Raw genomic sequence first — 56885 nt, forward strand, 5'->3', positions numbered from 1 at the left:
GCACCCTGTCATCACCATCGCCCGGGGCATGCGCCGGCAGGCGTCGTGGGCCGGCGAGTGGTGGGGCCGCACCCCGAAGGACCGGCGGGGGCCGGCGCTGCTGCTGGCCGCGGCGGCCGTCGTGATCGTGGCGATGATGCCGTACGGGCCGATCCTCGGGGTCGCCGCGCTCGTGGCGTCCGCGGCGTGGCTGGGCCGGGAGCGCGGCGCGCCGGCGGCGGCCGGGCCGACCGAGGCCGAGGGGGTGCGGCTCCAGTCGCTCTACGAGGCGCTGGTGCCCTACCTGTCCGACCCGGGCGACCCCGCGCCGCTCTACGCCCACGACGGCAGCTGGGAGCGGGCGTTCAGCTCCTACGAGTTCCAGGACGGCCGGCTGGCGCGGCTGCACCTGCGCTACCCGGCGTACTTCACCGACGGCGAGGACGACTCCCGCACCCGGGTCGAGCAGCTGCTGCACGCCAAGGCCGGCCGCGGCCGGGAGTACCGCTTCGACTGGAACGAGGAGGAGAACCACCTCACCCTCACCGCCCTCCCGCCGCTGCCGACGGACATCGCCGCGCAGCGGTTCGTCACGTCGCCGGGCGAGACCGTGCTCGGCTTCACCGACGAGGGCGCGGTGCAGCGCACGGTGCCGGTGTCGGTCCCGTCCGCCGACGAGGGCGCCGACGGCGGCGACGGTACGGTCACCCGCGACGCCCCCGCCGTCCTGTGGCGGACCGGTGCCCGCTCCACCGAGCCGCACCTGCTGGCGCTCGGCCAGCCCGGCACCGGCACGACGAGCCTGCTCCGCTCGATCGCGCTCCAGGCGCTGGTCCACGGCGACGTGGTCGTCATCGACGGCGGCGGCACCGGGGAGTACGCCGCGCTGGCCGGCCGCCCCGGTGTGCTCGCCGTCGAGGACGGGCTGCTCGGCGCCGCGGCCACCCTGGAGTGGGCCGTCCACGAGACCGAGCGGCGGCTGATCGCGGTGAACCGGGCCCGGCAGGCGGGCCGCCCCGTCGCCGAGGACGTACGGCGGCCGCTGTGGATCGTCGTCGACCGGCCGACCTCCCTCACCCAACTCGCCCTCGCCGAGGGGCGGCCCGACCCGCAGGCCCTGCTCGACGTCCCCCTGCGGCACGGGCGCGCCGCCAATGTCGCGGTCGCCGTCGCCGACCAGCTCGACGCCACCGAAGCGCTCGCGCCGGTCGTCATCTCGCAGACCCGCGCCCGGGTCGTCCTCGGCCGCCTCGCCCCCGAACACGTCCAGGCCGTCCTCGGCGCGCCCCAACGCACCACCCCCGCGGCCGACGTACCCCCCGGCCGCGGTTACGCCCGTCTCGGCACCGGCCCCGTCCTCCGGCTCCAGGTCCCCGCGGCCCCCGACCCCTACGACGAGGAAGCGCCCGCCGCCCACCGTTCCGCCGTCCTCACCCTCCTCCCCTCCGACCCCACCCCCGCTCCCTCCTCTCCCCCCGCCCCACCCGACGACGCCCCTCCCCCGCTCGAAACCGTCACCCTCCGCAAGGGTGCGGTGATCCGTACGGTGGCCGACCTCGAGCTCGGCTGAACCCGACCCCCCGGGGTGGGGGTTGCTGTGAGTTGCGGGACCGCCCGCCGGCGGTGGGCTTGTCGCGCCGTTCCCCGCGCCCCTGGGTCTGCTCGGGTTCTCCTGCGGTACCCACCCTCCGGGGTGGTGGGTGCTGTCGTCCCGGGACCTTCGGCCGGTGGGGGGGCTTGTCGCGCAGTTCCCCGCGCCCCTGGGTGCGCTCGGGTGCTCCGCAAGTTGTGGTGGCTGTGGGTGCCCAGCCTCTGCCCACTCACGCACGCCACAGTTCGCGGAACAGCCGCACCTACTCAGGGGCGCGGGGAACTGCGCGACAAGGCACCGCGGACCGCAAGGTCCGAAGAGGCACGGAACCCACCACCCCGGAGGGTGGGCGCCGCAGGGAAACCCGAGCAGACCCAGGGGCGCGGGGAACTGCGCGACAAGCCACCGCGGACCGCAAGGTCCCGACGAGGCACGGAACCCACCACCCCGGAGGGTGGGCGCCGCAGGGAAACCCGAGCGCATTCAGGGGCGCGGGGAACGGCGCGACAAGCCACCCACCGGCGGGTGGTCCCGCAACCCGCGGAACCCACCGCCCCGGGGGGCGGGTCAGGCCACGAAAAGCCCAGAGGGCTCCGACCCCTCCGGGGCAGCGCCGGAGCGGACGAGTTCGGCGGCCTGGGCGAGGCGGGCGGCGGCCTCGTCGGCGGCGGGGCCGCTGACGGTGAAGGGAATGCGGATGTAGGACTCGAAGGCGCCGTCGATGCCGAAGCGGGGCCCGGCGGGGACGCGGACGCCGAGCCGTTCCCCGGTGACGGCGAGGCGGGAGCCGGAGACGTCGCCGGTGCGGACCCACATGGTCATGCCGCCGCGGGGCACGCTGAAGTCCCACCCGGGAGTGTGCGCGCGCAGGGCCGTGACGAGGTCGTCGCGGCACTCGCGGGCCCGGTCCCGCCGGGAGGCGAGCGCCTGCTCCCAGCCGTCGCCGCGCAGCAGCCAGGCGACGGCGAGCTGGTCGACCACGGGGGACGCGAGGTCGAGGTAGGCGCGGGCGGAGACGAGGCGGCGCACCACGTCGGGGGTGGAGCGCACCCAGCCGATGCGCAGCCCGGCCCAGACGCTCTTGCTGGCGGAGCCGACGGTCATCACGGTGCCGCCGCGGTCGAAGGCGGCGAGCGGCCGCACCCCGGACTCCTCGCCGTCCAGGACGAGTTCGGCCATGGTCTCGTCGGCGACCACCGTGGCGCCGGCGACGCGGGCGGCCTCGACGAGTTCGCGGCGCTCGTCGTCGCCGACGAGGGTGCCGGTCGGGTTGTGGAAGTCGGGCATGACGTAGACCATGCGGGGCGCGGCGTCGCGCATGACGCGGCGCCATATGTCCATGTCCCAGCCGCCGAGGCGTTCGCGCAGCGCGACGGGCACCAGGCGGGAGCCGGTCTCGCGGAAGAGCTCCAGCACGTTGGCGTAGCTGGGCGACTCCGCGGCGACCCGCTCGCCGTAGCCGACGGAGTGGCGGGCGACCGCGCCGACCGCGCCCATCGCGCCGGTGGTGACCATGATCTGCTCGGGCATGGTGGGCACCCCGCGGGCGGTGTAGCGGTCGGCGATGGCCTCGCGCAGCACCGGCAGCCCGGCGGGGAAGTCGCCGTGGGTGGCGGCGTAGGCGGGCAGTTCCGCGAGGGCGCCCTGCATGGCGCGGGTCAGCCACGGTTCGGGGGCGGACAGGGCGGCGGTGCCGAGGTCGATCACGGAGCCGGCGGCGTCGGGCGGCAGGGGCTCCAGGCTGCGGGAGGGCAGGATGTGGCCCTCGGGGATCGCGGTCCAGCTGCCGGCGCCGCGCCGGGAGTGCGCGAAGCCCTCGGCGCGCAGCGCCTCGTAGGCGGCGGCGACGGTGGTGCGGCTGACTCCGAGGGCGAGGGCCAGTTCGCGTTCGGCGGGCAGCCGGGCGGCCACCTGGAGCCGTCCTTCCAGCACCAGCAGCCGTACGCCGTCGGCGAGGCCGCGGTAGGCGGGCAGCTTCCGGGCGCCGGGGGCGGTCGCGGCGGCCCGGTCGGTCGCCGGCCGGGGCGTCAGGAGCCGGGCCAGATGCGCCGCGCTCACCGTAGCGGTCCACTGAGGCATGAAACTCAGTCCACCTTTCCCTGATTGGCCATGGCAGGAAACCGTCCGCAGGCCACACAGTGTCATGCGCGCTCGTCCACACGCCAGGGGGGTCCCTATGAGCCGTCCACTCGCCCACCGCCTCGTCGTCCTGTACGCCGGCCTCGCGCTGTACGGCGCGAGCGACGCCCTGCTGGTCCGGGCCTCGCTCGGTCTGGACCCGTGGGACGTCTTCCACCAGGGGCTCTCCCGGCTGACCGGGCTGAGCATCGGCGCCGTCTCCATTGTCGTCGGCGCCGCCGTTCTGCTCCTGTGGTGGCCGATCCGGCAGCGGCCGGGGCTCGGCACTGTCTCCAACGTGGTGCTCGTCGGGCTCTCGCTGGACGCCACCCTCGACCTGGTGCCCTACCACGCGGCACTCGCGGTGCGGGTACCGCTGATGGTGTGCGCCGTGGTGCTCAACGGCGTCGCCACCGGCCTGTACATATCCGCCCGCTTCGGCCCCGGCCCGCGCGACGGCCTGATGACCGGGCTGCACCGCAGGACCGGCCGCTCGCTGCGGCTGATCCGCACCGGCATCGAGCTGACCGTGCTGGTGGCGGGCTTCGCCCTCGGCGGCGGCGTGGGCGTGGGCACGGTGCTGTACGCGGTGTCGATCGGTCCGCTCGCCCAGTTCTTCCTGCGCCTGTTCGACGGCTCCGCGGCCACTACGACCGGCTCTGCGGTGATTCGCCGGGAAGCGCCGGAACACCGAGTGGTGGACACGATTTAGCCCTGAGGGGTGCGGGCGGGTAGTGTACGCGGTTGGCCCAGCGACCTGACCGCCGTCGACGGCAAAAGATACGACGACAGTGGGTGACATATCCCGCCAAGTGTGACAAATGGGATGTCGCTGGGTAGAAACAGGGGCGACACGACGGGCGACGCATATCCCGAAACGGGAATCTTCACCGCCGACCGGACGTTGACCGGATGACGACGACAGCGACACCTGTCCTGTGGGCGACCAAAAGCCCGGGAGGCACGATTCATGAGTGAGCGAGCTCTCCGCGGCACGCGACTCGGGGCCACCAGCTACGAGACCGACCGCGGCATCGATCTGGCCCCGCGCCAGACCGTTGAGTACGCATGCCGGAACGGACATCGATTCGAGATGCCGTTCTCGGTTGAGGCCGAGATTCCGCCGGAGTGGGAGTGCCGCGCCTGCGGCCAGACCGCGCTCTTGGTGGACGGAGAAGGTCCCGAGGAGAAGACCACCAAGCCGGCGCGCACGCACTGGGACATGCTGATGGAGCGGCGCACGCTCGAAGAGCTGGAGGAAGTGCTCGCCGAGCGGCTGGCCGTCCTCCGTTCCGGTGCGATGAACATCGCGGTGCATCCGCGCGACAACCGCAAGACCGCCTGACCGGACCCGGGTCCGCGGCGCCGCGGACCCGCCCGGGCCCGCACCCGCGGCGGCCCGCGATCCCTTCCGCCCGGCCGGAGCCCACCGCTCCGCGCCGGGCGCAGCTATGCCCCGGCGCGGGCCCGGCGGCGGCGCACCCGCGCCACCCCTGCGGCCACCGCTCCCCCGGCCACGACCGCGGCCAGGACCGACCACGCGACCGTGTGCCGCCGCGCCACCGGCGACGCCGGGGAGGCGTCCACGGCGATGACGGCCCGGTCGTTGCCCGGGGTGCGGTCGAAGGGGCCGTAGGTGCTGATGGTGCCCTGCGCGCCGGGCACCACCCGGTCGATGCGCACCCGGAAGCCGATGACGGTCGTCCGGCCCTGCGCCGGCCCCGGCCCGAAGGGGTCGGTGCCGATGTCGCAGACGAACGCGCCCCCGGACTTCGCGGGCCGGTCGCACGCCCAGGTGCCGCCGTCCTCCTCGATGGTGTACGGGATGGACGTCACCGTGGTGCCCTCCGGCGGCACCACCTTGAAGCCGCCCATCGTCTCGCTGCCCAGCGGACGCCCCGGGCCGTTGTTCCGCACCCCCAGCCGCACCGTGACCGTCTGGCCGACCCGGCCGCGTACGGTCGCGGTCACCGGCTGGTAGTCGGCCTGCACCGTGGTGGTGACACGGACGGTGCCGGTGGCGGCGGTGAAGCCGCGGTCCGCGGTCCTGGCCAGCGCCAGCGGGGCCTGCGTGCCGCGCACGGTGAACCCGGCCGGGCGGGTGCGGTCGGACGACCAGCTGTAGGTGAGGGTGCCCGACATCCGGCCCGCGGCGGCCGTGTAGCGGATCGGGGCGCTGGTACGGAAGGCGGTGTGCGGGCCTGCCGCGGTGGCGAAGCCGCACCAGGCCGAGGTGAAGGACGGGTCGAAGAAGCAGTTGCCCGGGCGCGAGGTGAGCTTCAGCCCGGGATCGGCGGAGACGGTCAGTGCGACGCCCTGCCGGGCGGCGAAGCGGCTGTGGTTGGCGAAAGCGAGGGTCACCGGGCGGGAGCTGCCCGGCGCCACGTCCTGCGCCGTCAGGTCCTTCCCGGGCACATCGAGGGAGGGGCCGCCCACCGTCATCCGGGTGGACCCGGTCACCTCGGCCGCGTTGTCCGCGACGGCGGTGTACGTCACCGTCCCGCCGTCACCGGGTGCGACGCCGTCCACGCCGTTCAGCGTGAAGGGCGCCTCGGACTCGCCGTCGTCGTTCTGCACGTCGCCGTAGGAGCAGGTGAACACCGCGCCGGACCGGGTGCAGTTCCCGCCGCCGCCCGCGCTCACCCGGGCGACGCCGGCGAGCCCCGAGGCGTCCACGACGACCCTGACATCGCGGGCCGGGCCCGCGTCGCTCGCCCGCACGGAGACGGGGATGACGAAGCCGCTGTTCGTGCCGTCGGCGCCCTCGTCCGCCGCGTACATCACGAATGTCTTCGGCGCCTCGGCCCGCAGCACCACCCGACCCGCCCCGGCCGCGGCCGCGGGCAGAGCGGTCGCGAACGGCACCGCCGCCACCAGGAGACCGCCCAAAGCCACGGACAGGGCGCGGGCGGCGGTGCGTACCCGCCGCAACAGCATGATCATGCGGGCACTATGCCAACTCCCGCCCCCGCACACCATTTCCGCCTCTGGCGGCGCTCCCGTGCCCGCTCAGTCCCGGTTGACGACCTCGCCCTGGACGACCTTGTCCCCGCCGCCCGCGGGACCCCCGCCGGGGCCGCCGCGCCCGCCCCCGAAGCCACCCGGACCACCCGGGCCACCGAAACCGCCGAAGCCGCCAGGTCCGCCGAGTCCGCCGCCTGGCATCGGCACCGCGCGCGAGAGCAGCGCCCGGTCCACCCGGCGGCCGATGAAGGCCCGGGTCGGCGGGAAGAGCAGCACCAGCGCCACGGCGTCGGAGACGAAGCCCGGGATGATCAGCAGCAGCCCGCCCAGCATGGCGAGGCCGGTGCGGCCGCCGCCCTGCGGCGGGCCGGGGGCGACCCCCTGCTGCTGGGCGCTGACGGACGCCGTCAGATTCCGCCAGGCGCTGCGCCCGGCCCGCTTGACCGCCGCGGCGCCCAGCACCAGCCCGGCCAGGATGCACAGGAACACGACGAAACCGCTGGTCGCCCCGGCCACCAGGATCAGCAGCCAGATCTCCAGCACCGCCCAGGCCGCGATCGCGAGGGGCACGATGGTGCGGGCCCGGGAGCGCCGCCGTCGCTGCGGCCGGACCGGTGGCGGTGTCGTCGTCGTCATATCTCAAGTGTGCCAAAGACCGGGTAAAGCCCGGCTCAGGGTTGCCCCCTTCCCCTGGCTCCCGCCGGCTCCCACCCCGGCGCCGGCTACGGCAGCGGGCGGCGCCCGGTGATCTTGCCGGCGCGGGCGCCCACACCCCAGGCGGTGACCCGCCACAGCGCCTCGGCCACGATGTTGCGGCTCATCTTGCTGTCGCCGCGCTCGCGCTCCACGAAGGTGATCGGCACCTCGACCACGTGGAAGCCCGCCTTCACCGCGCGCCAGGCCAGGTCGACCTGGAAGCAGTACCCGGCCGAGGCGATGTCGCCCAGGCCCAGGCTCTCCAGGGTCTGCCGCCGGAAGGCCCGGTAGCCGCCGGTGACGTCGCGCAGCGGCACGTCGAGCATCAGCCGCGAGTAGGTGCTGCCGCCGCGGGAGAGGTACTCGCGGTGCTTGGGCCAGTTGACCACCCGGCCGCCGGGAATCCAGCGCGAGCCGAGCACCAGGTCGGCGCTCTTCAACGCGGTGAGCAGCCGCGGCAGTTCCTCCGGCTGGTGCGACCCGTCGGCGTCCATCTCCACCAGCACGCCGTAGTCGTGGTCGATGCCCCACTGGAACCCGGCGAGGTAGGCCGCGCCCAGGCCCTCCTTGCCCTTGCGGTGCATCACGTGCACCTGCGGGTCGTCGGCGGCCATCTCGTCGGCCAGCTTCCCGGTCCCGTCGGGGCTGTTGTCGTCCGCGATCAGGATGTCCGCGTCGGGCACCGAGGCCCGGACCCGCTTGACGATCGGCCCGACGTTCTCCGCCTCGTTGTAGGTGGGGATGATGACCAGGACCTTGCCGAGGGAGTCAAAGCTCCGCTGCCCGTCCTCGTTCACTGCTGCGACTGCCCTTTCGCCATGCGCGTGCGCTCCAGCCTGCCGATCGCGACGGCGGCCGCGCAGGACAGGAGACCCACCATAGCGAGTGCCCACTCAGGTGCCGCACCGACTCGGTCCGCGACCGTCTTCTCGTCGCGCAGCGGAATGTCGGCGCTGATGACCTGCTGGGTGAACTCCTTGCTGCGTTTCTCGATCGTCCCGTCCGGCTCGACCACCGCGCTGATCCCGCTGGTCGCCGCGGTGACCACGGCCCGGCCGTGCTCGACCGCGCGCAGCTTGGACATCGCGAGCTGCTGGTCGGGCTGGCCGGTGCGGCCATACGTTGCGTTGTTGGTCTGTACGACGATGGCTTGGGCGCCGGCGTTCACTGTGTCGCGAACAATTCCGTCGTAGGCCACCTCGAAGCAGATCACGTCGCCGAGGTTCGCCGGGCCGATCCGGAGCACTCCGGTGCTCTTACCTGGGTAGAAGTCCTTCGGGATCTCGTTCAGCATCGGAATGACCTTGGTCAACTCTTTACGGAACGGGACGTACTCGCCGAAGGGCACCGGGTGCTGCTTCGTGTAGTGGTCGCCGGGGCCGGTGAGCGGGTCCCACACGATGCCCTCGTTCTGCACGTGGTCCTTGTCCGGGCCGTCCACCAGCGCCCCGACCAGCACCGGCACGCCCACCGCCTGGACCGCCTCGCTGATCTTCGCGTACGCCTGCGGGTAGGTGAAGGGGTCCAGGTCGGAGGAGTTCTCCGGCCACAGCACGATGTCGGGCTTGGCCACCTTGCCCGCCTTGATGTCCGCGGCGAGCTTGAGGGTGGCCTGCACGTGGTTGTCGAGGATCTTCATCGGGCGGCCGAGGAAGTGCATGCCCGGCTGCTGCACGTTGCCCTGCACGATGGCGACCTTCACATGGCCGACGGCATCGGTGTGGATCGGCACCAGCAGTCCGGCCAGCAGCACCGCCGCGGACAGCACCAGCGCGCCGGCGGCGGGCAGCAGGCCGCGTACGGCCGCCGCGGGGGCCCACGGGCGCCCGGCCCGGCCGCGCCAGGCCCGGTGGGCGGCCAGGGCCGCGGCGGCCAGCACGGTGCCGCTGAGGGCCACCGCGAAGCTCACCAGCGGGGCGCCGCCGAGCGCGGCGAGCGGGGTGAACGGCGAGCCGGTGTTGGCGAACGCCAGCCGCCCCCACGGGAACCCGCCGAACGGCAGCCGGTCCCGGACCAGTTCCTGCGCCACCCACAGGCACGACGCCCACAGCGGCCACCACGGCAGCCGCCGCGCCACCACCATCAGCGCGGCCATCAGCACCAGGTACAGCGCCTCGATCGCCGACAGGCCCACCACGGCCAGCCAGATCACCGACCGCAGCCACACCAGCAGCCACAGGAAGAACGGGAACGCGAAGGCGAAGCCCAGCCACGCGCCCTGCCGGACCGTGCGGCCCTCGAGCACCAGCGCGAGGCCGGCCACCGCCACCACGGACAGCGGCCACACCCCGTACGGCGGGAACGCCGCGGCCATCATCAGGCCGAACGCCGCGGCGACCGCGCTCCTGGGGGCGGCGGCCCTGGCCGTGGCCTTCCACCGCGCCCGCCGGGTCACCGGTACGACCGGTGCGACCGGTACGACGTTCACTTCGGCGGCGGGCGCGGCCCCGTCGGGCGCGACCCCGTCGGGCGCCGCGGGGGCGTTCGGCGGACGCAGGCGCACAGGCGTGGCCTTCCTGCAGGTGGGGACATCTGACGAGGGTGACGGTACCCCGTGTTCCTGGGGGGTTGATGGGTGCGGGTCCGCCCGGGCTGCCCCTGCACGCCGGTTCCCGGACCTTGCGGCCGGTGGGTGGCTTGTCGCGCAGTTCCCCGCGCCCCTGTCGGGGTTGCTCAGCGTCGTCGGGTGCGGGTGGGGCGAGCTGCGGAGCAGCCGCACGTACTCAGGGGCGCGGGGAACTGCGCGACAAGCCACCCGGCGGGCGCAAGGTCCCGTGACGAGGGGGCGGGGCACCCCGGGGGGTCGGGGCACCCAACGGGAGCGGGCCCGGACACCCTTCGGGCCGACCTGGGAACCGCTGGCTGCGGCTCGGCACCGAGGCCGTTGTCTACTGGGTGTCCGGGCCCTTCCCGGGTCACACCTGCCGATCGGGCGGCACTCCCCCCGCGTTCCGCGCCGCGGACGCTGGACCTGGCTGCCAGTGGCGGCGCGCGGTGGGCGCGGCGCCCCATGACCCAGCGGTGTTCGACGCAACCGCGGAGAGCCCCCGGTCCGACGTCCTGTGGTGGACCTGGCCGAACCTACCCGCCGCCGACCAGCCACTGTCAACACCGCTGTGACCTGCGGATCTTCGACAAATCAGCAGGTCAGTGGCGAGGTGTCCGGGCGGCTGCGACACGCCGCGGGGCGGGCACCGCGCACCGTTCGGGCGCATGCCGGAAAGCGCAGGTCACCCGTTCGGCGGGTGGTGGACCGTACGGCCGGCGACGACGGTGCGCAGGGCGGTGGGCAGCGAGGTGCCCGGGGTGAGGTCGGGCAGGCCGGGGGTGCCGGAGCGGGGGTCGGTGGACCAGTTGGCGACGCGTTCGTCGGGGGTCTGCACGACCAGGTCACCGACCTGCCAGACCGCGTAGTCGGCCGGGGCGCCGGGGGTGAGGACGCCGGCGTCGTCGCGGCCGGCGGCCCGCCAGCCGCCGCGGGTGTGGGCGTTGAAGGCCGCGCGGGCGGAGACACGGTGCCCGGGGGTGCGGTGGAAGGCGGCCGCGCGGACGGCGCCCCAGGGGTCGAGCGGGGTGACGGGGCTGTCGGAGCCGAGGACCAGCGGCACCCCGGCGCGGGTCATCGCGGCGTACGGGTTGAGGGTGCGGGCGCGCTCGCGGCCGAGCCGGGCGGCGTACATGCCGTCGTCGCCGCCCCAGGTCGCGTCGAACGCGGGCTGCACGGAGGCGATCAGGCCGAACTCGGCGAACGCGGCGATCGTCTCGGCGGTCATCAGCTCCGCGTGCTCCACGCGGTGCCGCAGGGCCCGTACGCGGCCTGTGCCGGCCGTGGCGGCGGCCGCGCGCACCCCGTCGACCACGGCGGCCAGCGCGGCGTCCCCGATGGCGTGGAAGCCCGCCTGGACCCCTGCCTGGGTGCACACGGTCAGGTGGCGGGCGATGGTGTCGGCGTCGAGGTAGGTGACGCCGAGGTGGTCGGCGTCGGCGTAGGGGGCGTGCAGGGCGGCGGTGTGGGAGCCGAGGGAGCCGTCCACGAAGAGGTCGCCGCCGGCGCCGAGCGCGCCGAGGTCGCGCAGCCGGTCCAGGTCGGCGGGGCCGGTCACGGGCTCGGCCCAGTAGCCGTGCACGCGGGGGCCGGGTTCGGCCGCGGCGAGGGCGAGCAGGCCGGTCAGGTCGTCCTGCGAGGAGATGTCGGGGCCGGCGCACTCGTGGAGGCTGCCGATGCCGCGGGCGGCCGCGTGGCGCAGCGCGGCGCGCTGGGCGGCGGCGCGCTGGGCGGGGGTCACGGCGGCGTAGGCGGCCGCGCGGGCGGCGTGGTGGGCGTCGCGGGTGACCGGGCCGGTCTCATGGTGTCCGGGCAGGCCGGCGGCGCCGGGCACGAGGGCGAGCAGGGCGCTGGTGACGGCGGCGGAGTGGACGTCGGTGCGGGCGAGGTAGAGCGGGCGGCCGTGCACGGCCCGGTCCAGTTCGGCGCGGGTGGGCGGGCGGCCCTCGGGCCAGCGGCTGTCGTCCCAGCCGTGGCCGAGCAGCACCCGGTCGCCGGGGTGGGCGTCGGCGTAGGCGGCGGTGCGGGCCAGGGCGTCGGCGAGGGTGCGGGCCGGGCCGAGGTCCAGGCCGGTCAGGGCGAGGCCGGTGGCGGTGGTGTGCACGTGGGCGTCGACGAAGGCGGGGGTGACCAGTGCGCCGTCGAGGTGCACGACCTCGTCCACGCCGTCGGCGAAGGAGTCGGCGGCGCCTTCGGAGCCGACCCAGGCGACGGTGTCGCCGTCGACCACCATCGCGGTCGCGAAGGGGTCGGCGGGGCTGTAGACGAAGCCGCCGCGCAGCAGCACGGTGCCGGCTGCGGGGCGGTCGCTGGGGTGCTGGTCGGGGGTTTTGGTCGCCGCTGCGGCGGGGCGCTGGTGCATACCGCCAGTCTGCCCGGGCCGGTGGCGCGGTCAGATCCGGGGGGGCCTGGATTCGTAGGCGGTGGACAGCACCACGGTGGTGCGGGTGGAGACGCCGGCCAGGGAGCGTATCCGCGACAGCAGGTGCTCCAGCTCGATGGGGGCGGAGACGCGCACCTTGAGGATGTAGTTCTCGTCGCCGGCCACGCTGTGGCACGCCTCGATCTCGGGTACCTCGGCGAGCCGGTCGGCGATGTCGTCGGGTGCGCTGGGGTCGAACGGCTTGACGGAGATGAAGGCGGTCAGCGACAGGCCGACCGCTTCGGGGTCGATGACGGCCGCGTAGCCGCGGATGACGCCGCGCTGCTCCAGCCGGCGGACGCGCTGGTGCACGGCCGAGGTGGACAGGCCGGTGGCCTTGCCCAGGTCGGTGTAGCTCATCCGCCCGTCGGCGACGAGCAGTTCCACGATGTGCCGGTCCAGCTCCTCCACAGCCGTTGACCTTACCGGCACCGCGGGGTCCGTGGGCACGTCTCGGCCGGGCCCGGGGTGGCCGGTCACGGGCCGAGCAGGCGGCGCAGGTGGGCGTTGCCGAAGGTGCCGTCGGGGTCGAGCTCCGCGACGAGCGCCTGGAAGTCGGCCATCCGGGGGTACAGGCCCCGTACGGTCGCGGGGTCGGTAGTGGCGAGCTTGCCCCAGTGCGGGCGGGCGCCGTAGGGGGCGAGGGCGGCCTCCATGCGGCCCAGGACGGGGGTGACGGCGGCGGGGTCCTGGCGCCAGGTGAAGTGCAGGCCGACGGTGTCGTGCCCGTAGGCGGGGCTCAGCCAGAGGCGGTCGGCGGCGATGGTGCGGACCTCGCAGGTCATCAGGACCGGGGCGAGCGTCTCGCGCAGGTCGGCGAGCGCGGCGATGGCGGCGGTGCCGTGGACGCGGGGCACCAGGTACTCGGACTGGAGTTCCGCGCCGCTGCTGGGGGTGAACTGGGGGCGGAAGTGCGGCAGCCGCTCGTACCAGGGGCCGGGGGTGCCGTCCTGCGGGGTGCAGTGCACCGGGTCGACGCCGGGCACGGGGTGCAGCGGGCCCGGGGCGGGCTCGGTCCACGGCAGTTCGGGTTCGGGGGTGCCGTCGAGGCGCTTGAGCCAGACCTGGGTGAAGCGCGGGGCGCGCCAGTCGGTGAAGAGGCTGACGCTGTAGGCGGCGCCGGTGAGGGTGTCGAAGTGGGCGAGCGCGTCGGCGAGGGCGAGGCCGGTGCGGGCGGTCTGGCGTACGTCGAAGGCGGGCACCGTTTGCAGCGTCAGGTGGGTGGTGATGCCGAGGGCGCCGAGGGAGACCACGGCGCCGTCGAAGCGGTCGCCGTCCTGCGCGCGGCTGAGGCGGAGGGTGTCGCCGCCGGCGGTCAGCAGGTCCAGCGCGGTCACGGAGGCGGCCAGGGAGCCGTTGGTGTCGCCCGAGCCGTGGGTGCCGGTGGCGACCGAGCCGCCCACCGAGATGTGCGGCAGGGACGCCATGTTGGGCAGGGCCAGGCCGTGGGCGTGCAGGTACGCGGCGAGTTCGGCGTAGCGCACGCCGGCGGCGACGCGGACGGTGCCGGCGGCGCTGTCGATGTCCATCTCGGCCGGGAGCGCGGCCAGTTCGACGAGGTCGCCGTCGGTGTCGGCGATCGCGTTGAAGGAGTGGCCGCTGCCGAGCGCCTTGACGCGGCGGCTGCCGGCGACGATCGCGCGCAGTTCGTCGAGCGTGGTGGGCCGGTGCACGCGCTGTGCGCCGAACGTCAGGTTGCCCGCCCAGTTGGTCCGCATGCCGTGCCACTCCCGCCCGCCGGCCCGCTGCCGACACAACCGTGCTGGTCCCCGCCTTCTCGTCACCCTATAAGGCGGCCGTGCGGGTGGCTTTCGGGGGCACCGGGGGGCGTAGGGGCGCATCGCGGGGGCGCATCATCCGGCCATTCCGGGAGTGTGACGAAGGCCACACTGCGACGGCGCGGAGGGCTCCGCATGGCGCGATTACCCGCGTAGCACGGCGGGAAGTGCTCGCTATGGCCGCGAGCGTGAAGCCGGGCCGGCCCAACGGAGGGCATCACCCAAGGGGGAAACCCATATGCGTCACCCTGTGCGCCACAGCCGCAGTGCCCGGACGTCGTCCACCGCCGCGGAGGGTCACGAACGCGACCTCGCGCTCGCTCCCGCGCCGGCCGCCGACAAGGCCGCCGCCGGCGATGACCACGCCGCCGACGCCGACGACTTCGACCCGGCGGACGGCTTCGACGACGGCGCGGAGCCCTACGACGAGGACGGCGACGACCTCGCCGACGTCGTACGCCTCGCCTGCCCCGACTGCGGCCGGCCGATCGCCGTCGCCGGCGACGACACCCTGCTGCCGCCCCACGCGGTGTGCCCCAACCCCTGGCAGCCCTTCGGGCTCACGGTCTGCGCCGGCTCCGGCCGCGCGGTGGCCGAGGCCGGAGCCCTCGAGCCGCTCGTGCTGGCGCCCGCCCACGAGCCCCTGGCCCCGGCCCGCCCCCTCGACTGGCGCACCCAGCCCTTCTCGCACGTCGGCGGCCCCGGCTCCCGCCCCGTCCGCGTCCCCGCCCAGCGCGCCGCCCACCCGCCGCTGGCCGCCTGAGCAGCTGGGCGTCGCGGCCGGAAGGGGGCGCGTGGGCGCCCCCGACGGCGAGGAGCCGCACACACCCGCGGCCGGTACCTAGCCGCGGGTCTCCGGGCCCACCAGGTGGCGTGCGATCACCATCCGCTGGATCTGGTTGGTGCCCTCGACGATCTGGAGCACCTTCGCCTCGCGCATGTACCGCTCGACCGGGAAGTCCGCGGTGTAGCCGTACCCCCCGAGCAACTGCACCGCGTCCGTGGTGACCTGCATCGCGGTGTCCGTGCAGAACAGCTTCGCCATCGCCGCCCGCGCGCTGAACTCCCGCCCGGCGTCGCGCAGCCGGGCCGCGGTGAGGTAGAGCGCCCGGCCCGCCTCGACCCGGGTGGCCATGTCCGCGAGCATGAACCGCAGCCCCTGGAAGTCCGCGATCGGGCGGCCGAACTGGCGGCGCTGGGCCATGTGGTCCGCCGCCGCGTCGAGCGCGGCCTGCGCCACGCCGATCGCACACGCGGCGATCCCCAGCCGCCCGGCGTCGAGCGCGGCGAGCGCGATCGCGAAGCCCTGCCCCTCCTCGCCGATCCGCCGCTCGTCGGCCACCTCGACCCCGTCGAAGTGCAGCTGCGCGGTCGGCGAGCCCTTCATCCCCATCTTGTGCTCGGGCGCCCCCGCGCTCAGCCCGGCCGCGTCACCCGGTACGAGGAACGCGGAGATGCCGTGCGCGCCCTCGCCGCCGCTGCGGGCCAGCACGGTGTAGAAGTCGGCGACGCCGCCGTGGGTGATCCACGCCTTGGTGCCGTCGATCGTCCAGGAGTCGCCGTGCCGTACGGCCCGGGTGCGCAGGCTCGCCGCGTCGGAGCCCGAGGTCGGCTCGGACAGGCAGTAGGCGCCCAGCAGTTCGCCGCCGAGCATCGCGGGAAGGTGGTCGGTGCGCTGCTGCTTGCTGCCGAACGCGGCCACCGCGTGGCAGGCCAGGGTGTGCACGCTGACCCCGAGCCCCACGGTCAGACGCGCGGCCGCCAGCTCCTCCAGCACCTGGAGGTAGACCTCGTACGGCTGGCCGCCCCCGCCGAACTCCTCGGGGTAGGGCAGGCCGAGCAGCCCGGAGCGGCCGATCAGCGCCATGGTCTCCCGCGGGAAGTGCCCGGCCTCCTCCTCCGCCGCGGCGGAGGGCGCGATCTCGCGGCGGGCCAGGTCCCGGGTCAGGTCGAGCAGAAGGCGGGCCTCGTCGGTGGGCAGCTGCCGTTCGACCGGCTGCGGGCCTTGCTGGGGCATGGCGGCACATCCTCCCTGTGGGGTGGCGGCGGCCCCGCGCGAGGGTGAGGTGGAGCCGTCCGGTGAGAACTACCCCGTTCCCGTCGCGATCTCCCACGCCGGGTCTCGGCAACGGGTGATCAACGGGTCCGGCGCATGGAGTATGCCGTATGGGGGCGAAGACGTCACCGGCGAATTACCGCCACGGCTCCTCCCGCCGCAGGGGTGCACCCACCGGGTGCCGCCGGGCGACACCGGCCGACACGGGGCGCCACCGGCCGCCACCGGCCGCCTGCGGGGGCCGCAACCGCGGGGGCGACCCGCCGCGTCCCCTGGTTCGGCGCCCGGGCGGTCCGGGCCGCGCGGGCGAACCCGTCGGACACCCGCGAACGGAGCGGAAGGCCACGTACGCTGCTGCGCATGGAGAGCTTGGAGGCGTCCGATCCCCGGTCGGTGGGCGGTTATCCGCTCTTCGCCCGGCTGGGCGCGGGCGGCATGGGGCAGGTCTACCTCGCCCGCACGGTCGCGGGGCGGCCGCTGGCGCTGAAGACGGTCCGCGCGGAGTTCGGGCTCGACCCGTCCTTCGGCGAGCGGTTCGCCCGCGAGATCAGGAACGCGGACCGGGTGCGCTCGCCGTGGACGGCCGCCGTGGTCGACTACTCCCCCGAGGGGGCGAGCCCGAAGTGGCTGGCGACGGAGTACGTGGCCGCGCCGTCGCTCGCGGATTGGATACGGGCGCACGGCCCCCTGCCCGCGCGGAGCGTGGTGGCGCTCGGCGCGCAGTTGTGCGAGGCGCTGCACGCGGTGCACCGCGCGGGCCTCGCGCACCGCGACGTGAAGCCGTCGAACGTGCTGCTGGCGCGGGCCCGGCCGCTGCTGATCGACTTCGGGATCGCCCGGGCCGCCGACGACACCCGGCACACCAGCACCGGTGCGATGATCGGCTCGCCCGGGTACATGGCGCCGGAGCAGGCCACGTCCGGCGGCTCGGCCGAGCCGGGCGACCTGTTCGCGCTGGGCGCGGTGCTGGTCTACGCGGCGACCGCCCGCGGCCCCTTCCACCACCCCGGCGAGACCGTCTCCACCGCCGCCCTGCTCTACCGCGTGGTGCACGAGGACCCGGACCTGACCGGGGTGCCCGCCGAACTGCTGCCGGCGGTGTCCGCGCTGCTGGCCAAAGACCCGGCGAAGCGGCCGGCGGCGCCGGCGGCGGCCGAACTGCTGGGCGGCGCCGGGCAGATGTCCGCGCCGCCGCCGTGGGGCGGCCTGCTGCCGCCGGGGCTGGCAGGCGAACTGGACGCGCGCGAGGCGGAGATGCGGGCCGCGCTGGCCGCGGCTCCCCCGGCAAATCCCCCAGCTGATCCCCCGGCCGGTTCACCGGCCGCTCCGCACACCGATCAGCCAACCGCCCCGAAAGCCGCCGCGCCCGGTGCGCCCCCGGTGGCCGCCACCACGCCGTACGGGCCGGAGTCCGCGACCTTCCGCCACCCCGCCTACCAGGGCCAGGGCCTTCCGACGGGCCCTCAGCCGCCCGTACCGGGGCCGCAGGCACCGCCGCGCGGGTATGCGCCACCGAGCGGTCCGCACGGCCCCTCGGGGCCTGCCGCGGCCCCCGGCCGCGGGCGCCGCGGCGGCACGGTGGCGGTGGCGGCCGCGGTCGCCGTGGTCCTGGTCGTGGCCGGCTCCGTCGCGGCCTACCGCTGGCGGCAGCACTCCGGCGGGAGCGACGACGCCGCCGACGGGACCCCCGCCGCCACGCCCCCCGGCACCACCGCCCCCACAGGCACCGCGTCCGGCACCGGCGACGGCTCCGGAAGCTCGGGCGACGATCTGCCCGCCGCCTGGATCGGCACCTGGTACGGCGTGGGCCCGGGCGTGCCCTCGCTCACCGGGAAGGCCAAGGTCACCATCACCTTCACCGGCGGCGCGCGCGGCAGTGTCGTCGGCAAGGAGGTCACCCATGTGACCGACCTGTTCGGCGGCGCCGACATCGGCTGCGTCGACACGCTCGGCTACACCGGGCAGGACGGCTCGACGCTGGAGTTCCAGACGGTGTCCAGCACCCCGTCCGACCCGTCCAGCGGCACCGTGTGCTCCGGGGTGCGCGTGTACACCCTCACCCTCGGCGGCGACGGCCGGACGCTGGCGCTGACGAACTACACCGACCTGTCGGTGGGCGCCCCCAGCACGTTCAGCAAGCAGAGCTGACCGGCACCGAGCAGAGCTGACCGGCGCGGGCGGTCAGCTCGCGTCGGCGAGCAGCAGGGTGCCCATCTGCTCGGGCGGCGCGGGGCGGCCGTAGTACCAGCCCTGGCCGGTGTCGCAGCCCAGGTCGCGCAGGTAGCCGGCCTGGGCGCTGGTCTCCACGCCCTCGACGGTGACGGACAGGCCCAGGCCGTGCGCGAGGGAGACGATCCCCTCGACGATCTTCAGGTCGACCGGGTCGGCCGGGTGGTGGCTCATCCCCCGGGTAAAGGCGCGGTCGAGCTTGAGCACGCTGACCGGCAGCCAGCGCAGCGAGGAGAGGTTGGAGTAGCCGGTGCCGAAGTCGTCCAGGGCGATCTCGACACCGAGGTCCGCGATCCGGCGCAGCGGCTTGAGCGCGTCCTGGTCGGCGCCGATCAGCGCGCTCTCGGTGACCTCCAGGCACAGCGCGTCCGGCGGCAGGCCGCTGTCGTCCAGCACCCGGGTGACCTCGGCGACCAGGTCGGGGTGGTGGAGCTGGATCGGCGAGAGGTTGACGTTGACCCGCGGGGGGCGGGCGCCGTGGTGGTTGCGCTGCCACACCTCGGCCTGCCGGACCGCCTGTTCCAGCACCCAGCGGCCGAGTGGCACGATCTGCCCGGTGTTCTCGGCGAGCGGGATGAAGCGGTCCGGGCCGATCACGCCGTGCACCGGGTGGCCCCAGCGGACCAGGGCCTCGGCGCCGTGCACCACGCCGTCGCTGAGCCCGATGAGCGGCTGGTACTCCACGAAGAACTCGCCGCGCTCCAGCGCGCCGGGCAGCCGGTTGGTGAGGCTGTGCCGGGTGATGGCGCGGGCGTCGGCGTCGGGGTCGGCGACCTCGTAGCGGTTGCCGCCCAGTTCCTTGGCCCGGTACATGGTGATGTCGGCGCTGCGCAGCACGTCGGCGGCGGCGTGCTCGGCGGTCGGGGTCAGGACGATACCGATGCTGCCGTGCACCGGCAGTTCGCGGCCGTCGACGAGGACGGGCGTGGCGAACGCCTCCAGGATGCGGCCGGCCAGGTCGGTGACGGCGTCGAGGCTGGGCGGGTCGGTGTACAGGGCGACGAACTCGTCGCCGCCGATCCGGGCCACGAGCTGGTCGGGCGAGGTCAGGCAGTTCCGCAGCCGGTCGGCGACGGCGACCAGCAGCTGGTCGCCGACGGCGTGGCCGAGGCTGTCGTTGACCGCCTTGAAGCCGTCGAGGTCCAGGTAGCACAGGCCGATCCGGCGCCCGGCGCCCGCCTCGCCGCCGTCGGGCGCGTCCTGGTCGGCGAGCGCCTGGTCGAGCCGTTCGAAGAACAGGGCGCGGTTGGGCAGGCCGGTCAGCGCGTCGTGGGTGGCCTCGTGGCGCAGCCGTTGCAGCAGTTGGCGGCGCTCGGTGATGTCCTCCAGCAGGGCCAGTTGGTACTGGGGGGCGCCGGCGCTGTCGCGGAGCACGGAGACCTGGAGGTTGCCCCACAGCACGGAGCCGTCGGCGCGCGGATACGCCTTCTCGGTGTGGTAGCCGTCGCGCTCGCCGCGGAGCATCTCGCCGTTGAGGGCGCTGATCACCGCGGGGTTGTCCGGGTGGGTCCACTCCGGGACGGTGCGCTGCATGACGTGCCGTTCACCGCCGAACATGCGGCTGAGCGCGTCGTTGATCTCCAGGACGCGGCCGTCGAGGTCGGCGATGCCGATGCCGATGGCGGCGCCTTCGAAGACCGCGCGGAAGCGGGCCTCGCTGGCGGCCAGCGCGCGTTCGGCGTCGGCCTGGGCGGCCAGTGCGGCGCGGGAGATCGACTCCTGCTCGTGCAGGGTGCGTTCGCGCAGCGCCTGGGAGAAGCCGACGGCCACGGCGTGCTGGAGGCGGGAGCAGCGGGCGCGGGTCTCGTCGGCGGACAGGCCGCCGGGCGGGCAGTACAGCACCAGGTAGGCGTCGATGACGCCGAGGATGCTGGGCAGCGCCTCGGGGTCGGTGCAGTGCGCGTCGACCAGGGCGGCGCCGACCGGGACCGCGGTGCGCGGGTCGAACCGGTCGGCGCTGAGCGCGTCCCGCAGCACGCGGGCCAACGGCCGCAGGTACGCCTCCAGTTCGGCCCGGGTCATGGAGGTGGCCGTCAGCGGGTAGACCGCGCGGGCCCAGATGGCGGCGAAGCGGCGCAGGCTGTCGTCGGCCGCGGCCCGGGCGCACAGCTCGGGGTCGGCGTGCGCCAGCACCTCGGGTTCGGCCCGGCCCGGTGCGCCGGCGGCGGCCGGGGGTTCGGGGGCGTGGTCGGGGGCCGTTCCGGGAGCGGCGACCGCCGGCCCGTCCGCGGGGGCGGCGGCCGGCCGGGTGCCGGCTCGGCGCGCCGCGTCGCCGGCCGCCTTGGTGCTCACGCCTTCAACCCCACACCGGCGAGCCCGAGCAGCACCACCGGGTCGTCGTCGTCGGCGGGCGGGGTGTCGGGCCGCCAGTGGGGCAGGTGCACGATGCCCGGTTCCACGATCTCGAACCCGGCGAAGAGCGGGCGCAGTTCGTCGGCGGTGCGGTGCACCAGGGGGCTCGCGGTGCGCTGGTAGACCGTCGCGACGTCGCGCTGCGCGTCGGACTGGCCGGTCGACTCCGCCGGGGTGGCGTGGGTGATGGCCATGATGCTGCCGGGGGCGAGGGCGTCCCGCAGGGTGGCGATGATCTCGCCGGGGCGGTCGTCGTCGGACAGGAAGTGCACCACCGCGATGAGCATGAGCGCGACCGGCCGGTCCAGGTCCAGCAGGCGGCGGACCTGGGGCGATTCCAGGATGGAGCGCGGGTCGCGCAGGTCGGCCGCGGCGATGTCGGCGTCGGGGTTCCCGGCGAGCACCGCGCGGCTGTGGGTGACGGCCACCGGGTCGTTGTCGACGTAGACGACGCGGGCGCCGGGGTGGGTCTCCTGGGCGACCTCGTGCACGTTTCCGAAGGTGGGTATGCCCGAGCCGATGTCGAGGAACTGGGTGATGCCCTGCTCCAGCGCGTAGTTGACGGCGCGGCGCATCACCGCGCGGTTGGCCTGGCCGATCTTGGGCATCCCCGGCAGCGCCTTCAGCGCGGTCCGGGCCGCTTCCCGGTCGACCTCGAAGTTGTGCGAGCCGCCCAGGAAGTAGTCGTAGATCCGGGACACGCTCGGAACGGTGATGTCGATGTTCTGCGGGGCCCAGGACGGTCGGTCGGTCACGGTCGGTGCTCCAGGTCGTGGGAGTGCGGACGCGGCAGGCGGGCAGAGGCCGGATCGGGCAGACTCCCGGATGCTCGACCGAGATTACTGATCACTTGTTCGGAGTGAAGCACATCGCCGGAAACGCGAGGTCCGTTTTGCTCGGCTGGCACCGGCATGTACCGATGCGGATACGCGCACCTGCGGAGACGCGCACCCAGCAGGAAGGGCCCGTGGCGCCTGAGCGCCCCGGGCCCGACCTTATCGCGCGGACGGTGATCGGATGAGTGCTTCTAAAGATGAACCGCTCGTCGGTGTACGGTCCTTAACGGCTCAGCAGGAGCCCTCGTCCTTCCAGACGCCCCACTCGCCGGTAGTGCCGGGCTGCTCGTTGGTGGTCCACCACTGGGCGAGCCATTTGTGGCCGCCGTACGACACCTCGTCGCCGCCGGTGTAGACCGCGGAGGCGCTCCAGGCCGCCACGTCGGCGCAGCTGCCGCCGGCCGGCGGGGTGGTGGTGGTCGGGGTGTCGGTGGGCGTGCCGGTGGGCGGGGTCGCGCCGGCGAACTCCACGGAGTACTTGGCGAAGTCCCAGGAGTTCTGGGCGACCGAGCTGCACGAGCCGGAGGTGCTGCCGTTGTTGTCCGGCGGGCTGCACTGGCGGTCGCGGTTGAGCGACCAGAAGGTGAAGCGGCCCATGCCGTGGCTGGTGGCGTAGTCCAGCACGGTCTGGAAGTCCGCCTGGGTGAAGTACTCGCCGGTGTCGCTGCGGCCGTTCATGCCGGAGAAGCCCTCGTGGGCGTAGGCGGTCGCGGCGCTCCAGCCGAAGGTGCTCTGGAGCAGGCTGTTGAACGCGGTCAGGGCCGCGGTCTGGGAGGCGGCGCCGTTGTCGAAGCCGCCGTCGAAGGGCATGATCGAGAAGTTGTTCGGGGTGAAGCCGATCGACTTGGCCTCGTCGAGCATCTGGGTGCCGAACCAGCCGGTGCCGGCCGAGGTGCCCGGGGTGGTGACCGAGAGGTAGATGCCGGGGTTGTTCTGCTGGAGGATCTTCGCGGCGCCCAGTTCGTTGGCGACGGCCGCGGTGTTCTCGTACTCCGGCTCCTCCAGGTCGAAGTCGATCGCCTTGAGCTGGTACTTGTCGACGACCTGCTGGTAGGCGGCCGCGGTCGAGGCCGCGTCGGAGCACGCCTGGCCGAGCTTGGTGCCGCCGTAGCCGCCGATCGACACCGACACGTCGCCGCCCTTGGCGCGGATCGCGGAGATGGTGGCCGCGACCGAGGTGTCGGAGGACACCGGGTTGGTGCCGCCCCAGGTGGGGCTGCACCCGCCGCCGCTGGGGGCGAGGATGAAGGCGAGCTGGAAGGCCTTCAGGCCGCTGGCGTCCATGATCGCGGTGGCGTCCGGCGGGTTGTTGTCCAGCGGCATCAGGTAGGGCGCGGCGGCGTACCAACTGCTGCTGAGCGCGCTGGCCGTGGGGGCCGCGCTGGCCTCGCCGGTGCCGAGGGCAGCCGCGGTGCCCAGCCCGGCGGCGGCCAGCAGCGCGGCGGCCACTCCGGTGCCGAGGGCTTTGAGACGGTTCACGTCGGACCTCCTGTGGGGGGAACGTCCCAGCAGGTTCCTGCGGTGATCCGAACACGTCAATAGGTTGGTCCAGACCTTTGGGTCAACCCACAAATTGGTCTCTACCAGTGCGGGCGGCCCGCCCCGCCCGCACGCCAACCGGCCCCCGCCCGGCGCGGGATGCGCCGGACGGGGGCCGGTACGGAAGCGAGCGGGTGCGGGCAGGTACGGCCCCCGCGCTCAGACCACGCCCACGGACTCCAGCGCGCGCCGCTGCCCCGGGCTCGGCTTCACCGGGAAGTACAGGTAGGCCACACCGCCGGAGCCGGAGCCCACCGAGCCGCTGGCGGTGATCCGCTTCGTGCGCAGCCACACCGTCTCGAACTGCGCCCGCCGGTAGACGTTGCGCACCGCGTCGTCGTCCGCGCTGGCCGGGTCGTTGGCCACCACGTCGCCCTCGGCGGTGAAGCCGACGATGCACATCAGGTGGCCGGAGGTGCTGTAGTTCGCCCCGTCCAACTCGCTGGCCAGGAACGACTGGGAGGTGATGACCGGGATGCCGGCCTTCACCAGGCGCTCGATGTCGTTCAGCGAGTGCAGCTGGGTGACGACGCCCTGGAGGTCCTGGTAGGTGGCCGCGTAGGCGGCGTTGAACGGCCAGTTGCCGCAGCCCTCGTACTGGTAGTCGTACGTGTAGCGGGCGCCCTGGTCGACCTGCGGGTCGGCGTAGGAGGGGTCCACCCAGGCCAGGTCGGCCGCGCTCGGGCCGCGGCCCCAGTACTCGATGACCATGGTGGAGGAGGTGGGGCTGCACCACGCCTCGCCGCCGTTGTCGTACTGCGGGTACTGGCCCTTGTGGATGTCCTGCGAGTAGCGCGGCACCGGCAGTTCCACCGCGCCGTCCAGCCCCGGCACGGAGGCGGGCACCGTGTAGCGGTCGGGGATGTCCGAGGCGAACGCGCCCGCCCGCCACACCGTCGGCGTGTCCTTGGTGCCGGGCTTGCGGTAGAGGGTGACCCGCAGCCGGTAGGAGGCGAGCAGCTTGCCCGCGCTCGCGTCGTCGATGGCGAACGTGTCGGTGTAGATGCTGCTGACGTCGTCGCTCTGGTCGTCCACGGAGGTGCGGCGGATGTCGTCGTCGCTGTCGCCGGAGGTCCAGCGGCCCATCACGTAGGCGGGGGTGGCGGTGCCGTCGGTGTACGTGCCCAGCAGCTCGACCTGCAGCCAGGTGCCCGCGGGGGTGTGCGCGTTCCAGGAGGAGACCAGTTCGGTGGCCGGGTGCGGGAGCTGCCGCCGCGGGGAGGTCCAGGTGGCGTACTCGTACGTACCGGTCCTGCCGGTGTGCGGGTCGGCGTAGTCCGTCGTGCCGGCCGGGCGGGCGATCCGCACCCCGGCGCGGGAGCCGGGCACCGGCTCGGTACCCCGGTGCTCACCGGTGTTCCAGTCGGCGTGGGTGCTCCAGGCGTGGTAGTCCACCGGCGCGGGGTCGTCCGCGGCGGCGCCCGTGCCGCTGCCGCCCGCGGGCTGCCCGGCGGGGGTTCCGGCGGCGGGCGTCCCGCTGCCGGCGGGCGCGGCGGAGGCGGTCTGCGCGTTCGAGGCGGCGACGGTGGCCGCGGCGGCGAGCGCGGCGGTCAGCACGGCACGCCGGGGCGCGTTACTGGTCATGTGGGTGGTACCTCGGTTCCCCTCGACGTGAACGGGAGATGGCCCGGCCGGGCCCTGTCGGGGCACGGCGGGTGCCGACCACTATCGTCGCTGGACGGGCCGTTCACCAGGGTTGCCGTGTTCCCGGACGGATCATTATTGGCCTATACCACTGACGGTCACGCTGGAAGAACGACCAGGTCACGCCCGGTCAGGTTGAGCCGCTCCCCGCCGTCCTCGGTGCACACCACGATGTCCTCGATGCGCGCGCCGAACCGCCCGGGCAGATAGATCCCCGGCTCCACCGAGAACGCCATGCCCGGCTCCAGCGCCCGCGCGCTGCCCGCCACGATGTACGGCTCCTCGTGCGTCTCCAGGCCGATGCCGTGGCCGGTGCGGTGGATGAAGTGCGCGCCGTAGCCGGCCGCGGCGATCCGGTCCCGGCCGACCGCGTCCAGCGCCTGCGCGGTGATCCCGGGGCGGACCGCCTCGGTCTGCGCGGTCTGCGCGGCCAGCAGCACCTCGTACAACTCGCGGAACTCCGCGGGCGGCTGACCGACCGCGTAGGTGCGGGTGGAATCCGAGCAGTAGCCGTCGGGGGTGGTGCCGCCGATGTCCACCACGACCGGGTCGCCGGCCTTCACCACCCGGTCGGAGACCTCGTGGTGCGGGCTGGCGCCGTTCGGCCCCGAGCCCACGATGACGAAGTCGACGGTGACATGCCCGGCCGCCAGGATCGCGTCGGCGATGTCCGCCGCGATCTCCCGCTCGGTGCGGCCCGGCCGCAGCCACTCGCCGATCCTGCGGTGCACCCGGTCGATCGCCGCGCCCGCCCGGCGCAGCGCCGCCACCTCCGCGGGCGTCTTGCGCATCCGCAGCACGGAGAGCACGTCACCGGCCAGGCCCGCCTGCGCGGTGGGCAGCGCGTCCTGGAACGCGAGCAGCTTCTCCGCCCACATGTGGTTGTCGACCGCGAAGCGGGCGGTGTGCGGCGGCAGCCGGCGGGCGATCATCGCGTAGGCGTCGTCGGTCTCGGCGAAGCCGACGATCTCCACGCCCAGCGCACCGGCCGGCGACGCCTCGGCGGCCGCCTTCTCCAGCGCGGGCACCACCAGGAACGGGTCGGCGTCCGCGGGCACCACCAGACAGGTCAGCCGCTCCAGCGGCAGGGCCTGGTAGCCCGTCAGGTAGCGCAGGTCCGCGCCCGGGGAGACCAGCAGCGCATCGAGCCCGGCGTCGCCGGCGGCCTGCCGGGCCCGGTCCAGTCGCTCCGGCGGAAACAGTTCGGCCGCGCCGGCCGTGCCAGTGGATTGACTCACGCCCCTACGGTAGCCGTGCCCCCGCGGCGGCGGGCGAACATACGCGCCGCACCGGCCCGCGGCGCGGGCGGTTCGGTGGGTGGGGCCGTATGGTCGCGGGGTGGCGGATATGACGTTGGCGCAGCTGGTCGCGGGGATGGCGGGGCTGGTCCCGTCGTGCGGCCGCAGCAGGGTGATCGCGGTGGACGGGCACGCCGGGGCCGGGAAGACCACGCTCGCCGGGCGGTTGGCGGCGGCGCTGGGCGGCTGCCCGGTGGTGCACACCGACGACCTGGCGACCCACGAGGAGCCCTTCGACTGGGCGGACCGGCTGGCCGCGCAGGTGCTCGCGCCGCTGCGGGCGGGCCGGGACGCCGCGCACGGGGTCTACGACTGGCACGCCCGGCGCTTCGACGGCGAGCACCGCGTGCCCGCGGCGCCGTACGTGCTGCTGGAGGGGGTCGGCACCGGCCGGGCCGCGCTGCGCCCGCACCTCGCGCTCGTGCTGTGGCTGGAGGTCGGCCCGGCCGAGGCGCACCGGCGCGGACTGCGCCGGGACGGGCCGGAGTTGACCGCGTTCTGGACCGGGTGGAGCAGCGCGGAGGACGCGCACTTCGCCGCCGACCCGACCCGCCCGTACGCCGACCTGCTGGTCCGTCAGGACCAGGGCTCCGACGGCGGCTACCGGTTCGCGCCGGGGCCGGCGGCGCAGCCGGGCCGCCACCCCGCCCGCGGTCACGGAATGTGACCCTCCGGTGCCGGCGTGCCGCGAACCGGCGCCGCCGGAAGCAACCGGTCGGATGCGGTCGAACACGGTCGGCAGGCGGTCGCATCCGCTCGGCGACCGCCTCGAATTTCCCCCCGATCGGACGGCCGTGATCGCTTGACCGGCCGGGTACCCAGAGATTACGTTTTCAACCAGCGGCACGAAGCAGCCGCTCAGCAGACACGGAGCCCCTGATTGTTCCCCCGTGATCAGGGGCTCCGTCCTGCTTTCCGCGCGTTCTGCCGCGCCGCGCGCGCCACCGCGCCCCTCACCCACCGTCACGAACCGGCGCCGTACCGCGTCCTTTGCCGCGCCCCGCCCCTCCCCTGTGGCTTGGCTGCGCACCCTACGGCGATCCGACCATCGCGGGTACCATGCGCGCAGGGGTCGGTGCGGTGCCTGGGGGGATCGCAGTCTGCTCAACTCCCGCCCGTTGGCCACGGGTTGGAGCGTGCGTGTCCGCGAGGCGGGGGGACGGAGTGGTGGGGACTTGATGGACTTCGGCACTGAGCGCCCGGGTGCCCCGGCCGATCTGGCCTGGCTGCGCGGGGTCGAGGCGTACACCATGGGCGCCTACGCGCAGGCCGAGGAGGAGTTCAGGGACGCGGTGCGGCTGGACCCGGGGATGGCCGACGCGTGGCTGGGCCTGCACGCGCTGCGCGCCGACACCGCCACCGCGCTGCTGCGGATGTACCAGCACCGCGACCGCTTCGGCGAGCAGCGCGCCGCCCACCGCCGCACCCTCAACTCCTGGTACTGGCTGGGCTGGTGGGTGCAGCCGGTGCTGGAGACCAGCCGCGACCTGCAACTGGCCCACGCCTCGCACTGGCTGGACGGCCGCCATGTCGCCGAGCTGGACCGGGCGCTGGCCGACTGCCCGCCGGTCGACACCGACCCGCAGGTGCGCTTCTTGCACGCCTGCCGCGCCTATCTCACCAAGGACTGGGAGCGCCTGGTCCGGCACACCGAACCCCTGCTCGGCGACCCGGTGCTGGGCATCGAGGCCGGACTGTTCGGCGGGATGGCCCGGGTCCGGCTGGAGATGTGCGGCCAGGCCGAACCGCTGCTGTCCGCCGCGCTGATGCGCTGCCGCAGCGAGCAGCCGCAGCGCAAGGAGCTGCGCTACTGGCTCGCCCGCGCCTACGAGGGCACCGGCCGCAGCGCCGCCGCGGTGCCGCTCTACCGCGCCGTGCACCGGGTGGACCCCGCCTTCATGGACACCGCCGCCCGGCTCGCCGCCATCCACGAGTCGGACGACGGCCTCGACGAGGCCGCGGGCCTGGCCGCGGTGTCGCTCGCCGGGAGCGGCCAGGCCGTACCCGAGTACGGCGAGCCCGACGGCGGCTACCCCGCCGACTTCCCGGCCGACCCGTCGGCGCCCGCCGGCCCGGGTCCGGGCGCCGAGGCCGAGTGGGACGAGTCGCTGCTGATCGCCGGGCCGCCCGGCGACGCCGTGCGCGGCCGCTTCTCCACCCTGCCCGGCGGCGCCGGCACCGCGGCCGCGGCCGGACTGCCGCTCGGCGGCGCCGACCCGGCGCTGCTCGCCGAGGCCCTCGCCGAGCTGGACCGGATGGTCGGACTGGAGCCGGTCAAACGCCAGGTGCGGGCGCTGTCGGCGCAGTTGCGGATGGCCCGGCTGCGCGCCGGACAGGGCCTGCCGGTGCAGCCGCCGAAACGGCACTTCGTCTTCTCCGGCCCCTCCGGCACCGGCAAGACCACCGTCGCCCGCATCCTCGGCCGGGTCTTCTACGCCCTCGGCCTGCTCGGCGGCGACCACCTGGTGGAGGCCCAACGCTCCGACCTGGTCGGCGAGTTCCTCGGGCAGACCGCGGTGAAGGCGAACGAGCTCATCGACTCCGCGCTGGGCGGCGTGCTCTTCGTGGACGAGGCGTACGCGCTGTCCAACTCCGGTTACAGCAAGGGCGACGCGTACGGCGACGAGGCGCTCCAGGTGCTGCTCAAGCGCGCCGAGGACAACCGCGACCGGCTCGTGGTCATCCTCGCCGGCTACCCCGAGGGCATGGACCGGCTGCTCGCGGCGAACCCCGGGCTCGGCTCGCGCTTCACCACCCGGGTCGACTTCCCCAGTTACCGCCCGCACGAGCTGACCCGGATCGGCGAGGTGCTCGCCGGCGAGAACGGCGACCGCTGGGACGACGAGGCGCTGGAGGAGCTGGCCGCGATCAACGGCCATGTGGTGGAGCAGGGCTGGGTGGACGAGCTGGGCAACGGCCGCCTGCTGCGCACCCTGTACGAGAAGAGCTGCGCCTACCGCGACCTGCGCCTGTCGGAGTACGCGGCGACGCCCGGCCGGGCGGAGCTGGCGACCTTGCGCCTGCCGGACCTGATGCAGGCGTACGGCGAGGTGCTGTCCGGCCGCGGCCCGGGCACCCCGCCGCCCGCCGAACCGGCGGAATAGCGCCGATCCGGCGGGCGGGGCGGTACGGCGGGCGGGCGGTACGAGCATCGACCCGGGCGCGGGGCCGGGCCCGCCTACCGGCCCGGGTGCGCTTCAGCGGACGAGTTCGCCGGCCGCCCCGCCGGACTGGGCCGGCCCCGGCACCGGCACCGTGCCGGCGCGCCTGCCCGCGGCGTTCTTCCGCGGCGCGGACCGGTGCGCGGGGTCGCGGACCTCGCCGACCAGCATCTCCAGCACGTCCTCCAGCGCCACCAGGCCGAGCACCCGCCCCTGCCCGTCGGTGACGGACGCGAGGTGGGTGGCGGCGCGGCGCATCGCGGTGAGGGCGTCGTCCAGCGGGAGGTCGGCGCGCAGCGTGGTCATCGGGCGCCACAGCCGCTGCGGCACCGGCTGGTCGGGGTCCTCCACGTCCAGGATGTCCTTGACGTGCAGGTAGCCGAGGTAGCCGGCGGCGCTGGAGCCGTCGGCGGCGACCGGGAAGCGGGAGTAGCCGGTCCGCACGGTCAGCGCCTCGACCTCCCGGGCGGTCGCCGCGGGGCCGAGCGTGACCAGCTCGTCCGGGGTGAGCAGCACCTCCGCGACCGGGTGGGAGCCCAGTTCGAGGGCGTCCTCCAGCCGCTCCTGCTCGTCGGAGTCGAGCAGCCCGGCCGCGCGCGCGTCCTCGACCAGCACCGTCAGTTCGGCGCTGGTGAAGACCGCGTCGACCTCGTCCTTCGGTTCGACCCGGAAGACCCGCAGGATCAGCCGGGCGCACGCGCCGAGCACCGCGATCACCGGCCGGAAGACCCGGGCGAAGCCGACCAGCCCGGGGGCGAGCCGCAGCGCGGCCTTCTCCGGGTCGGACATCGCCAGGTTCTTCGGCACCATCTCGCCGATCACGAGGTGCAGGAAGACCACGATCGCCAGCGCCAGCACGTAGCCGATCGGGTGCACCAGGTCGTGCGGGACGCGGGCGGCGGAGAAGACCGGCTCCACCAGCCGCGCGACGGTCGGCTCCGCGACGGCGCCGAGGGTCAGCGAGCAGACGGTCACCCCGAACTGCGCGGCGGCCATCATCTGCGGCAGGTGCTCCAGCCCGTACAGCACGGTACGGGCGGCCCGCTGCTCGGCGGCGTGCTGCTCGATCTGGCTGCGTCGCACCGAGACGAGCGCGAACTCGGCGCCGACGAAGAAGCCGTTGCCGAGCACGAGCAGGACCGCGAAGAGGAGTTGCAGCAGGCTCATCGGTGCTCGCCCTCCTCGACGGCGGCGGCCATCGCGGCGGGCGCGCCGGCCCGCTCGGCAGCGTCCCCCGGCCCGTCGGCGCAGGGGTCGTCGTCCGGCGCGGTGGTCCGCACGATCCGGACGCGTTCGGCCCGGTGGTGGACGACGTCCTCCACCCGCAGCAGCCAGCCCGGCAGCTCGGCGGTCTCGCCGACCTCGGGGATGCGGCCGAGCAGGTCGGCGACCAGGCCCGCGACGGTCTCGTAGGGGCCCTCGGGCGCGGCCAGGCCGATCCGGGCCAGGGTGTCGATCCGGCAGCCGCCGTCCGCGGTCCAGGCCGGGTGGCCGTCCTCGGCGGGCGCCTGGGCGAGTTCGGGCAGGTCGACGCCGTCGTGCTCGTCGCGGACCTCGCCGACCAGCTCCTCGACGATGTCCTCCAGGGTGACCACGCCGGCGGTGCCGCCGTACTCGTCGACCACGACCGCGATCGGCTGCTGGTTGCGCAGCAGCTCCAGCAGCTGCTGGACCGGCAGCGTCTCGGGCACCAGCAGCGGGGCGACGGCGATCCGGGACACCGGGGTGCGCGCGCGGGCGTCGGCGGGGACGGCGAGCGCGTCCTTGAGGTGGACCATGCCGGTGGTGTCGTCCAGCCGCTCGCGGTAGACGGGGAACCGGGACAGGCCGGTGGCGCGGGTGAGGTTCAGGACGTCGGCGGCGGTCGCGGTGTCCTCCAGGGCGCTGACCCGGACCCGGGGCGTCATCACGTTCTCCGCGGTGAGGTCGCCGAGCGAGAGGGTCCGCACGAACAGGTCGGCGGTGTCCGGCTCCAGGGCCCCGGCCAGCGCGGAGTGCCGGGCCAGCGAGACCAGTTCGCCCGGGGTGCGGGCGGAGTCCAGCTCGTCGGTGGGCTCCACGCCGAGCATCCGCACCAGGCGGTTCGCGGCGCGGTTGAGCAGTTCGATCACCGGGCGGAAGGCTCGCGAGAAGGCCCGCTGCGGGCCAGCCACCATACGGGCGACGGCCAGCGGCCGGGAGACCGCCCAGTTCTTCGGTACGAGCTCGCCGATCACCATCTGCACCCCGGAGGCGACCATCATGCCGATCACCACGGCGAACCCGGGGGCGGCCCCGTCCGGCAGGCCCGCGGCGCGCAGCGGCCCCTCCAGCAGGTCGCCGAGGGCGGGCTCGGCCAGCATGCCCACCACCAGCGAGGTGATGGTGATCCCGAGCTGGGTGCCGGAGAGCTGGAAGGAGAGCTTGTGCAGAGCGGCGACCACGCTGCGGGCCCTGCGGTCGCCGTCGGCCGCGGCGCGCTCGGCGGCCGGGCGCTCCACCGTCACGAGGCCGAACTCGGCGGCGACGAAGAAGCCGTTGGCGAGGATCAGTACGAACGCCGCTGCGAGCAGCAGCAACGAGGTGCTCATGAGGCCGCCGCCCCGCGTTTCCGGTGGGAGTCCCGGGCGGGAGGGGCGGCGCATGTACTACCGGACGGTTCGTCCATCGGGGTGTGAGTGTCACTCCTCGGGTGGGTGCCGCGCGGGGCGGCGCCGGGGTGGGAAGCGCGCGAAGGGGCGCGCTCGGGAATCCAGGGTAGTCATTGCGGGCCCGGCCGCGAAGTGACGGTGCCCACCCGGCGGCGCGCCGCCGCCGTCAGGGGCACCCGGCCATCGCCCGCCGGGGGGTGCGCCGGGCTCACACCGCGGGCGCCTCGCCCAGCGCCTCGACCAGCTCACGCAGCCGGCGGGCGTCGCGCAGCGCCCGGGCGGGGGCGATGCCGGGCTGGATGCCCATCACCGCCAGGGTCGTGCCGTCGGCGAGGTCGAGGCGGACCCAGGCGTCGCCGTGGCCGAGGTTGACCCGCAGCACCTCCGGCCAGGCCAGGCGGCGGCGCACGGTGAGGTTCACCACGGTGAGCCCGTCCGGGTCGGCGACGGCCTTGGGCCGGCTGAGCAGCGTCAGCCCCGCGCCGATCAGCACCGCCGTGCCGACCACGGTGGCGCGCTCGGCGGTGCTCCAGGGCGAGGCGCCCTCGTGCGGCATGAGGACGGCGACGGCGGTGAGCACCACCACGATCGCCACGGCGAGGACCAGCAGCACCGCGCGGGTGACGACCGGCCGGAAGGTCACCGGCAGGTCGTACCGCGCGGCGGTGGCCGCCGGGTGCTGCGCCGGATCGGCGGGCACCGTCACAGCCGGGCGGCGTGGATGCCGGTGGTCAGGATGGCGCGGGCGCCCAGGTCGTAGAGCTGGTCCATGATGATCTGCGCGTCGGCGGTGGGCACCATCGCGCGGACCGCGACCCAGCCCTCGTGGTGCAGCGGGGAGACGGTGGGCGACTCCAGCCCGGGGGTGAGCGCGACGGCCTTCTCCACCTGCTCCACGCGGATGTCGTAGTCCATCATCACGTAGCGGCGGGCGACCAGGACGCCCTGGAGGCGGCGCAGGAACTTCCGCACGTCGGCGTCCTCGGCGTCGGCGCCGGTGCGGCGGATGACGACGGCCTCGGACTCCATGATCGGCTCGCCGAAGGGCTCCAGCCCGGCGTTGCGCAGCGAGGTGCCGGTCTCCACCACGTCGGCGATGACCTGGGCGACCCCGAGCTGGATCGCGGTCTCCACGGCGCCGTCGAGGTGGACCACGGACGCGGCCACCCCGCTGTCGGCGAGGTGCTTGCCGACCACGCCCTCGTAGGAGGTGGCGATGGTCAGCCCGGCCAGGTCGGCCACGGCGCTCGCGGTGCCGGGCTTGGCGGCGTAGCGGAACGTCGAGCGGGCGAAGCCCAGTTGGAGGATCTCCTCGGCGTTCGCCCCGGAGTCCAGCAGCAGGTCGCGGCCGGTGATGCCGATGGCGAGGCGGCCGGAGCTGACGTAGATCGCGATGTCCCGCGGGCGCAGGTAGAAGAACTCGACGCCGTTGACGTTGTCGAACAGGACGAGTTCCTTTGACTCCTTGCGCTGGCGGTACCCGGCCTCATGGAGCATGGCCGCCGCAGGTCCGGACAGTGCGCCCTTGTTCGGTACGGCGATGCGGAGCATGGGGTCGGGTTCCTTTTCCTCGTGGGTGGTGCCGGAGCGGGCGCCGGGGACGGCGCGGACGGTGGTGCGGGTACGGCAAGGGGGTACGGGCGGGGCGGGTCGGCCGGACCGGAGGGACCGGCGGGGGCGGCGCTCAGAGATGAGCGTAGACGTCCTCCAGGGAGATCCCGCGCGCGACCATCATCACCTGGACGTGGTAAAGCAGTTGCGAGATCTCCAGGGCGGTCGCGTCCGGTCCTTCGTACTCGGCCGCCATCCACACCTCGGCGGCCTCCTCGACGACCTTCTTACCGATCGCGTGCACGCCCTTCCCGACGAGTTCGGCGGTGCGGGAGGTGCTGGGGTCGCCGGTGGCGGCCTTCTGCCGGAGCTCGCTGAACAGCTCCTCGAATGTCTTGTCAGCCATGGTGGTCCCTAGCCTACGGGGAAGCGGCCGGGGACCACCGCCACGGTTCGGATGCTGGTCACCGCCAGGGTTCGGAGACCGAACGCAGGGTGGTCGCGGTGGCGACCGCCGCGGTCACCGCCTCGTGGCCCTTGTCCTCCGTGGAGCCCGGCAGCCCGGCCCGGGCGAGCGCCTGCTCCTCGTTGTCGCAGGTGAGGATGCCGAAGCCGACCGGCACCCCGGTCTCCACGGCGACCTGGGTGAGCCCGGCGGTGACGCCCTGCGAGACGTACTCGAAGTGCGGGGTGCCGCCGCGGATGATCACCCCGAGCGCCACGATCGCGTCGTAGCCGCGGCCGGCCAGCACCTTGGCGACGACCGGCAGTTCGAAGCTGCCCGGCACCCGCAGCAGGGTCGGCTCCTCGATCCCGAGGTCGCGCAGCGCGCGGACCGCGCCGTCCACGAGGCCGTCCATCACCTGGGTGTGCCACTGCGCCGCGATGACGGCGACCCGCAGGTCCCCGCAGTTCTTCACGGTCAACTCGGGGGCGCCCTTGCCGCTCACTTCTCTCCTCCGGTGGTGCTTCGGTCGGTACGGGACCGGTCGGTCGCCGACCGGTCGCTCAGGGGGGTCGGTACGGTCGCCGCGCCGTCGAGCCACGGCAGTTCGTGGCCCATCCGGTCGCGCTTGGTGCGCAGGTAGCGGGCGTTGTGCTCGCCCGCGGTGACGGGCATCGGCTCGCGGGAGAGCACGTCCAGGCCGTGCCCGGCCAGCGCGGCGGACTTCGCCGGGTTGTTCGTCAGCAGCCGCAGCGAACGCACCCCCAGGTCGGCGAGGATCTGCGCGGCGGCCGCGTAGTCGCGGGCGTCGGCGGGCAGGCCGAGTTCGAGGTTGGCGTCCAGGGTGTCCCGACCGCGCTCCTGGAGTTCGTACGCCCGCAGCTTCGACATCAGGCCGATGCCGCGGCCCTCGTGGCCGCGCAGGTAGACCACCACGCCGCGGCCGGCGGCGGCGACCTCGCGCAGCGCGCTCTGCAACTGCGGGCCGCAGTCGCAGCGCAGCGAGCCGAAGACGTCGCCGGTCAGGCACTCGGAGTGCACCCGGACCAGGACGTCGCCGCCGTCGCCGAGGTCCCCGGCCACCAGCGCGACGTGCTCGGCGCCGTCCACGGTGCCGCGGTAGCCGTACGCGCGGAACTCGCCGTAGGCGGTGGGCAGCCGGGTGCCGGCCTCCCGCCGCACCACGGCAGCCGCGGCCGGCTGGTTCGGGGCGTTCGGCTCGTTCGGGGCCGCCTGCTCGGGCTGCTCCGACGGGGCCACGGCCGGAGCGGCCGGGGCGGGCTGCGCGGTCCGCGCGGCGCGGCGGTGGGCGATCAGCGCCTCGATCGAGATGATCGCCAGGCCGTGCTTGCGGGCGAAGGGGACCAGGTCCGGCAGCCGGGCCATGCTGCCGTCCTCGCGGGTGATCTCCACGATGGCGGCCGCCGGGCGCAGTCCGGCGAGCCGGGCGAGGTCGACCCCGGCCTCGGTGTGCCCGGGGCGGGCCAGCACTCCGCCGGGGCGGGCGGCGAGCGGGAAGACGTGGCCGGGCCGGACGAAGTCGCCGGGGTGCGCGGCCGGGTCGGCGAGCAGCCGGATGGTGGTGGCGCGGTCGGCCGCGGAGATGCCGGTGGTCACGCCGTGCGCGGCGCTCGCGTCCACGGAGACGGTGAACGCGGTGCGCATCGACTCGGTGTTGGCCGCCACCATCTGCGGCAGCTCCAGCCGCTCGGCCGCCGGCGCCTCCATCGGCACGCAGATCAGCCCGCGGCACTCGTTCATCATGAAGGCGACGGTCTCGGCGGTGATCTTCTCGGCGGCCACCACGAGGTCGCCCTCGTTCTCCCGGTCCTCGTCGTCGACGACCACGACGGGGCGGCCGGCGGCGATGTCGGCGATCGCCCGCTCGACCGGGTCGAGCAGCAGCCCGTCGAGCGGCTCGGGTCCGCCCGGGGCGGCTTCCGTACGGCGCCGGTGGTCGTGGGGTGCGGTCAGGGCCGTCATGCGCGCGCTCCTTCCACGGTGGCGACCGGCTTGCTCGGCCGCGGGCCGCCCCGCTCGCCGCCGGCCCGCCGGGTCTGCTGCCACCAGGAGTACATCCCGGCGATCACCAGGACGAAGTAGATGATGTAGACGAGGCCGGAGAAGGGCAGCCCGCTGTGGAAGTTCAGCGGCACCCCGACGAGGTCGACCGCCAGCCACGCGAACCAGAACTCGACCCAGCCGCGGGCCTGCGCGTACATCGCGGCGAGCGTGCCGACGAAGATGTACGCGTCCGGCCACGGGTTCCACGACAGCTTGGGGTAGGCGAGGAAGAGCGAGGCGACGGCCACGGTGCCCAGGCCGGTGGCCAGCACCAGCACCGCCCGCTCCCGCCAGGTGGCGAAGCGGATGGACAGGCGGCCGGTGCGCCCGCCGGAGCCGCGCCGCCACTGGTACCAGCCCCAGACGGCGACGGTGATCACCACGAGCTGCTTGCCGACGCCGCCGCCGAGGTGCGCGCCCCAGAACGCGGCCACCAGCACCACGCCGGAGAGCAATTGGACCGGCCAGGTCAGCATCGCCCGCCGCCAGCCGAGCGCGAGCGCGAACAGGCCGAGCAGGTTGCCGATCATGTCGGACCACACCACGTGCTGGTCGAAGGCGGTGAACGCCTCGCTGTTCAGCCAGTGCACGACGCCGCTCACCGCCCGGCCTCCGCCACGCCGCCACCGAGCACGTCACCGAGGCCGTCACCGGGGACCGCGCCCGCGCCGAGCATCCGCTCGACGTACTTCGCGATGACATCCACCTCGAGGTTGACCGGGTCGCCGGGCTGCTTGACGCCCAGTGTGGTCAGCGCGAGCGTGGTCGGGATGAGGCTGACGGTGAAGAAGTCCGCCCCCGCGTCGACCACGGTCAGGCTGACGCCGTCCACGGTGATGGAGCCCTTCTCCACCACGTAGCGGGCGAGTGGGGCCGGCAGCGCGACCTTGACGATCTCCCAGTGCTCGCCGGGCACCCGCTCCAGCACCGTGCCGGTGCCGTCCACGTGGCCCTGCACCAGGTGGCCGCCGAGCCGGCCGCCCAGCGCCATCGGCCGCTCCAGGTTGACCCGGGAGCCGGGGGTGAGCGCGCCCAGGCTGGAGCGCCCCAGCGTCTCGGCCATCACGTCGGCGGTGAAGGCGCCCTCGGGCAGGTCCACCACGGTCAGGCAGACCCCGTTGACGGCGATCGAGTCGCCGTGTTTCGCGCCTTCGGTGACGACGGGGCCGCGCACGGTGAAGCGGGACGCGTCGCCCAGGTCCTCGACGGCGGTGATCTCGCCCAGCTCTTCCACGATTCCGGTGAACACGTCAGCTCTCCTGGTATGCGGTGGGAACGGCAGCGCTGGCGACGGCGGCAGCGGAGGGTGCGGTGGCGGCCTCGGTGGCAGTTTCGATGGCGGCTTCGCTCGCGGGGGCCGCGACGGCGGGCACGGCGGTGACCCGCAGGTCGGGTCCGATCCGGTCGACTCCGGTCACGTCGAGCCGCAACGCCTGTGCGATCGTGCTGATTCCCCCGCCGTCGAGCGCGGCGGGCCCGGCGCCGAGCAGCGCCGGGGCGAGGTAGGCGGTCACGGCGTCGACGTGCCCGGCGGCGACGAACGCCCCGGCGAGCGTCGGCCCGCCTTCGAGCAGCACCGAGCGGACCCCGCGGCCGAGCAGTTCGGTCAGCAGCGCGCCCACGTCGAGGCCGCGGCCCTGCGGCGCGTACGGCAGCCGTACGACGTCCACGCCGGCCAGGTGGGAGGTGTCGGCGTCCGGGCCGACGGCGATCAGGGTGGGCGCGGCGTCGTCCAGCACCCGGGCGCCGGGGGTGGTCCGGGCGCGGGTGTCGACCACGACCCGCAGCGGCTGGGTGGCGCCGTCGATACCGCGCACGGCCAGGTGCGGGTCGTCCGCGGCCAGGGTGCCGGAGCCGACCACGACGGCGTCGGCGGCCGCGCGCAGCCGGTGCACGTCGGCGCGGGCCTCGGGCGAGGTGATCCACCGGCTGGTGCCGTCGGCGGCGGCGATCCGGCCGTCGAGCGTCGCGGCGTACTTCCAGCGCACGTGCGGCCGGCCCTCGCGTACCGAGGTGAGCCAGGCGACGTTGACCGCCGCGGCCTCCTCGGCGAGCAGGCCGCCCGCGACGTCGACGCCCGCGGCGCGCAGCGTCTGCGCGCCGCCGGCCGCGACCGGGCTGGGGTCGGCGACCGCGTAGACGACCCGGGCGATTCCGGCCTCGATCAGCGCCTGGGCGCAGGGGCCGGTCCGGCCGATGTGGTTGCAGGGTTCGAGCGTGACCAGGGCGGTGCCGCCGCGGGCCCGCTCCCCGGCCGCGAGGAGCGCGTGCACTTCTGCGTGCGGCCCGCCGGCGCGCTGGTGCCAGCCCTCGCCCGCGACCTGTCCGGCCGCGTCGAGGATCACACAGCCCACCACGGGGTTCGGCGCGGTCGCGCCGAGGGCGCGTGCGGACAGCGCGACGGCTCGACGCATCGCGTCGGCTTCTGCACTGGTGGCCACCGGGTCCTCCTGCCTCATCAGGCACGGACTCCGGGGCGAGGGAACTGACGGGCTCCACTCGCCGGGCGACCGGTCGCACACGCGCGGCACCGTACGTCATGCGCACGGACCCGCTCCTACGGCGGCCTTCCCGAGTGAACGCCCGCCGCGCACTGCCTCCCATCCGGACTTTCACCGTCGGTCCAGGAATTTCACCTGGTCAACCGACCGCTGGCTGCGGCCGGGTCGCGGACTGTAACCGCCGGTTCGGAATTGCACCGACCCCGGAGTGCGCGAACGTCACTACTGATCCAAGTCTGCCACGGCGGCATCCCCGCGCTCCACCCCTGTTTTGTGCCCTCGCTCACACGAGGGGCCCCTCGGGGGCGCGGAAAGCCGCGCTGCGCACCGGATGCTCGACCGCCGGCGGGCTCGGGCGCCGCGGGACGGGAGGAAGCGGGAGGGAGGGGAAGAGGTGCGAGAGGTAAGCGGTCCGGCGGATGCGCACGGGGGAATCGAACCCGCCGGACCGTGTCTCCACGTTAGCGCGCACTCACCGTCCGTCGGAGCCCCAGTCGGGCAATTCCAGGCGCGCGAACACGCCATGGCACAGGCGCGCGCCATCTCCCTTGACAGGGAAGGGAGTTGACGCCTGCTCACCAAGCTGGTCCCGGTGCGGCGCGGTGCCTGCGGACCGAACGGGACGCCCGGGCCGTGATCCAGGGCGCGGCTGTCCCCGGATCGGCTCGTCTCTCCCGCGACCGGGCCGGTGCGCGCACGGTGGGAAGCAGCCCGCCGCGCCGCGTGGTGGCGGCGGGCGCAGGCAACGGACACGCGCGAGGAGCACGTCATGAGGATTCTGGTCACCGGAGCCACCGGCCAGGTCGGCCGCAGGTTCGTCCCCCGGCTGCTGGAGCGGGCCGGGCGCGGCGGCGACACCGTACGGGTGCTGGTGCGCGACCAGGCGCGGGCCGAGCCGTTCACGAAGCTGGGCGCGCAGGCGGTGGTCGGCGAGCTGCGCCAGGGCGCGGACCTGCGCCGGGCCGTGGACGGGGTGGACGCGGTCGTCAATGTCGCGGCCGCCTTCCGCGGTGTGCCCGACGAGGAGGCGTGGGCGGTCAACCGCGACGCGGCGCTCGACCTCGGCCGGGCCGCGGTCGAGGCGGGCGCGCGGCGCTTCGTGCAGGTCAGCACGAACCGGGTGTACGGCGCCGGGCGCGGCCGCCCCGCCGTGGAGGACGACGGGCCGCTGGCCGGCAGCCACCTGGCGGGCAGCGCCTACCCCGACTCCAAGTGGGCGGCGGAGACCGGTCTGCTGGCCCTGGACGGCCTGGACCTGCGCGTCGGGCGGCTCGCGTTCGTCTACGGCGAGGGCGACCCGCACCTGGTGAACGCGGTGCCGTGGGCGCGGGAGTGGCCCGGGCACCGGCGGCTCCAGATGGTGCACCACGCCGACGTCGGGCAGGCACTGCTGCGCCTGCTGTACGCGCCGGGCATCGGCGGCCGGATCTACAACATCGCCGACGACGCGCCCGTCTCGACCGTCGAGCTGCTCTGGCTGAACGGCCTTTCGCCCGCGCCCGAGGCCGCCGAGCGGGTGGTGGAGGACCCGTGGGACGGCATCGTCTCGACCGCGCGCATCCGCGACGAGCTGGGGTTCCGGCCGATCTACCCGTCGGTGTGGACCGCGCGGGACGCGGGCGCGCTGTAGGGAGCCGCAGCGCCCCTGGCAGGCCCGGGCGGGCCCGCCCGGGCCCGGTGGCGAATCGTTTCGGCCGGTGCGGGTCGGCCGTCACGGCGACTTCGCCGCGCGGCGCGGCGGGCCGCGGCCGCGCGGTGCGGAAGCTGGGGGGATGACGACGACGGCACAATGGACGGCGCCGGGGGACGCGGGGGGCGCGGCGGGCGTGGCGGACGTGGTGCGGCGGATGCGGGCGCTGGCGGTGCGGTTGCCGCCGTCCGACGGGGTCGCGGTGTTCGACCGGGTCTACCTGTCGGTCACCGAGGAGTTCGCCCGGCGGCTGGGCCGCGGCCGCTTCCCCGACGGCCCGGAGGCGGCGGAGCTGGCCGTGCTGTTCGCCGGGCGCTACCTGGCGGCGGTCGAGGCCGCGGACGCGCCGGCCCCGGACGGCCCCGACACGGACGGACCCCGCACCGGCGCACCCAGCATGGACGGACCCGGCACGGACGAACTCGGCACCGGCGAACCCGACGCGGACGCACCCCGCACGGGCGGCCGGGTGCCCGCGTGCTGGCAGCCGTTGGTGCGGGCGCGGGCCGATCCGGCGGTCCACCCGCTCCAGTTCGCGCTGGCCGGCATCACCGCCCACGTCGGGCACGACCTCGCGCTGGCCGTGGTCGACACCTGCCGGGCCACCGGCCGCACGCCCGACGCGGTCGCACCCGACTTCGTCGCGGTGGGCGCGGTGCTCACCGCCATCGAGGCGCGGGTCCGGGAGGAGCTGATGCCGGGCCCGGACCTGCTGGAGCGGCTGGACCCGCTCACCCACGCCGTCGCGTCCTGGTCGCTGGCCCGGGCGCGGGACGGCGCGTGGGCGGCTGCCCGGCTGCTGTGGGCGATCCGCGACCGCCGGGAGGCGTACGAGGAGTGCGCCCGGGCGCTGGACGTGTCGGTCGGCGCGATGGCCCGGGCGGTGCTCGCGCCCTTCCCCGCGAGCGTCGCCCGCGGTCTGCCGGCTCAGTCCTCGGGCAGCGGCACCGGCGCGATCTCGTCGTAGCGGTCGCCGGGGCCGGGGTTGAGCGGGTCGGTGGCGCCGCCGAGGTGGTGCATGACGCCCCACACCGCGTTGAGCGCGGTCTGCACGGCGCCCTCGGCCCACCCGGCGGTCCAGGACACGTCGTCCCCGGCGAGGAAGATGCCGCGCTGGTCCGCGGGCAGCAGGTCCTGCATGAAGTGTGTGAACAGCCGCCGCTGGTAGCGGTAGTGGCCGGGCAGGTTGGCCTTGAACGCGCCCATGAAGTAGGGCTCGTCCTCCCAGGAGACCGTGACCGGGTTGCCGGTGATGTGCTTCCTGATGTCGACGCCGGGGTAGATCTCGCCGAGCGACTTGAGCATGACCTCCATCCGCTCGTGCGCGGTCAGCGGCAGCCACTTGGAGCTGTCGTCGCACCAGGTGTAGGAGAGGCAGATCACCGCCGGCCGGTCCGGGCCGTCGTCCAGCAGGTAGGTGCCGCGGGTCATCCGGTCGGTGAGCGTCATCGACATCGTGTCGCGGCCGGTGCGCGGGTCCACGTCCCGCCAGAACGGCCGGTCGACCGGCACGAAGAGCTTGCTGGACTCCATGTAGTGGGTGCGCTCGATCGCGGTCCAGTGGTCGATCGGGAAGAGCGACTCGTCGCAGGAGATCTTCGCCAGCAGCATCCAGCTCTGCGCGGTGAACACCGCGGCGCGGTAGCTGCGGATGTCGCCGGTGGCGTCGGTGACGGTGATCCGGTTGCCCGCGGTGCGGTGCAGCCCGGTGACCGCCGGGCGCGGGGTGCCGCCGTGCAGGGAGCGCAGCGAGGTGCCGCGCGGCCAGTGCAGCAGCTTGTCCGGCTCGCGGGCCCACAGCCGCAGCGGGAGTTGGCGGCTGCCGCCGACGATGCTGTGGTGGTCGTCGTCGGCACCGGTGTAGACGACCCGCAGGATCTCCAGGATCGAGTTGGGGAAGTCGGTGTCCCAACCGCCGGTGCCGAAGCCGACCTGGCCGAAGATCTCCCGGTGCCGGAAGGAGGCGAACGCCGGTGCGGCGCACAGGAATCCGTAGAAGGTCTGGTTGTCCAGCCGCTCGACGAGCGCGGACCAGATCTGCCTGATCCGCGGTACGTCCCGGGCGCGCAGCGCCTGCTGCATCGCGGTGAAGTCGGCGCCCTCCTCCAGGCAGGTCTGCCAGGCGCGCATCACCTGGTGGTAGACCTCGGGCAGGTCGTCGACGGAAGTGGCGTAGTGCGAGCGGCCCTTGAGGTCCACGACGGTCGAAGGGGTGCAGGGCGCCAGCGGGTTGGGGAACGGCCTGGTGGTCAGCCCGACCAGGTCGATGTAGTGGCGCAGCGCGGTGGAGGACGGCGGAAAGCGCATCGCGCCCATCTCCGCGGTGAGGGCGCCTTCCTCGCCGACGGCGCCGTGCCCGTCGAAGGCCACGGTACGCAGCCGGCCGCCGATCTCGCCGGCCTCGTAGAGCACCGGGCGCAGGCCCATCCGCATCAGCTCGTAGGCGGTGACCAGGCCGGACAGGCCGCCGCCGATCACGGCGACCTCGGTGCCGAGCGCGGTGGGCGGCACCGCTCCGAGCCCGGCGGGGTGGGCGAGGAAGTCGTCGTAGGGGAAGGGGAAGTCGGGGCCGAACATGGTCAGCGGCGGTTCGGCCGGGCCGCGGTCGTGTCCTTCGTCGGGGATCGCGGTGGGCACGGACGTCATCGGGCGGTTCTCCTGGCGGCGAGCGAGCCGTACAGCTCGGGGCGGCGGTCGGTCAGGTACGGGTTCTGCTCGCGGGTGGTGCGCAGCAGTGCCATGTCGGCGTCGGCGACGAGGAGTTCGGGCCCCGTGCCGGCCCGGGCGCGCACCACGCCGTCGGGTCCGGCCAGGCAGCTGCCGCCGAGGAAGTCGTACTCCCCTTCGGGGCCGCAGCGGTTGACGTACGCGATGTGGAGGCCGTTCTCGAACGCCCGCGCGGGCAGCAGTGTTCGGGCGACGAACTCGTACGGGCGCATCAACGCGGTGGGCACCACCAGCAGTTCGGTGCCGGCCAGGGCGTGGGCGCGGACCGCTTCGGGGAACTCGACGTCGTAGCAGACCAGCAGGCCGATCCGGACGCCGTCCAGGGTGGCCTGCGCCAGCGGGCGGTCGCCGGGGGTGAACACGGAGCGCTCGTAGCCGCCGAAGAGGTGGGTCTTGCGGTAGTCGGCGAGTGCGGTGCCGTCCGGGCCGGTGAGGCGGGCGGCGTTGTGGACGCGGTCGCCGTCCCGTTCGGGGTAGCCGTGCACGACGGCGACACGGTGCCGGGCGGCGATCGCGGCGATCTGCCGGGCGGCGGGCCCGTCGGCCGGCTCGGCGAGGGCGGCGACGGTGGCGCCGAGGGCGTAGCCGGTCAGGAACATCTCGCTGGTGACCAGCAGGCGTACGCCGCGCCCGGCCGCCTGCGCGGCGGCGCGCTCCAGGGCCGCGAGGCTCGCCGCGGGGTCGGCGGGCAGCCCGGTGGGGCCTTGCAGCAGCCCGATCCGCAGTGTTTCGGCCATGCACCGCTCCCCGGTCCGTCGTCTCCCGCCCGGCGCACCGCGCGCCCGGCCGGAGCCCGCTCGCCGCGGCTTTCCGCAGCTCAGCAGGCCCTCCCCGGACGGTATGTCCCGCCCTGATGTGGCGACAAGACGCGAACATTGCGCCGGTGGCCCCGATCTGTTGCGTTGTTCGGCGCCGAAACGGCGATCTGTTGCGCGGGGGTGGGCGGCGGCGGGCGGCGGGGGCCGGGAACGTGCGCGGGCGCCCACCCCGGGCAGGGGGTGGGCGCCCGAACGGCGCGTCGAGCGCGACCGTCAGCCGGTCAGCCGAGGCCCTCCTCGTCGGAGGACTTGGCCGACCGCTCGGTGCCGGGCTCGCCGGCCATCTCGGTCTCGATCCGCTCCTTGCGGACCCGGCCGTGCACCTTGCGCTGCTCGGTGTGCTCCTCGACCCGCATCCGGACCCGCTCCTTGGCCACGACCTCGGTCTCGACCACGGGCTTGTCCTCGTGGAGCGTGACGATCCGCTCGGCCTCGCTGATGTCGCCCAGCCCGGCGGCGCGCTCCGCGTCGGTGATCGGCGTGCGCTCCAGCCGCACTTCCTCGTGGACGATCGGGACGGTCTGCTCGACCTCCTCCACGTCGACGACCTTGTGCAGCCTGGCCCGGCCGGCCGCCTGGCGCTCGACCCGGACGTGCATCTCCTCCTCGGACCGGGTCATCTCGTCGCCGGCCGCGGCCCTCGACTCGCCGGTGCCCAGCCGCTCGGCCGCACCGCTGCGGCCGGCCGCGTACGCCGCCGTGCCGGTGCCTGCCTCGCTGCCGGACATCTCCGGCTGGGTGCCCTTGGCGGACGGGTCCGCCGCCTCCGCGCGGTCGCGGCGGGCGTGCCGACCCCGGCCCGCGGCGCCGGCCGCCCCGGCAGCCCCGGCCGCGCCACCGGCCGCCGCCGCCTTCTCGCCGGTGCCCATCCCGCCCTGCGTGCCCGCCTCGCCGCCACGCGAGTCCAGGCCGTAGTAGCGGTACAGGTGCCGTTCCTCCTCGGCCGACAGGTGGCCGCCGGAGTCGACGTCCACGTTGGGCGCGCCCTTGACCTTGTCCTTCTCGTACGGCACCTCGACATGGTCCTGCACGATCTTCGCGGCGCGGGTCGGCACGAACGTCTCGTTGTTGCCGAAGAAGCCGGTCTTGACCGTCACCCACTCCGGCAGGCCGGTGGCGTCGTCCAGGTACATGTGCTTGGCATCGCCGATCTTCTTCCCCTGCGCGTCATGGACCGGATGGCCCACGACTTGGGGAATCTGTTCGCGCGTGATCATGTCGCCTCCTCGGGCGGCCGGGGCCCTTTTCCCGGTCTCACCTCACCGCGTTACCCCATTGAGGACGACAAAACATATCTACTCATCCCAAGCCGGACATATCGCCCGGGTCGGAAGTCACGACGGGCCCGCCGCACCGTAGCGGCGCAGCAGCGGGGAGAGCACCAGCACCGAGCGGGTCCGGCTGACGAACGGCTCCCCCGCGATCCGCTCCAGCACCTGCTCGAAGTGGCGCACGTCCGAGGCGAACACCTGCACCACCGCGTCCGCGTCGCCGGTCACGGTCGACGCGGACGCCACCTCCGGGTAGTGCGCCAGCCCCCGCCGGATGTCCGCGGGCGAGGTGTTGTGCCGGCAGTACAGCTCCACCAGTGCCTCGGTCTGCCAGCCGAGCGCCGCGGGGTCCACCCGTACGGTGAAGCCGGTGATCGCGCCCGCCGCCAGCAGCCGGTCCACCCGCCGCTTGACCGCGGGCGCGGACAGGCCCACCTGCGACCCGATGTCCGCGTACGAGCGCCGCGCGTCCTCGGCCAGGGCGTGCACGATCCGTTCGTCGATCTCATTGAGCGCCACAGCGGGAGTCTCGCACGCGCGGCGCCCGACCCCACCCGCGACGGCGACGGCGACGGCGACGGCTACGACCAGCTCGCGTACAGCGGCTGGCCCTCCGCGTAGCCGGCCGCGCTCTGCACCCCGACGACCGCGCGCTCGGCGAACTCCGCCAGCGAGGCCGCGCCCGCGTACGTGCAGGAGCTGCGCACCCCGGCCACGATCGAGTCGATCAGGTCCTCCACGCCGGGCCGCACCGGGTCCAGGAACATCCGCGAGGTGGAGATCCCCTCCTCGAACAGCGCCTTGCGCGCCCGGTCGTACGCCGACTCCTCGCTGGTGCGGTTGCGCACCGCGCGGGCGGAGGCCATGCCGAACGACTCCTTGTACAGCCGGCCGTCCGCCGCCTGCTGGAGGTCGCCCGGGGACTCGTGGGTCCCGGCGAACCAGGAGCCGATCATCACGTTCGACGCGCCGGCCGCCAGCGCCATGGCGACGTCCCGCGGGTGGCGCACGCCGCCGTCCGCCCACACGTGCCGGCCCAGCCGCCGTGCCTCGGCCGCGCACTCCAGCACCGCCGAGAACTGCGGCCGCCCCACGCCGGTCATCATGCGGGTGGTGCACATCGCGCCGGGGCCGACCCCGACCTTGACGATGTCCGCGCCGGCCTCGACCAGGTCGCGCACCCCGTCGGCGGCGACCACGTTGCCCGCCACCACCGGCACCGCCGGGTCCAGCGCGCGCACCGCGCGGACCGCGGCGAGCATCGACTCCTGGTGGCCGTGCGCGGTGTCGACCACGAGCGTGTCCACGCCCGCGTCGAGCAGCTGCTTCGCCTTGCCCGCCACGTCGCCGTTGATGCCGACGGCCGCGGCGATCCGCAGCCGCCCGCGCGCGTCGACCGCCGGGTCGTACAGCGTGGCGCGCAGCGCGCCGGTACGGGTGAGGATGCCGGCCAGCCGCCCGTCGGCGTCCACCGCGGGGGCGAGCCTGCGGTGGGCGGCGTCCAGCTGGTTGAAGGCGTCGCGCGGGTCCATGTCCGCGTCGAGCACCAGCAGCTCGCGGGACATCACCTCGGACAGCTGGGTGAAGCGGTCCACGCCGGTCAGGTCGGCTTCGGTGACCACGCCGACCGGGCGGCCGTCGGCCACCACGACCCCGGCGCCGTGCGCCCGCTTGGGCAGCAGCGACAGCGCGTCGGCGACGGTCTGCGAGGGGGCCAGCGTGATCGGGGTGTCCAGCACCAGGTGGCGCTGCTTGATCCAGCCGATGACCTCGGTGACCACGTCGATCGGGATGTCCTGCGGGATGACGACCAGGCCGCCGCGGCGGGCGACGGTCTCCGCCATCCGGCGCCCGGCGATCGCGGTCATGTTCGCCACGACCAGCGGGATCGTGGTGCCGCTGCCGTCGGGCGAGCGGAGGTCCACCGCCTGCCGGGAGCCCACGGCACTGCGCCCGGGCACCATGAAGACGTCGTCGTACGTCAGGTCGTACGGGGGCTGGGCATCGTTGAGGAAACGCATACCGACTCTCTCACCTGCGGGTTCAACTGGGGGCGGGCGGGGAGTCGGCGCGGGCCGGATCAGCGTCCGGCTGCGGCTCCTCGGCCTATCCTCCCCGAAGTCCGCTGGTCACGGCGGCCTTCGGCGCGCTCTTCGTCGGTTCGGCGTACCCCGCCCCGCCCGCGTTTCGTATGATCCTCCAATCACCTGCTCCCGTTACGAGTCGCCGCTGCGGCGCTTGACCGCGACCACCACGAGCACGACGACGACCAGGACCACCAGCACCACGACCACCGGCATCGGCAGGCTCCCCGAACCCCCGCCGCTGCTGTGGCCGTAGTGGTGGAGATGGCTGTGGCCGTGCACGCGTGTCAGTCCCCCGAGTTTCATGGCCAAGATCGTAGGGTCGGCGAGACCCGCGAACCGTCCCGTCCCTGTCACAGACATGCCACAGGCCGCAGCGGCAGGGCCCGGGGGACACGGCGCGACCAGGGGGCTTGTCGGGCACATTGCGACATGCTGTGACAGCATCGGCGCATGCTCGTGCTCGATCTGGCCGGCGTCGGCGACCGGCAGGAGTTCATGGACCGGGTCTCCGCGGACCTCCGGCTGCCCGACTGGTTCGGCCGCAACTGGGACGCGCTCGCGGACTGCCTCACCGACCTGTCCTGGTGGCCGGTCGAGCCCGGCGGCCGCCGCCTCCACGTCCGCAACTGGCACGACTTCGCCGACCGCCTCCCCCGCGACTGGCGCATCGTCAAGGACATCCTCCACGACGCCGAGCTCTTCTGGCGCCACACCGACACCGAGCTCACCATCACCCTCGACTGACTGCCGGCACACAACCGCCCACCACCACGGCGCGTGGCCGCAGGACCCCCGCCCCGACGGCGCGTGGCCACAGGGGCGCGGGGAACTGCGCGACCAGCCCACCACCGGCCCGACGGCCGGCACACAACCGCACCCCACCACGGCGGGCACCCGCAGGGGCCACCGGCCTGGCGGCCGGCGGCGCCCGACGTCGCGGCTCAGCCCCCGGCCAGGGACCCGTCCGGGTCGGCCCGATCCAGCGCGGGCCGCACCATCGGCCCGGTGGAATGCAGCAGATGGTCCGCCGCGGCCGTGTCCGTCACCAGGCTCGTGACCAGCCCGGACCGCAGCACCGCGTTGATCGCCTCGGCCTTCCGCTTCCCCCCGGCGATGGCGAGCACTTCCGGAATGCGGCGCAGCCGATCCGCGTCGATCGTGATGCACCGCTCCCGCAGGTCCCGCCCGACCCGCCGCCCGTGGGCGTCGAACAGGTGGGAGGACATCTCCGCGGCCACCCCGAGGCTGGCGTAGTGCGCACGCTCGGCGTCGGACACGGCGTCGTACACCGTGGAGATCCCGCTCTCCCACGAGCCGACCGAGACCACGGCCACCGTGACCTTCTCGAAGTAGCTCATCGCGGCCGCGATCTGGCTCTGCGCGCGCAACGCGGACGCGGTGGCGGAGTCGGCGAGCACCATGGGCGCGTACAGCGGGTGGGCCTCGCCGCCGGAGACGGCCGCGGCGGTGCGCACCGCCTCGACGGAGCCGCGCTCGGCGGTGCCGACGTCGTACACCCCGGTGAGCTGCACGACGGTGCACGGCGCGAGCCGGTCCAGCGCGTTGGCCATGGTGATGATGGAGCGGCCCCAGGCCAGGCCGAGCACGTCGCCGTCGCTGACGAGTTCGCCGAGCAGGTCCGCGGCGACCGCGCCGAGGTTCTCCGGGTCGGGCGCGTCGGCCTGGTCCGCGGGGGTCTCGACCACGACCGCGTGCCGCAGGCCGTAGTGGGCGCGCAGCGCGTCGGAGCGCTCGGCGTCCAGTTCCGCGGGCACTCTGATCTCGATCCGCACCAGGTCGCGTTCGAGCGCGGTCTCCAGCACCCGGGCCACCTTGAACCGGCTGACCCCGAACTCCTCGGCAATCTGGATCTTGGACTTGCCCTCGAGGTAGAAGCGACGTGCCATCGCCGCCGCCTGGACCATCTCGCCCGGGCCCATGCGCACCTGTGCGCGGCCTGTGCTCACGTCGCTTCTCCCCAGTCACCCATATGATCAGCTCCGCTGCCATCCTCCCAGACTTCGGGGGTTACGGGCGCGTAGGCGGCAAGCAGGCCCCGGCGATCCGGCGGCCGGCGGCGATCTTCGACTGCCGTTCGGCGGCCGTTCGGCCGGTGTTCCCCGCCCGGCGCGCGTGTCGCGGACCGCCGCCCGCGCCGGTCCGCCGGGCAGGAGCGCTGGTCAGCGCGCGGCGACCGCGTCGGCCTGCTCGCGCAGCGCGCGGATCGCGCCGGCCGGGTCGTCCGCGCCGTAGACGGCGGAGCCCGCCACGAAGACGTCGGCGCCGGCCTCGGCGCAGCGCTCGATCGTCGCGGGTGAGACCCCGCCGTCGACCTGGAGCCACATCTGGAGGCCGTACTTGTCGATCAGCGCCCGGGTGCGGCGGATCTTGGGCAGCATGATGTCGAGGAACGCCTGCCCGCCGAAGCCGGGTTCGACCGTCATCACCAGCAGCATGTCCAGTTCTGGCAGCAGGTCCTCGTACGGCTCGATCGGGGTGGCGGGCTTGAGCGCCATCGAGGCGCGGGCGCCCTTGGCCCGGATCTCGCGGGCCAGCCGGACCGGCGCGGCGGCGGCCTCCGCGTGGAAGGTGACCGAGCCGGCGCCGGCCTCCACGTAGGCGGGCGCCCAGCGGTCGGGCTGGTCGATCATCAGGTGGCAGTCGAGCGGGATGTCCGTGGCGCGGCCCAGCGCTTCGACCACCGGCACGCCCAGCGTCAGGTTCGGCACGAAGTGGTTGTCCATCACGTCGACGTGGAGCCAGTCGGCGCCCTTGGCCGCGTCGGCCGCCTCGGCGAGCCGGGCGAAGTCGGCGGACAGGATACTGGGGTTGATCTGCGCGGTCATGGTTCCCAAGCAAACCAGATCCGACGCCGGCCCGTACGGCGGGCCGCCGCCGCGGCGCCGCGCACAGTGCACGGTACCGCCGCTCCGCCCGACCCTACTCGCGGTAACCCCGGTCGTGCCGCACCCGCCGGGCTGATTGACGGGCCTCGCGCCGGGCCTCTTGACGGGATATCAACACAAGCCGACACTTCGTCGTGCCAACTTCCGACACCGTCGGCCAATTCGCCACACGCGACGGTGGGCGCCGGCCGCTGCGCGCCCCGTCGCGGCGCCGTGCGCCCCTCCCCCCACGAAGGAGACGGCACGATGCGTCCGACCGCACCCTTACCGGCACCGGCACCCTCGCACCTCCCGGCGGCGCCGCCCGGAGCCGTCCGCCGGGCCCGCCGGCCGCTGGCCGCGGCCCTCGCGGCGCTGCTGATGCTCTCCTTGCTGGTCCTGTTCGGCTCGTCGCCCCGCGCGCACGCCCTGGACAACGGCCTGGCCCGCACGCCCCCGATGGGCTTCAACGACTGGAACGCGTTCGGCTGCGACGTCAGCGAGCAGCTGATCGAGCAGACCGCCGACTACCTGGTCTCCTCGGGCCTGAAGGACGACGGGTACTCCTACGTCAACATCGACGACTGCTGGATGACCAAGAGCCGCGACGCGAGCGGCAACCTCGTGCCCGACCCGGCGAAGTTCCCCGACGGGATCAGCGGCACCGCCGCGTACGTCCACGCCAAGGGCCTGAGGCTCGGCATCTACGAGAGCGCCGGCACCGCCACCTGCGCGGGCTACCCCGGCAGCCTCGACCACGAGCAGCAGGACGCGGCGAGCTTCGCGTCGTGGGGGGTGGACTACCTGAAGTACGACAACTGCAACAACCAGGGCGTGCCCTGGCAGCAGCGCTACGACGCGATGCGGGACGCGCTGGCGGCGACGGGGCGGCCGATCGTCTTCAGCATGTGCGAGTGGGGCGAGGACAGCGTGTGGACGTGGGGCGCCGGCACCGGCAACCTGTGGCGCACCACCGGCGACATCAACGCCTCCTTCTCCTCGATGCTGTCGATCTTCCACACCAATGTGCAGCTCGCGCAGTACGCGGGTCCCGGCGCCTGGAACGACCCGGACATGCTGGAGGTCGGCAACGGCATGTCCTTCACCGAGGACCGCAGCGAGTTCAGCCTGTGGGCGGAGATGGCCGCGCCGCTGATCGCCGGCACCGACCTGCGCGCGGCCACCCCGGCCACACTGTCGCTGTACGGCAACACGTCGGTGATCGCCGTCGACCAGGACGCGCTGGGCAAGCAGGGCACCGAGGTGTCGTCCGCCGGCGGCCTCGACGTGCTCACCAAGCCGCTGTCCAACGGCGACGTGTCGGTGGCGCTGTTCAACGAGAACTCCTCGGCCGCCACCATCAGCACCACCGCCGCCGCGGTCGCCGCACCGTCCGCGTCGTCGTACAAGCTGACGAACCTGTGGACGAACGAGGTCAGCACCACCAGCGGCGCGATCTCGGCTGCCGTGCCCGGGCACGGCACCGTGATGTTCCGGGTCTCCCCCGGCAGCGGCAGCAGCGTCGGCACCACCCATCCGCTGCGCGGGGCGTCCTCGAAGCGCTGCCTGGACGCCTATGACAACGAGACCGCCGACGGCACACCGATCGAGATCTGGGACTGCGACGGCGGCGCCAACCAGGCGGTCACCCTCACCTCGGCCGGCGAACTGCGGCTGTACGGCGGGACCGCGTGCCTGGACGCCTACGACAACCGGACCGCGGCCGGCACCAAGGTCGAGCTGTGGAGCTGCAACGGCGGCGCCAACCAGCAGTGGCGGCTCAACGCGGACGGCACCGTCACCGGGGTCCAGTCCGGCCTGTGCCTCGACGTCACCGGCGGCGACCAGCCCGCGGGCAACGCCAACGGCACCGGGCTGGAGCTGTGGACCTGCAACGGCGGCGCCAACCAGCAGTGGAGCCTGCTCTGACCCGCGCCTGCCGGCCGTACGGCCCCGGTTCCGCCCGGGGCCGCACGGCACCGCGCCGTCAGCGGCGGCGCAGCAGCGCGAGGTACATCGCGTCCGTGCCGTGCAGGTGCGGCCACAGCTGGACGTCGGGGCCGTCGCCGAGCGCGGGCACGCCCGGCAGCAGCGGGCGGGCGTCGATCTGCTCGGCGGCGGGCGCGTGCGGTGAGCGCAGCACGTCGTCGACGACCGCGCGGGTCTCGGCCAGGTGCGGGGAGCAGGTCGCGTAGCCGACCACCCCGCCGGGCCGAACCGCTGTCAACGCCTCGGTGAGCAGGGCACGTTGCAGCGGGCCGAAGCCGCCGACGTCCTCCGCGCGGCGCCGCCAGCGCGCCTCCGGGCGGCGCCGCAGCGCGCCGAGTCCGGTGCAGGGCACGTCGACCAGCACCCGGTCGAAGGAGCCGGGCCGCCACACCGGGCGGGTCCCGTCGGCGACCACCACCTGGTAGGGGCCCGGGTTGCCGTGCAGGGCGCGGCCCACCAGCCGGGCCCGGTGCGGCTGCTTCTCGGCGGCGACCAGGTGCGCGCCGCGCCCGGCGGCCAGCGCCGCGAGCAGCGCCGCCTTCCCGCCGGGGCCCGCGCAGCCGTCCAGCCAGCGCGTGTCGGGGCCCTCGAGCGGGGCCGCGGCGAGTGCCGCGGCGACCAGCTGGCTGCCCTCGTCCTGCACACCGGCGTCGCCGTCGTGCACCGCCGGCACCGCGGCCGGGTCGCCGCCCTCGGCGAGCCGCACCGCGTACGGCGACCAGCGGCCCGGCGCGGTGGCCTCCGGCGGCAGCGACCGCGCGATCTGCTCGGGCGTACTGCGGCCGGGCCGGGCCACCAAGGTGACCTCGGGCCGCTCGTTGTCGGCCGCGAGCAGCTCCTCGATGCCGGCCCGGCCGCCGCCGAGCGCGTCCCACAGCGCGGAGACCACCCAGCGCGGGTGGGAGTACACCACGGCGAGGTGGTCCTCGGGGTCCTCGTCGTAGGGCGGGGCGACCTGCGCCAGCCACGCGTCCAGATCCTGCGCGGCGACCCGGCGCAGCACCGCGTTCACGAACCGGGCCCGGCCGTCGCCGAGCACCACCCGGGCCAGCTCCACGGTCGCCGAGACCGCGGCGTGCGCGGGGATGCGGGTGGCCAGCAACTGGTGGGCGCCCAGCGCCAGGACGTCCAGGACCGGCGGGTCCACCTCCCGCAGCGGCCGGTCCACGCAGGCCGCGATCACCGCGTCGTACGTGCCCTGGTGGCGCAGCGTGCCGTACACCAGCTCCGTCGCCAGGGCCGCGTCCCGGCGGTCGAAGGTGCGGCCCTTCTTCGCCGCTTCCTGCTCCGCGGCGCGCAGCAGGCCCGGCAGCACCAGGTTCGCGTAGGCGTCCCGCTCCCCCACCGCCCGCAGCGCCTCGAACGCCAACACCCGCACCGGGTCCTTCTGCGGACGGCGGTACGGCTTGCCCTGCGTGCTCTTCAAAGGTGCTCCGGTTTTCCTCATACGAACGTACGGCTCGCCGCCAAGGGTACGGCGGGAGGAGCCGCGGTCGGTCGGGGGCGCCGGGTGGCCCCGCGTCACCCGCCGAACCGGGTGCCGGGTTCGATCCGGGTGCCCCGGGCCCAGTCGGCGGCGGCCATGGCGCGCTTGCCGACCGCCTGGACGTCGCCGAGGCGGACCGGGTGGCTTCCGGTACCGACGTACACGGCCTTCTTGGTCACCCCGATCTCGCCGGGCGCGAGCCCTTGGGCGTCGGGCGCGAGCCCTTCGGCGTCGGGGGCGGGCACGACGGGCCCGAGCTTGACCCGTTCGCCGCCGAGCAGCGTCCACGCCCCGGGCGCGGGCGTGCAGCCGCGGATCAGCCGGTCGACGCGCAGCGCGGGCGCACTCCAGTCGACGGCCGCGTCCTCCACCGTGATCTTGGGCGCGACGGTCACTCCGTCGGCGGGCTGGGGGCGCCCGACGAGATCGCCCTGCTCGATGCCGTCCATCGTGGCGACCAGCAGCCGCGCGCCGCTGTGCGCGAGCCGCCCGAGCAGGTCGCCGCTGGTGTCCTTCGGCCGGATCTCCTCGGTGACGACGCCGTACACCGGCCCGGAATCCAGGCCCTGTTCGATGAGGAAGGTGGACGCGCCGGTCACCTCGTCCCCGGCCATCACGGCGTGCTGCACCGGCGTGGCGCCGCGCCAGGCGGGCAGCAGCGAGAAGTGCAGGTTGACCCAGCCGCGCGCGGGCACGTCGAGGGCCGCCTTGGGCAGCAGCGCGCCGTAGGCGACGACGGGGCAGCAGTCCGGGCCGATCTCCCGCAGCCGGGCGAGGAAGTCCTCGTCGCGCGGCCGGGCCGGCTTGAGCACCTCGATCCCGGCCTCCTCGGCGCGCTGCGCGACCGGGCTGGCGACCAGCTTGCGGCCGCGCCCGGCGACGGCGTCGGGCCGGGTGACGACGGCGACGACCTCGTGCCGGTCGGAGGCGATCAGGGCGTCGAGTGCGGGCACGGCGACCTCGGGGGTGCCGGCGAAGACGAGCTTCATCGTGCGGGGGGTACCTCTCGGTGGCAGGCGGTCACAGGGCGCGGCCGAACGTGTCGTGCGGCGAGACCTTCACCTGCGGCGCGCCCTGCGCGCCCCAGTCGGCCTCGCGGATCGCCTTCATCGCGGCCTTGCGCGCCTCGGCGTCGAGCCGGTCGACGAAGATGATGCCGTCGAGGTGGTCGGTCTCGTGCTGGATGCAGCGGGCCATCCGCTGGGTGCCTTCGAGGGTGACCGGGTCGCCGTACATGTTGAAGCCCCGGGCCACGACGCCGTACGCGCGCTCGCAGTCGAAGGTCAGGCCCGGCAGCGACAGGCAGCCCTCGGGGCCGTCCTGCCGCTCGTCGCTGAGGGTCAGCTCCGGGTTGATCAGGTGGCCCAGCTCGCCGTCCACGTTGTAGGTGAACACCCGCAGGGACACGCCCAGTTGGGGGGCGGCCAGGCCCGCGCCGGGGGCCTGGAGCATGGTGTCGGTCAGGTCCTTGACGAGGGTGCGCAGTTCGAGGTCGAAGGTGGTGACCGGCTGCGCCGTCATGCGCAGCACCGGGTCGCCGAACAGGCGGATGGGCTTGACGGACACGGGCGGGGGCTCCTGAACGGTCGGACGGCCCGCGGGCGGGTCTCGGGTCTGCGGGCGCGGGCGGGTCTGCGGGCGGAGGTCAAGTCTAGGGCGGGCGGGGGGCGGACGGTGCACGCGGACGGGGAGTGCGCGCGGACGGCGCGCGCCCCCGAGGGGGTGGCCGCGCCGGTCGGGCGTGACTCGATGGGGCGGTGGCGCGTTGGTCAAGAGAGTGTGACCGAAATCGGCCCCGCCCGCGGCTGGAGCGTGCGGCCCGATCCTTGTCGTCGTCGGTTGGAGAGGCTTGTTGATGCCCGACCACGCAACGCCCGATGCCCAGGCACGGGCCAGCCTGCACCTGCTGGTGCGGGACATCGAACGGGTCCGTCGGCAGGTCGACGCGTTGCGCACGCTGACCGCCCAGCTCGGAAACGTCTACCGGCCGCGGCGCGGCGGGCCCTCCGCGGGGTTCGTGGTGTACGGGCGGGCCCCGGCGCCCACGGTGCGGCTGGCCCAGGAGTTGCGGGACAGCGTGGAGACGCTGGTGACGGCGGCGGTGGAGTTCGACCGCTCGCTCGGGTTCTCCTGGGACGCGGTGGGCTCCGCGCTGGGGGTCACGAAACAGGCGGTGCACCGCCGCTACGGTTCCCGCCGGGCTCCCGCGGAGGCCGCCGCGCCGACCGTGCCCGCGGCCCGCTCCATGGAGGTGGAGCGCGCCGCGCAGGTGCCCCCGCCCGCACCGGCCTTCCCGAGCCCCCGCAACCCGTAGCCGTCGCCGTAGCCCGCCGCCCGGTCAGGGCTCAGCCGATGTCGGGCGGGTCCATGCGGATCTGGAGGGGCGTGGCGGGGCCGGTGCGGGTGGCGCGGGTGACCCGGGCCTGCTTGAGGGCCGCCGCCAGCGCCGCACCGGAGCCCGGCGGCACCCGGAAGAGGATGCGCTCCCAGGGGTCGGAGCCCGCGGGGCGCCGTACGGGGACCGGCCCGAGCAGGTCCGTGTCCGCGGGGAGCCGGGCGAGGTCGACGAACTCGGCCACCGCGGACGGCGGCCCGGTCACCGCGGCCATCCGGGCCACCGGCGGGAAGCGCAGCTCGGCCCGCTCGGCCAGCTCCCGCAGGGCGTGCCCGGCCGGGTCCCACCGGACGAGCGCCTGGACCGGCCGCAGCGTCGGCTCGGCCAGCACCACCACGGTGCCGCCCGCCCCCGCCGGGCGGACCAGGGACGCGGCCAGCGCCCACCGCCGCAACGCCTCCTCGGCCGCGCGCAGGTCCGGGCGGCCCAGCAGCGCCCAGCCGTCCAGCAGCAGCGCGGCCGCGTAGCCCTCCTCCGCGACCGGCTCGGCCCCGGGCGTGGCGATCACCAGCGCGGGGGCGGCCCCGACCGTCGCCAGCACGGTGTCGCGCCCCGACGTCCGCACCGGCACCCGGGGGAAGGCCCGCCCCAGCTCCTCCGCGGTGCGCCGCGCCCCCACCACCCGCGCCCGCAGCCGGAACCCCCCGCACTCCTGGCAGTGCCAGTCCGCCGCCGGCCGCGCGCACCACCCGCACGCCGGGGTGCCGCCCTCCTCGCGCACCTCCAGCGGCCCGGCGCAGGCCGCGCACCGGGCCGGCGCCCGGCAGGTGTCGCAGCCGAGCCGGGGTACGTATCCGCGCCGCGGCACCTGCACCAGCACCGGCCCGCGGGCCAGCGCGTCCCGGGTGACCTGCCAGGCCAGCGACGGCAGCCGGGCCGCGCGGGCCGCCTCGTCGCGCGCCTGGTCCAGGTCGCCGACCGTACGCACCAGCGGCGCCGCGGCCCGTACCTGGTCGCGGGACGCGGCCAGCGGCAGCGCCCACCCGCTGTCGACGAGCTGGGCGCCCTCGACGGTGGTGGTGACGCCGCCGAGCAGGAAGGCGGTGCGCTCCTCGCGGGCGCGCAGCAGCAGCACGTCGCGGGCGTGCGGCTGCGGGGCGTGCGGCTCGGCGTGGCTGGAGTCGCCGTCGTCCCACAG

48 protein-coding genes and 1 riboswitch (2 of these 49 only partly in view) are annotated in these 56885 nt (G+C 74.7%); of the genes, 12 read left to right on the top strand and 36 right to left on the bottom strand.

All coding sequences use genetic code 11. From position 1 onward, the window contains the following. Positions 1-1549, top strand: the 3' portion of a protein-coding gene (locus tag AC3EVP_RS09495; protein ID WP_435128065.1) for a hypothetical protein. It extends 101 nt beyond the left edge of the window; the window shows 1549 of its 1650 coding nt (coding positions 102-1650); its start codon lies beyond the left edge, outside the window; it ends in the stop codon at positions 1547-1549. A 588-nt stretch (positions 1550-2137) separates the two neighbouring features. Here the strand turns inward: AC3EVP_RS09495 and yczR are convergent. Continuing rightward, a complete protein-coding gene (yczR, locus tag AC3EVP_RS09500; RefSeq protein ID WP_435128067.1) occupies positions 2138-3649 on the bottom strand; it encodes a MocR-like transcription factor YczR in 1512 nt (503 codons plus the stop codon). Between the two features lie 64 nt (positions 3650-3713). On the opposite strand from yczR, the gene yczE reads away from it, so the two are divergent. Together yczE and AC3EVP_RS09510 are read left to right on the top strand one after the other, a co-directional pair. Further along, on the top strand, positions 3714-4400 hold the full coding sequence (gene yczE, locus AC3EVP_RS09505) for a membrane protein YczE (protein ID WP_488179794.1): 687 nt from the start codon (positions 3714-3716) through the stop codon (positions 4398-4400). A gap of 258 nt (positions 4401-4658) precedes the next feature. Continuing rightward, positions 4659-5033, top strand: coding sequence for an RNA polymerase-binding protein RbpA (locus AC3EVP_RS09510; protein WP_031517570.1), 375 nt, complete (start codon positions 4659-4661; stop codon positions 5031-5033). A gap of 104 nt (positions 5034-5137) precedes the next feature. Here the strand turns inward: AC3EVP_RS09510 and AC3EVP_RS09515 are convergent, their stop codons facing one another. The 7 genes from AC3EVP_RS09515 to AC3EVP_RS09545 all read right to left on the bottom strand — a co-directional run bounded on the left by AC3EVP_RS09515 (position 5138) and on the right by AC3EVP_RS09545 (position 14033). Then, positions 5138-6631 (bottom strand): hypothetical protein, encoded by a 1494-nt coding sequence (locus tag AC3EVP_RS09515; RefSeq protein ID WP_435128071.1) that lies wholly within the window; start codon positions 6629-6631, stop codon positions 5138-5140. A gap of 66 nt (positions 6632-6697) precedes the next feature. Then, positions 6698-7288, bottom strand: a complete 591-nt coding sequence (gene fxsA / locus AC3EVP_RS09520; RefSeq protein WP_435128073.1) for an FxsA family membrane protein — start codon at positions 7286-7288, stop codon at positions 6698-6700. A gap of 86 nt (positions 7289-7374) precedes the next feature. Then, on the bottom strand, positions 7375-8145 hold the full coding sequence (locus tag AC3EVP_RS09525) for a polyprenol monophosphomannose synthase (RefSeq protein WP_435128075.1): 771 nt from the start codon (positions 8143-8145) through the stop codon (positions 7375-7377). Then, positions 8142-9851, bottom strand: coding sequence for an apolipoprotein N-acyltransferase (gene lnt, locus AC3EVP_RS09530; protein WP_435128077.1), 1710 nt, complete (start codon positions 9849-9851; stop codon positions 8142-8144). Before lnt ends, AC3EVP_RS09525 begins: the two co-directional genes overlap by 4 nt. A 727-nt stretch (positions 9852-10578) precedes the next feature. After that, complete coding sequence (locus tag AC3EVP_RS09535; protein WP_435128079.1) at positions 10579-12255, bottom strand: amidohydrolase; 1677 nt, start codon at positions 12253-12255, stop codon at positions 10579-10581. 30 nt (positions 12256-12285) lie between these two features. Further along, positions 12286-12726, bottom strand: a complete 441-nt coding sequence (locus AC3EVP_RS09540; RefSeq protein WP_328473841.1) for an Lrp/AsnC family transcriptional regulator — start codon at positions 12724-12726, stop codon at positions 12286-12288. 65 nt (positions 12727-12791) lie between these two features. Further along, positions 12792-14033 (bottom strand): FAD-binding protein, encoded by a 1242-nt coding sequence (locus AC3EVP_RS09545; RefSeq protein WP_435128082.1) that lies wholly within the window; start codon positions 14031-14033, stop codon positions 12792-12794. Between the two features lie 298 nt (positions 14034-14331). Between AC3EVP_RS09545 and AC3EVP_RS09550 the strand changes: the two genes are divergently transcribed. Further along, a complete protein-coding gene (locus AC3EVP_RS09550; RefSeq protein ID WP_435128084.1) occupies positions 14332-14856 on the top strand; it encodes a hypothetical protein in 525 nt (174 codons plus the stop codon). 78 nt (positions 14857-14934) lie between these two features. Here the strand turns inward: AC3EVP_RS09550 and AC3EVP_RS09555 are convergent, their stop codons facing one another. Further along, positions 14935-16110 carry an acyl-CoA dehydrogenase family protein gene (locus AC3EVP_RS09555; protein ID WP_435128086.1) on the bottom strand — a complete coding sequence of 392 codons (1176 nt, stop codon included), beginning with the start codon at positions 16108-16110 and terminating at the stop codon, positions 14935-14937. Positions 16111-16509: 399 nt separating this feature from the next. Here AC3EVP_RS09555 and AC3EVP_RS09560 point away from each other — a divergent pair, with 399 nt between their 5' ends. Further along, a complete protein-coding gene (locus AC3EVP_RS09560; protein ID WP_435128088.1) occupies positions 16510-18297 on the top strand; it encodes a serine/threonine-protein kinase in 1788 nt (595 codons plus the stop codon). A 33-nt stretch (positions 18298-18330) separates the two neighbouring features. Here AC3EVP_RS09560 and AC3EVP_RS09565 read toward each other — a convergent pair whose 3' ends face one another. The 5 genes from AC3EVP_RS09565 to AC3EVP_RS09585 form a co-directional block, all read right to left on the bottom strand. After that, positions 18331-20511: a putative bifunctional diguanylate cyclase/phosphodiesterase gene (locus AC3EVP_RS09565; protein WP_335976278.1), complete on the bottom strand. Its 2181-nt coding sequence runs from the start codon at positions 20509-20511 to the stop codon at positions 18331-18333. Between the two features lie 155 nt (positions 20512-20666). Next, positions 20667-21485, bottom strand: a complete 819-nt coding sequence (locus tag AC3EVP_RS09570) for an SAM-dependent methyltransferase (protein ID WP_435128090.1) — start codon at positions 21483-21485, stop codon at positions 20667-20669. 312 nt (positions 21486-21797) lie between these two features. Beyond that, entirely contained in the window at positions 21798-23045 is a 1248-nt protein-coding gene (locus tag AC3EVP_RS09575; protein WP_435128092.1) for a chitinase, read from the bottom strand. Between the two features lie 219 nt (positions 23046-23264). Beyond that, positions 23265-24689: a C39 family peptidase gene (locus tag AC3EVP_RS09580; protein WP_435128094.1), complete on the bottom strand. Its 1425-nt coding sequence runs from the start codon at positions 24687-24689 to the stop codon at positions 23265-23267. A 158-nt stretch (positions 24690-24847) separates the two neighbouring features. Further along, positions 24848-25987 carry a M24 family metallopeptidase gene (locus tag AC3EVP_RS09585; RefSeq protein ID WP_335976025.1) on the bottom strand — a complete coding sequence of 380 codons (1140 nt, stop codon included), beginning with the start codon at positions 25985-25987 and terminating at the stop codon, positions 24848-24850. A 109-nt stretch (positions 25988-26096) separates the two neighbouring features. Between AC3EVP_RS09585 and AC3EVP_RS09590 the strand changes: the two genes are divergently transcribed. Continuing rightward, entirely contained in the window at positions 26097-26714 is a 618-nt protein-coding gene (locus AC3EVP_RS09590) for a uridine kinase family protein (protein ID WP_335976273.1), read from the top strand. A gap of 511 nt (positions 26715-27225) precedes the next feature. Then, positions 27226-29151, top strand: coding sequence for an AAA family ATPase (locus AC3EVP_RS09595; RefSeq protein WP_335976023.1), 1926 nt, complete (start codon positions 27226-27228; stop codon positions 29149-29151). A gap of 93 nt (positions 29152-29244) precedes the next feature. Here the strand turns inward: AC3EVP_RS09595 and AC3EVP_RS09600 are convergent, their stop codons facing one another. The 10 genes from AC3EVP_RS09600 to ribD form a co-directional block, all read right to left on the bottom strand. Further along, positions 29245-30375, bottom strand: coding sequence for a hemolysin family protein (locus AC3EVP_RS09600; RefSeq protein ID WP_435128096.1), 1131 nt, complete (start codon positions 30373-30375; stop codon positions 29245-29247). Continuing rightward, positions 30372-31778: a hemolysin family protein gene (locus AC3EVP_RS09605; RefSeq protein WP_435128098.1), complete on the bottom strand. Its 1407-nt coding sequence runs from the start codon at positions 31776-31778 to the stop codon at positions 30372-30374. The genes AC3EVP_RS09600 and AC3EVP_RS09605 overlap by 4 nt, the downstream gene beginning before the upstream one ends. 268 nt (positions 31779-32046) lie before the next feature. Further along, positions 32047-32544, bottom strand: coding sequence for a PH domain-containing protein (locus AC3EVP_RS09610; protein ID WP_435128100.1), 498 nt, complete (start codon positions 32542-32544; stop codon positions 32047-32049). Then, complete coding sequence (hisG, locus tag AC3EVP_RS09615; RefSeq protein WP_435128102.1) at positions 32541-33389, bottom strand: ATP phosphoribosyltransferase; 849 nt, start codon at positions 33387-33389, stop codon at positions 32541-32543. The genes AC3EVP_RS09610 and hisG overlap by 4 nt, the downstream gene beginning before the upstream one ends. Positions 33390-33522: 133 nt before the next feature. Continuing rightward, positions 33523-33795, bottom strand: coding sequence for a phosphoribosyl-ATP diphosphatase (locus AC3EVP_RS09620; protein WP_335976008.1), 273 nt, complete (start codon positions 33793-33795; stop codon positions 33523-33525). A 58-nt stretch (positions 33796-33853) separates the two neighbouring features. Beyond that, entirely contained in the window at positions 33854-34339 is a 486-nt protein-coding gene (gene ribH / locus AC3EVP_RS09625; RefSeq protein ID WP_335976003.1) for a 6,7-dimethyl-8-ribityllumazine synthase, read from the bottom strand. Continuing rightward, positions 34336-35817, bottom strand: a complete 1482-nt coding sequence (gene ribB / locus AC3EVP_RS09630) for a 3,4-dihydroxy-2-butanone-4-phosphate synthase (RefSeq protein WP_435128105.1) — start codon at positions 35815-35817, stop codon at positions 34336-34338. The genes ribH and ribB overlap by 4 nt, the downstream gene beginning before the upstream one ends. Next, complete coding sequence (locus AC3EVP_RS09635; protein ID WP_335976271.1) at positions 35814-36488, bottom strand: nicotinamide mononucleotide transporter family protein; 675 nt, start codon at positions 36486-36488, stop codon at positions 35814-35816. The genes ribB and AC3EVP_RS09635 overlap by 4 nt, the downstream gene beginning before the upstream one ends. 8 nt (positions 36489-36496) lie before the next feature. Continuing rightward, positions 36497-37147, bottom strand: a complete 651-nt coding sequence (locus AC3EVP_RS09640) for a riboflavin synthase (RefSeq protein ID WP_435128107.1) — start codon at positions 37145-37147, stop codon at positions 36497-36499. 1 nt (position 37148) lies between these two features. Then, positions 37149-38339 carry a bifunctional diaminohydroxyphosphoribosylaminopyrimidine deaminase/5-amino-6-(5-phosphoribosylamino)uracil reductase RibD gene (gene ribD, locus AC3EVP_RS09645; RefSeq protein ID WP_435128109.1) on the bottom strand — a complete coding sequence of 397 codons (1191 nt, stop codon included), beginning with the start codon at positions 38337-38339 and terminating at the stop codon, positions 37149-37151. A 145-nt stretch (positions 38340-38484) separates the two neighbouring features. After that, positions 38485-38615, bottom strand: a riboswitch (FMN riboswitch). 553 nt (positions 38616-39168) lie between these two features. Here ribD and AC3EVP_RS09650 point away from each other — a divergent pair. Continuing rightward, positions 39169-40029, top strand: a complete 861-nt coding sequence (locus AC3EVP_RS09650) for an NAD-dependent epimerase/dehydratase family protein (RefSeq protein WP_435128111.1) — start codon at positions 39169-39171, stop codon at positions 40027-40029. Between the two features lie 142 nt (positions 40030-40171). Continuing rightward, positions 40172-41056, top strand: a complete 885-nt coding sequence (locus AC3EVP_RS09655; RefSeq protein WP_435128113.1) for a DUF5995 family protein — start codon at positions 40172-40174, stop codon at positions 41054-41056. Here AC3EVP_RS09655 and AC3EVP_RS09660 read toward each other — a convergent pair. From AC3EVP_RS09660 to AC3EVP_RS09685, 6 genes are all read right to left on the bottom strand, one after another. After that, on the bottom strand, positions 41017-42735 hold the full coding sequence (locus AC3EVP_RS09660; protein ID WP_435128115.1) for a flavin monoamine oxidase family protein: 1719 nt from the start codon (positions 42733-42735) through the stop codon (positions 41017-41019). The genes AC3EVP_RS09655 and AC3EVP_RS09660 overlap by 40 nt on opposite strands. After that, positions 42732-43553, bottom strand: a complete 822-nt coding sequence (locus AC3EVP_RS09665) for a carbon-nitrogen hydrolase family protein (protein ID WP_435128117.1) — start codon at positions 43551-43553, stop codon at positions 42732-42734. The genes AC3EVP_RS09660 and AC3EVP_RS09665 overlap by 4 nt, the downstream gene beginning before the upstream one ends. Positions 43554-43855: 302 nt before the next feature. Beyond that, entirely contained in the window at positions 43856-44851 is a 996-nt protein-coding gene (locus AC3EVP_RS09670) for a PRC and DUF2382 domain-containing protein (protein ID WP_435128119.1), read from the bottom strand. Between the two features lie 117 nt (positions 44852-44968). Continuing rightward, complete coding sequence (locus tag AC3EVP_RS09675) at positions 44969-45424, bottom strand: Lrp/AsnC family transcriptional regulator (protein WP_335975965.1); 456 nt, start codon at positions 45422-45424, stop codon at positions 44969-44971. A 62-nt stretch (positions 45425-45486) separates the two neighbouring features. Next, positions 45487-46926, bottom strand: a complete 1440-nt coding sequence (locus AC3EVP_RS09680; protein WP_335975959.1) for a GuaB1 family IMP dehydrogenase-related protein — start codon at positions 46924-46926, stop codon at positions 45487-45489. Positions 46927-47121: 195 nt separating this feature from the next. Further along, positions 47122-47295: a hypothetical protein gene (locus AC3EVP_RS09685; protein WP_435128122.1), complete on the bottom strand. Its 174-nt coding sequence runs from the start codon at positions 47293-47295 to the stop codon at positions 47122-47124. A 147-nt stretch (positions 47296-47442) separates the two neighbouring features. Between AC3EVP_RS09685 and AC3EVP_RS09690 the strand changes: the two genes are divergently transcribed. Beyond that, positions 47443-47736 (top strand): barstar family protein, encoded by a 294-nt coding sequence (locus AC3EVP_RS09690; protein WP_335975951.1) that lies wholly within the window; start codon positions 47443-47445, stop codon positions 47734-47736. Between the two features lie 197 nt (positions 47737-47933). Here the strand turns inward: AC3EVP_RS09690 and AC3EVP_RS09695 are convergent, their stop codons facing one another. Both AC3EVP_RS09695 and rpe read right to left on the bottom strand, forming a co-directional pair. After that, a complete protein-coding gene (locus AC3EVP_RS09695; protein ID WP_335976269.1) occupies positions 47934-48932 on the bottom strand; it encodes a sugar-binding transcriptional regulator in 999 nt (332 codons plus the stop codon). A gap of 240 nt (positions 48933-49172) precedes the next feature. After that, positions 49173-49838, bottom strand: coding sequence for a ribulose-phosphate 3-epimerase (gene rpe, locus AC3EVP_RS09700; protein ID WP_335975947.1), 666 nt, complete (start codon positions 49836-49838; stop codon positions 49173-49175). Between the two features lie 420 nt (positions 49839-50258). On the opposite strand from rpe, the gene AC3EVP_RS09705 reads away from it, so the two are divergent. Further along, positions 50259-51806: a glycoside hydrolase family 27 protein gene (locus AC3EVP_RS09705; RefSeq protein WP_435128262.1), complete on the top strand. Its 1548-nt coding sequence runs from the start codon at positions 50259-50261 to the stop codon at positions 51804-51806. A gap of 58 nt (positions 51807-51864) precedes the next feature. On the opposite strand, the gene AC3EVP_RS09710 is transcribed toward AC3EVP_RS09705, so the two are convergent. The 3 genes from AC3EVP_RS09710 to def form a co-directional block, all read right to left on the bottom strand. Beyond that, positions 51865-53313, bottom strand: coding sequence for an RsmB/NOP family class I SAM-dependent RNA methyltransferase (locus AC3EVP_RS09710; RefSeq protein ID WP_435128125.1), 1449 nt, complete (start codon positions 53311-53313; stop codon positions 51865-51867). A 74-nt stretch (positions 53314-53387) separates the two neighbouring features. Beyond that, on the bottom strand, positions 53388-54341 hold the full coding sequence (gene fmt / locus AC3EVP_RS09715; RefSeq protein ID WP_435128127.1) for a methionyl-tRNA formyltransferase: 954 nt from the start codon (positions 54339-54341) through the stop codon (positions 53388-53390). Positions 54342-54372: 31 nt separating this feature from the next. Next, a complete protein-coding gene (gene def / locus AC3EVP_RS09720; protein ID WP_335975939.1) occupies positions 54373-54918 on the bottom strand; it encodes a peptide deformylase in 546 nt (181 codons plus the stop codon). Positions 54919-55207: 289 nt separating this feature from the next. Here def and AC3EVP_RS09725 point away from each other — a divergent pair, with 289 nt between their 5' ends. Beyond that, a complete protein-coding gene (locus tag AC3EVP_RS09725; protein ID WP_335975934.1) occupies positions 55208-55666 on the top strand; it encodes a hypothetical protein in 459 nt (152 codons plus the stop codon). A 31-nt stretch (positions 55667-55697) separates the two neighbouring features. Here the strand turns inward: AC3EVP_RS09725 and AC3EVP_RS09730 are convergent, their stop codons facing one another. Continuing rightward, positions 55698-56885 carry the 3' portion of a primosomal protein N' gene (locus tag AC3EVP_RS09730; protein ID WP_435128129.1) on the bottom strand. The gene runs 936 nt beyond the window's last position, so the window shows 1188 of its 2124 coding nt (coding positions 937-2124); the start codon falls outside the window, past its right edge; the stop codon is at positions 55698-55700.

The sequence above is a fragment of the Actinacidiphila sp. bgisy144 genome, assembly GCF_057708105.1.

Coding starts and splice junctions, on each gene's coding strand:
- AC3EVP_RS09545 (WP_435128082.1), bottom strand. CDS start 14,033: ATGCGGACCAACTGGGCGGGCAACCTGACGTTCGGCGCACAGCGCGTG.
- AC3EVP_RS09510 (WP_031517570.1), top strand. CDS start 4,659: ATGAGTGAGCGAGCTCTCCGCGGCACGCGACTCGGGGCCACCAGCTAC.
- AC3EVP_RS09620 (WP_335976008.1), bottom strand. CDS start 33,795: ATGGCTGACAAGACATTCGAGGAGCTGTTCAGCGAGCTCCGGCAGAAG.
- fmt (WP_435128127.1), bottom strand. CDS start 54,341: ATGAAGCTCGTCTTCGCCGGCACCCCCGAGGTCGCCGTGCCCGCACTC.
- fxsA (WP_435128073.1), bottom strand. CDS start 7,288: ATGACGACGACGACACCGCCACCGGTCCGGCCGCAGCGACGGCGGCGC.
- AC3EVP_RS09660 (WP_435128115.1), bottom strand. CDS start 42,735: ATGACGTCCGTGCCCACCGCGATCCCCGACGAAGGACACGACCGCGGC.
- AC3EVP_RS09710 (WP_435128125.1), bottom strand. CDS start 53,313: ATGAGGAAAACCGGAGCACCTTTGAAGAGCACGCAGGGCAAGCCGTAC.
- yczE (WP_488179794.1), top strand. CDS start 3,714: ATGCGCGCTCGTCCACACGCCAGGGGGGTCCCTATGAGCCGTCCACTC.
- hisG (WP_435128102.1), bottom strand. CDS start 33,389: ATGCTCCGCATCGCCGTACCGAACAAGGGCGCACTGTCCGGACCTGCG.
- AC3EVP_RS09705 (WP_435128262.1), top strand. CDS start 50,259: ATGCTCTCCTTGCTGGTCCTGTTCGGCTCGTCGCCCCGCGCGCACGCC.
- AC3EVP_RS09680 (WP_335975959.1), bottom strand. CDS start 46,926: ATGCGTTTCCTCAACGATGCCCAGCCCCCGTACGACCTGACGTACGAC.
- AC3EVP_RS09725 (WP_335975934.1), top strand. CDS start 55,208: ATGCCCGACCACGCAACGCCCGATGCCCAGGCACGGGCCAGCCTGCAC.
- rpe (WP_335975947.1), bottom strand. CDS start 49,838: ATGACCGCGCAGATCAACCCCAGTATCCTGTCCGCCGACTTCGCCCGG.
- AC3EVP_RS09595 (WP_335976023.1), top strand. CDS start 27,226: ATGGACTTCGGCACTGAGCGCCCGGGTGCCCCGGCCGATCTGGCCTGG.
- ribB (WP_435128105.1), bottom strand. CDS start 35,817: ATGACGGCCCTGACCGCACCCCACGACCACCGGCGCCGTACGGAAGCC.
- AC3EVP_RS09580 (WP_435128094.1), bottom strand. CDS start 24,689: ATGACCAGTAACGCGCCCCGGCGTGCCGTGCTGACCGCCGCGCTCGCC.
- AC3EVP_RS09605 (WP_435128098.1), bottom strand. CDS start 31,778: ATGAGCACCTCGTTGCTGCTGCTCGCAGCGGCGTTCGTACTGATCCTC.
- AC3EVP_RS09685 (WP_435128122.1), bottom strand. CDS start 47,295: ATGAAACTCGGGGGACTGACACGCGTGCACGGCCACAGCCATCTCCAC.
- yczR (WP_435128067.1), bottom strand. CDS start 3,649: ATGCCTCAGTGGACCGCTACGGTGAGCGCGGCGCATCTGGCCCGGCTC.
- AC3EVP_RS09535 (WP_435128079.1), bottom strand. CDS start 12,255: ATGCACCAGCGCCCCGCCGCAGCGGCGACCAAAACCCCCGACCAGCAC.
- AC3EVP_RS09515 (WP_435128071.1), bottom strand. CDS start 6,631: ATGATCATGCTGTTGCGGCGGGTACGCACCGCCGCCCGCGCCCTGTCC.
- AC3EVP_RS09590 (WP_335976273.1), top strand. CDS start 26,097: ATGACGTTGGCGCAGCTGGTCGCGGGGATGGCGGGGCTGGTCCCGTCG.
- AC3EVP_RS09670 (WP_435128119.1), bottom strand. CDS start 44,851: ATGATCACGCGCGAACAGATTCCCCAAGTCGTGGGCCATCCGGTCCAT.
- AC3EVP_RS09665 (WP_435128117.1), bottom strand. CDS start 43,553: ATGGCCGAAACACTGCGGATCGGGCTGCTGCAAGGCCCCACCGGGCTG.
- AC3EVP_RS09560 (WP_435128088.1), top strand. CDS start 16,510: ATGGAGAGCTTGGAGGCGTCCGATCCCCGGTCGGTGGGCGGTTATCCG.
- AC3EVP_RS09555 (WP_435128086.1), bottom strand. CDS start 16,110: ATGCCCCAGCAAGGCCCGCAGCCGGTCGAACGGCAGCTGCCCACCGAC.
- AC3EVP_RS09690 (WP_335975951.1), top strand. CDS start 47,443: ATGCTCGTGCTCGATCTGGCCGGCGTCGGCGACCGGCAGGAGTTCATG.
- AC3EVP_RS09600 (WP_435128096.1), bottom strand. CDS start 30,375: ATGAGCCTGCTGCAACTCCTCTTCGCGGTCCTGCTCGTGCTCGGCAAC.
- AC3EVP_RS09650 (WP_435128111.1), top strand. CDS start 39,169: ATGAGGATTCTGGTCACCGGAGCCACCGGCCAGGTCGGCCGCAGGTTC.
- AC3EVP_RS09695 (WP_335976269.1), bottom strand. CDS start 48,932: ATGGGCCCGGGCGAGATGGTCCAGGCGGCGGCGATGGCACGTCGCTTC.
- AC3EVP_RS09655 (WP_435128113.1), top strand. CDS start 40,172: ATGACGACGACGGCACAATGGACGGCGCCGGGGGACGCGGGGGGCGCG.
- AC3EVP_RS09550 (WP_435128084.1), top strand. CDS start 14,332: ATGCGTCACCCTGTGCGCCACAGCCGCAGTGCCCGGACGTCGTCCACC.